Source organism: Escherichia sp. HH26CH (genome assembly GCF_009820205.1).
GTDB classification, from domain to species: Bacteria; Pseudomonadota; Gammaproteobacteria; order Enterobacterales; family Enterobacteriaceae; genus Escherichia; species Escherichia coli_F.
In genome coordinates, this window is the sequence record NZ_VNXM01000005.1 from 115343 (window position 1) to 158411 (window position 43069).

A 43069-nucleotide genomic window follows, 5' to 3' on the forward strand; every position below is an offset into this window, starting at 1 on the left:
CAGGGGATGGCGTTGGGGCTGGCGCAAGCGGGCTGTGACATTGTTGGCATTAACATCGTTGAACCGACTGAAACCATCAAGCAGGTCACGGCGCTGGGGCGTCGTTTTTTAAGCCTGACCGCCGATCTGCGAAAGATTGATGATATTCCTGGACTGCTGGATCGCGCGGTAGCTGAGTTTGGTCATATTGATATCCTGGTGAATAACGCCGGATTGATTCGGCGCGAAGATGCTCTCGAGTTCAGCGAAAAAGACTGGGACGATGTCATGAACCTGAATATCAAGAGCGTATTCTTCATGTCTCAGGCAGCGGCGAAACACTTTATCGCACAAGGCAATGGCGGCAAGATTATCAATATTGCGTCAATGCTCTCCTTCCAGGGCGGGATCCGTGTGCCTTCTTATACCGCATCAAAAAGCGGCGTGATGGGCGTGACGCGATTGATGGCGAATGAATGGGCTAAACACAACATTAATGTTAATGCGATAGCTCCGGGTTACATGGCGACCAACAATACTCAACAACTACGGGCAGATGAACAACGTAGCGCGGAAATTCTCGACCGCATTCCAGCTGGCCGTTGGGGACTGCCGAGTGACCTGATGGGGCCGGTAGTGTTTCTTGCCTCCAGTGCTTCAGATTATGTGAATGGTTATACCATTGCCGTGGATGGCGGTTGGCTGGCTCGTTAATCCATTCTTCTTACTTTTATGACCCTGCCGCATGGCAGGGTTTTTTATACCTGTAGATCATCATAATCCATATCATGGTTATGAAATAATCCATATCAATTATCAATTAGTGAACTTTATGAATTTTATCTGCTTTAAAATTAGTTGGTTAATAATAATCTCAATAATTCAACTTAATTTGAAAATTGGAATATCCATCACATAACGACATGTCGCAGCAATTTAATCCATATTTATGCTATTTCCGACCTGACACCTGTTTGAATTGTTCACGTATTTTTTCACTATGTCTTACTCTCTGCTGGCAGGAAAAAATGGTTACTATCAATACGGAATCTGCTTTAACGCCACGTTCTTTGCGGGATACGCGGCGTATGAATATGTTTGTTTCGGTAGCTGCTGCGGTCGCAGGATTGTTATTTGGTCTTGATATCGGCGTAATCGCCGGAGCCTTGCCGTTCATTACCGATCACTTTGTGCTGACCAGCCGTTTGCAGGAATGGGTGGTCAGTAGCATGATGCTCGGCGCAGCAATTGGTGCGCTGTTTAATGGGTGGCTGTCGTTCCGCCTGGGGCGTAAATACAGCCTGATGGCGGGGGCTATCCTTTTTGTGCTCGGTTCGATAGGGTCCGCTTTTGCGACCAGCGTAGAGATGTTAATCGCCGCTCGTGTGGTGCTGGGCATTGCTGTCGGGATCGCGTCTTACACCGCTCCTCTGTATCTTTCTGAAATGGCAAGTGAAAACGTTCGCGGTAAGATGATCAGTATGTACCAGTTGATGGTCACACTCGGCATCGTGCTGGCGTTTTTATCCGATACAGCGTTCAGTTATAGCGGTAACTGGCGCGCAATGTTGGGGGTTCTTGCTTTACCAGCAGTCCTGCTGATTATTCTGGTGGTCTTCCTGCCAAATAGCCCGCGCTGGCTGGCGGAAAAGGGGCGTCATATTGAGGCGGAAGAAGTGTTGCGTATGCTGCGCGATACGTCGGAAAAAGCGCGAGAAGAACTCAACGAAATTCGTGAAAGCCTGAAGTTAAAACAGGGCGGTTGGGCACTGTTTAAGATCAACCGTAACGTCCGTCGTGCTGTGTTTCTCGGTATGTTGTTGCAGGCGATGCAGCAGTTTACCGGTATGAACATCATCATGTACTACGCGCCGCGTATCTTCAAAATGGCGGGCTTTACGACCACAGAACAACAGATGATTGCGACTCTGGTCGTAGGGCTGACCTTTATGTTCGCCACCTTCATTGCGGTCTTTACGGTAGATAAAGCAGGGCGTAAACCGGCTCTGAAAATTGGTTTCAGCGTGATGGCGTTAGGCACTCTGGTGCTGGGCTATTGCCTGATGCAGTTTGATAACGGTACGGCTTCCAGTGGCTTGTCCTGGCTCTCTGTTGGCATGACGATGATGTGTATTGCCGGTTATGCGATGAGCGCCGCGCCAGTGGTGTGGATCTTGTGCTCTGAAATTCAGCCGCTGAAATGCCGCGATTTTGGCATCACCTGCTCAACGACGACAAACTGGGTGTCGAATATGATTATCGGCGCGACCTTCCTGACACTGCTTGATAGCATTGGCGCTGCCGGTACGTTCTGGCTCTACACTGCGCTGAACATTGCGTTTGTGGGCATCACTTTCTGGCTCATTCCGGAAACCAAAAATGTCACGCTGGAACATATCGAACGCAAACTGATGGCAGGCGAAAAGTTGAGAAATATCGGCGTCTGATTTCACGGGCCGGATGTGCTGTACATCCGGCCCTTTTTTCGTTAATAGAGATTGGGCACCTGGCCGTTGAGGCGTTTGTCTCGTTCCTTATTCAGCCTTGTTGCGGTAACACACATCAGGAGAGAGGAATGAAAACAATTGGTTTGCTGGGAGGAATGAGTTGGGAATCCACTATTCCTTATTATCGTCTGATTAATGAAGGTATTAAACAGCGGCTTGGTGGGCTTCACTCTGCGCAAGTGCTGCTACATAGCGTCGATTTTCATGAAATAGAAGAGTGCCAGCGTCGCGGCGAGTGGGACAAAACCGGGGATATTCTGGCTGAGGCGGCGCTTGGCTTACAGCGGGCGGGCGCAGAAGGCATTGTGTTATGTACCAATACGATGCACAAAGTGGCGGATGCCATTGAGTCTCGTTGCTCTCTGCCTTTCTTACATATAGCGGATGCCACTGGACGTGCAATTATCCGGGCTGGGATGACTCGTGTGGCGCTGCTGGGTACGCGTTACACCATGGAACAGGATTTTTATCGCGGGCGGCTGACGGAACAATTTTCCATCAACTGTCTCATTCCTGAAGCGGATGAACGGGCGAAAATTAATCAGATTATTTTTGAAGAACTGTGTCTGGGGCAATTTACCGAAGCGTCACGCACTTATTATGCGCAAGTGATTGCTCGCCTTGCAGAACAGGGCGCACAGGGTGTCATTTTTGGCTGTACGGAAATTGGTTTACTGGTGCCAGACGAGCGCAGTGTTCTGCCTGTGTTTGATACCGCGGCGATCCATGCCGAGGATGCTGTCGCTTTTATGCTGTCGTAGCTGACGACAAAATAGCGTCAAGAGAAGTGACCAGTTTCGGTAATCCCGCTTGTAAATGCTCACTAAACGTCTGAACCAGCGCTGATGACGGGCGGTGCAGGGGGCGGATCAGGCTGACGGTGAACGGAACCGCAATACTGAACCGCCGCACTACTAAACCGCTTGCCGCATAATCCAGTGCGGTGAGGGGGTTAACTACCGAAATACCTACCCCCGCCCGTACCATTGCGCAGACTGACGCGGCGCTGTGGGTTTCAACGATCATGCGTCGTTTTATCTGATGTTCAGTAAATAGCTGATCCAGCAACTGGCGATAGCTGTCAGTACGGGAAAGGCTGATGTAGTTCTCACCCTGAAAATCATCCGGCGTTAATACCTTTTTTACCGCCAGCGGATGACCCGGAGGTAACACACACACTTCATCTAAAGAGAGTAATTCGGTACGTTCTGTTCCCGCAGGCGTATGGAGCGTTTCAGTGAGTCCTAAATCATGACGCTGGGCCGAGAGCCACTCTTCAAGTAGCGGTGATTCCTGGGGCACGATGTTTAAGCTGACATCGGGATAACGTGCCAGAAAGGGTTGCAGGAGCTGCGGTAAAAAAGATTGCGAAAAGACCGGCAGGCAGGCAATAGACAGTTCTCCCTGGCGAAACTCGCGCAGACTTTCTGCGGCACTGACTATGCGATCCAGTCCGTACCAGGATCGTTGCACTTCTTCAAACAGACGCAGTCCTTGCACAGTAGGATGTAATCGTCCACGTACGCGCTCAAACAATTTCAGCCCGATCACCTTCTCAAAGCGCGCCAGTTCGCGGCTGACGGTTGGCTGTGAGGTGTGTAGCAGGTGTGCCGCCTCAGTCAGGCTTCCGGCGGTCATTACCGCATGAAAAATTTCAATATGACGTAAGTTAACGGCGGCCATTAGCGCTCTCTCGCAATCCGGTAATCCATATCATTTTTGCATAGACTCGACATAAATCGATATTTTTTATTCTTTTTATGATGTGGCGTAATCATAAAAAAGCACTTATCTGGAGTTTGTTATGCCACATTCACTGTTCAGCACCGATACCGACCTCACCGCCGAAAATCTGCTGCGTTTGCCCGCAGAATTTGGCTGCCCGGTGTGGGTCTACGATGCGCAAATTATTCGTCGGCAGATTGCAGCGCTGAAACAGTTTGATGTGGTGCGCTTTGCACAGAAAGCCTGTTCCAATATTCATATTTTGCGCTTAATGCGTGAGCAGGGCGTAAAAGTGGATTCCGTCTCGTTAGGCGAAATAGAGCGTGCACTGGTGGCGGGTTACAATCCGCAAACGCACCCCGATGATATTGTTTTTACGGCAGATGTTATCGATCAGGCGACGCTTGAACGCGTCAGTGAATTGCAAATTCCGGTGAATGCGGGTTCTGTTGATATGCTCGACCAACTGGGTCAGGTTTCGCCAGGGCATCGGGTATGGCTGCGTGTTAATCCGGGGTTTGGTCACGGGCATAGCCAAAAAACCAATACCGGTGGCGAAAACAGCAAGCACGGTATCTGGTACACCGATCTGCCCGCCGCACTGGACGTGATACAACGTCATCATCTACAGCTGGTCGGCATTCACATGCACATTGGTTCTGGCGTTGATTATGCCCATCTGGAACAGGTATGTGGTGCTATGGTGCGTCAGGTCCTCGAATTCGGTCAGGATTTACAGGCTATTTCTGCGGGCGGTGGGCTTTCTATTCCTTATCAACAGGGTGAAGAGGCGGTTGATACCGAACATTATTATGGTCTGTGGAATGCCGCGCGTGAGCAAATCGCCCGCCATTTGGGCCATCCTGTGAAACTGGAAATTGAACCGGGTCGCTTTCTGGTAGCGCAGGCTGGCGTATTAATTACTCAAGTGCGGAGCGTCAAACAAATGGGTAGCCGCCACTTTGTGCTGGTTGATGCCGGGTTCAACGATCTGATGCGCCCGGCAATGTACGGTAGTTACCACCATATCAGTGCCCTGGCATCTGATGGTCGTTCTCTGGAACACGCACCAACGGTGGAAACCGTCGTCGCCGGGCCGTTATGTGAATCGGGCGATGTCTTTACCCAGCAGGAAGGGGGAAATGTTGAAACCCGCGCCTTGCCGGAAGTGAAGGCGGGTGATTATCTGGTACTGCATGATACGGGGGCATATGGCGCATCAATGTCATCCAACTACAACAGCCGTCCGCTGTTACCAGAAGTTCTGTTTGATAATGGTCAGGCGCGGTTGATTCGCCGTCGCCAGACCATTGAAGAATTACTGGCGCTGGAATTGCTTTAACTGCGGTTAGTCGCTGGTTGCATGATGACTTGCCTCCAGCGATGGCGTTGACACTGAATGGCGACGTACCAGCGTCGGACTAAAGACATTAGTGATTTCCGGTAGCGGGCGATTATCCGCCAGTGCTAAAGCCAGTTCGGCAGCCTGGGTCGCCATCGTCACGATTGGGTAACGCACGGTGGTCAGACGCGGGCGCACATAGCGTGACACCAGCACATCATCAAAGCCAATTAACGAAATCTCACCCGGTACTTCAATACCATTATCATTGAGAACGCCCATCGCACCCGCCGCCATTGAATCGTTATAACAGGCTACCGCAGTGAAATTCCTTCCGCGTCCCAAAAGCTCGGTCATTGCCTGTTCGCCGCCGCTTTCGTCCGGTTCGCCAAACGTCACCAGCCGATCATTGGCCGGAATACCACTTTCAGCGAGGGCATCGTAATAACCCTGCAGACGATCTTCGGCGTCAGAAATAGAGTGGTTAGAGCACAAATAACCAATGCGGGTATGACCTTGTTGAATTAGATGACGCGTTGCAAGCCAGGCACCGTAACGGTCGTCCAGAGCAATACAACGGTTTTCAAAGCCAGGCAGGATGCGATTGATCAGCACCATACCGGGCATTTGTTTCATTAATGAGGCTAAGTCGGCATCCGGGATCATTTTGGCATGGACGACCAGCGCAGCGCAGCGATGGCGGATCAGTTGCTCAATGGCCTGACGCTCTTTTTGCTCGTTGTGGTAACCGTTGCCAATCAATAAAAAATTACCAGTGTGATAAGCCACCTGTTCGACCGCTTTCACCATTGCACCGAAAAACGGATCGGAAACATCACCAACGACCAGACCGATCGTTTCAGTGGTCTGCTGCGCCAGCGCACGGGCGTTGGCGTTCGGGTGATAACTAAGAGACTCCATTGCACTATGCACAGCCAGCCGGGAGGCTTCGCTGGCTTTGGGTGAATTATTAATGACGCGGGAAACGGTGGCGACTGAAACGCCTGCCAGTCGGGCTACATCCTTTATGGTCGCCATGAAAATACCTTAGTGGGTAAACGCTTACATTCTGTCAGTGTTACGGAAAATACCTGTTGGTTCAAGTGGCGACGTGTTTTCATCGTGGGAATGTGAGCCAAACGCAAATAAATAAGACAAAAAAAGAGATTGCAAACCTTTGGTTACACTTTGCGAAACGCTGTTGCGATTGACCGCTGGTGGCGTTTGGCTTCAGGTTGCTAAAGTGGTGATCCCAGAGGTATTGATAGGTGAAGTCAACTTCGGGTTGAGCACATGAATTACACCAGCCTGCGCAGATGCGCAGGTTTTTTTTTGCCGGTCATCAATCTGTAACAGTAACCGACAATTTACACACCTCGTTGCATTTCCCTTCATTCCTTTGCGTTTTCTCGCTGGCGAAGAGTCGTCGTGCAGACCACAATCAAGATCCCAGAGGTATTGATTGGTGAGATTATTCGGTACGCTCTTCGTACCCTGTCTCTTGCACCAACCTGCGCGGATGCGCAGGTTTTTTTTCGCACCTAATTTACTGTCGCTCGCGTTCTTTATCTCGTGTAATCTCCCTCCATTCGCTTTTACTGAATCAGAGCAAAGGGAGTTGGAATGCTTTTTAGCTTTTTTCGAAATTTGTGCCGTGTTTTGTATCGCGTTCGCGTTACGGGTGACACCAAGGCACTGAAGGGCGAGCGCGTTCTAATTACGCCTAATCACGTTTCTTTTATTGATGGCATACTGCTGGCATTGTTTTTACCCGTACGTCCGGTATTTGCCGTTTACACCTCAATAAGCCAACAGTGGTATATGCGTTGGCTGAAATCATTTATCGACTTTGTTCCTCTCGACCCGACGCAACCTATGGCGATTAAACATCTGGTACGTCTGGTGGAACAGGGCCGACCAGTGGTGATTTTCCCTGAAGGACGCATCACCACCACTGGCTCGCTGATGAAAATCTACGATGGCGCGGGATTTGTCGCGGCGAAGTCTGGTGCAACGGTTATTCCTGTGCGTATTGAAGGGGCGGAACTTACGCACTTCAGCCGCCTGAAAGGTCTGGTTAAACGTCGCTTGTTTCCGCAAATTACTCTGCATATTTTGCCACCAACGCAGGTGGAGATGCCGGATGCGCCGCGTGCCCGTGACCGTCGCAAAATCGCTGGCGAAATGCTGCATCAAATAATGATGGAAGCGCGTATGGCGGTGCGCCCGCGTGAAACGCTGTACGAATCTTTACTGAGCGCAATGTATCGCTTCGGAGCCGGGAAGAAATGTGTCGAAGACGTCAACTTTACCCCGGACTCCTATCGCAAATTGCTTACGAAAACGCTGTTTGTTGGACGCATCCTTGAAAAATACAGTGTTGAAGGCGAACGCATCGGCTTAATGCTGCCCAATGCAGGCATCAGTGCGGCAGTGATTTTTGGGGCCATCGCCCGTCGCCGCATTCCCGCAATGATGAACTACACCGCCGGGGTAAAAGGGCTGACCAGCGCTATTACGGCGGCTGAAATCAAAACCATCTTCACTTCCCGCCAGTTTCTCGATAAAGGCAAACTCTGGCATCTGCCGGAGCAACTTACTCAGGTGCGCTGGGTCTATCTGGAAGATTTAAAAGCAGATGTCACCACTGCTGACAAAATATGGATCTTTGCCCATCTGTTGATGCCGCGTCTGGCACAGGTAAAACAGCAGCCGGAAGAAGAGGCGCTGATCCTCTTTACCTCCGGTTCTGAAGGCCATCCGAAAGGCGTCGTCCATAGCCATAAAAGCATTCTGGCGAACGTCGAGCAAATTAAAACGATTGCCGACTTCACCACCAACGATCGCTTTATGTCGGCGTTACCGCTGTTTCACTCCTTTGGTTTGACAGTAGGCCTGTTTACGCCACTGCTCACAGGCGCAGAAGTGTTTCTTTATCCAAGCCCGCTGCATTACCGCATTGTGCCGGAGCTGGTGTATGACCGCAGTTGCACCGTATTGTTCGGCACCTCGACTTTCCTCGGTCATTACGCGCGTTTCGCCAACCCATATGACTTCTATCGTCTACGCTATGTGGTGGCAGGCGCAGAGAAATTGCAAGAAAGTACCAAACAGCTTTGGCAGGATAAATTTGGCCTGCGCATCCTTGAAGGCTACGGTGTGACCGAATGCGCGCCTGTCGTTTCTATCAACGTACCGATGGCGGCGAAACCCGGTACGGTAGGGCGTATTCTACCAGGAATGGATGCGCGCCTGTTGTCGGTTCCTGGTATCGAAGAGGGCGGACGCCTGCAACTGAAAGGGCCGAACATAATGAACGGCTATCTGCGGGTGGAGAAGCCTGGTGTACTGGAAGTGCCCACCGCCGAGAATGTTCGCGGCGAAATTGAGCGCGGCTGGTATGACACTGGCGATATTGTGCGTTTTGACGAGCAGGGCTTTGTGCAGATTCAGGGCCGCGCAAAACGCTTTGCCAAAATTGCAGGCGAAATGGTGTCGCTGGAAATGGTGGAACAACTGGCACTTGGTGTTTCGCCAGATAAAGTCCATGCCACTGCGATTAAGAGCGATGCCAGCAAAGGCGAGGCACTGGTGCTTTTCACCACAGATAACGAACTGACGCGCGATAAGTTACAACAGTATGCCCGCGAGCACGGCGTGCCGGAGCTTGCTGTACCGCGCGATATTCGCTATCTGAAACAGATGCCATTACTTGGCAGCGGCAAACCTGACTTTGTCACGTTGAAAAGCTGGGTAGACGAAGCGGAACAACACGATGAGTGAGTCAGTGCACACTAACACTTCGTTGTGGTCGAAGGGGATGAAAGCGGTTATCGTGGCGCAGTTTCTCTCTGCGTTTGGCGATAATGCGCTACTGTTTGCCACTCTGGCGTTACTGAAAGCGCAGTTCTATCCGGAGTGGAGCCAGCCCATCCTGCAAATGGTGTTTGTAGGTGCTTACATTCTGTTTGCGCCGTTTGTCGGGCAGGTGGCGGATAGCTTCGCCAAAGGCCGGGTGATGATGTTTGCCAACGGCCTGAAGCTACTGGGCGCAGCCAGTATCTGCTTTGGTATCAATCCGTTTCTCGGCTATACGCTGGTGGGTGTTGGTGCTGCAGCCTATTCACCGGCGAAATACGGTATTCTCGGCGAATTAACCACGGGTAGTAAGTTAGTAAAAGCTAACGGTTTAATGGAAGCGTCTACCATAGCGGCGATTTTGCTCGGTTCCGTAGCTGGTGGTGTTCTGGCTGACTGGCATGTCCTGGTCGCCCTGGCCGCATGCGCACTGGCCTACGGTGGTGCGGTCGTTGCCAATATCTACATTCCTAAACTGGCGGTGGCGCGTCCGGGGCAGTCCTGGAATCTCATCAGCATGACCCGCAGTTTCCTGAATGCCTGCACATCGCTATGGCGCAATGGTGAAACGCGTTTTTCGCTGGTGGGTACCAGTTTATTCTGGGGAGCGGGTGTCACGCTGCGTTTCCTGTTGGTGCTGTGGGTACCGGTGGCGCTGGGTATTACCGATAACGCTACGCCCACCTATCTCAACGCGATGGTAGCGATTGGTATCGTGGTTGGTGCAGGTGCGGCAGCGAAGTTAGTTACGCTGGAAACCGTGTCACGCTGTATGCCAGCCGGGATTTTGATTGGCGTGGTGGTACTGATTTTCTCCCTGCAACACGAGCTGCTGCCAGCCTATGCCTTGTTGATGCTGATTGGCGTGCTGGGAGGCTTTTTTGTCGTTCCGCTCAATGCGTTGCTACAGGAGCGGGGTAAAAAAAGCGTCGGGGCGGGGAATGCGATTGCAGTACAAAACCTTGGCGAAAACAGCGCCATGTTGTTGATGCTGGGCATTTACTCGCTGGCGGTAATGGTAGGCATCCCGGTCGTGCCCATTGGCATTGGCTTCGGTGCGCTATTTGCGCTGGCAATAACGGCGCTGTGGATCTGGCAGCGCCGTCATTAAGCTTTCACCAGATGGCATATTCAGCCATCTGGTGAAGATCACATTCCCGAAGGGTGCATACCTTTCGGATACTTCACGCTGTATGAGAATGGCAGACTCACGTTCTCTTTGCCTGACAGTTTCAGCGTCCAGGACAGTTCACCCGTTTTCGCATCAAACTGTGCCTGGCCATATTGCATTTTTTCCACCGTAATATCACTGTTAGCACTGACTGGGATCTGGTCGAGTAGAGTGATATCCACCGCTTCGCCGTAGCTGTTCTTTACATTGAGGGTGTAACTGAAGTTGCGTACCGCGCTGTCGTTAAAGATAGATAACGCATTCTCTTTTTTGAGTACGGCTTTACGCTGAATAATCAGCTTAGGATCGCGGTTAAGCTGAATATCCAGCGACTTACCATCTTCTGGCGGCTGCAAATAGCCCACGCCGGTACGGTTGTTACCAAAGAAGATCTGACTTTCGCCGGGGATTAAATTTAACTGTTCCCACTCTTTAATTTGCACCTGGAGATACGCGTCATTACTGATCTTCGGAATAGCAAAGAAGCGATATTTACCGCTGACCGACTCTTCCTTAATGACCACCGTGCGCGCGGTATTATCGCTGTCGATTTGCCACGGCAGCGAAAGCGCATAGCGGACATTTTGCGCAGTGAAACTTTCTGGTCGCGCCGAAGCTGGCACTGCCTGTTCGGCATACTTGCGCCCGGCTTGTCGCCCCCTTGTTTTTTGCATCTCTGCCTTCAGGGTTTTCTGCAATTCTGAGGCATCCTGGTTAGACGAATATTCCGAACGCTGTTCCATCACGGGTGATGCTGAAAGCGAGCCGCTTACACCACCATACTCCGGAACATCCACATACAGGGTTTCCAGGTGTGGCAACGTAAGATGAGTATCAGGTTCACTGGTCGAGAGCACGAGATTAACGCCTTTCCAGGGCAACCCCGTATACTGGCGAATATTAGCCTTGTAAACCAGACGCAGCGGCTGGTTTATGGCAGTGGCGTGAATATCATAGATCGGCGTCCAGGTAGCATCAGGGGTCATATAACGTACCACCGCTTTCGCTGTGACGGCTTTTGGGGCATAGACCTTAGCGATAATAACCTGCGGATCATCGGCTGCCTCTGAATCACCGTTACTCATACTCTCTCGTTGCTCCAACTTTTCAATTTCAAGCTGGTTATCAGCAAGTTTCTGCGTCAACTCATTGTCGGCTCGTAATAACTCACCATTTTTCTCTTTCACCATTTGCAGATACTTGCCAACTTCGGCGGCACTTTTATTTGTTAATGTGCTATTTGCCTCTAATACCTTAATTTGAGCCGCGATATTGTTTTTCTCGGCGGTCAGTTTTGCCTGTTCCACCTTTGCTGCTTTTAACTGTTGCTGAATATCTGACGGCAGTGCATTCGGCTGTATTTCCATTAGCGCGATACGTGAGGAAAGCACCGTCACTCCGTTATCGATAGAAATGGCGATGCTGTCGTCGGTTACTGAATTGGCGATATTAGTAAAGATAATTTCGCTTTCACCTGCCGGTAAGTTGAGTATCTCTTCACCTTGCAGGCTGGCACCATGCAGATAAACAGTGACGTCTTTAAGTGTTAACGGTTGGGTTACCTGCGCCCCCCAGGCGGAGGACAGACACCCGGTAAGCAACATGGCGAGGGGAATAGGTTTGAAAATCAACATGGTTATCCTTAACAATGGGCACAGACATTGAAACGCGCGCTGGCGTTGACCAAAAGAGTCTATTGCGCTTTGTCAGGAAAGATGCGGCGAAAAGTAGTGAATATATTCTGAAAAGTGGGGAAAAGAGACGCCTGGTGCAAAACACCAGGCGAAAGGATCACGGTGCCGGATAAGTATAAACCTGATGCACCGCTTCAATTTCAGCTAATACGTCTTCGCTTAACTCCAGATGCAAACTTTCGACGTTAGTTTTCAGCTGCTCCATCGTGGTTGCGCCCAGCAGAGTGCTGGCAACAAACGGTTGACGGCGTACAAAAGCGAGCGCCATCTGAGCAGGATCCAGGCCATGACGTCTGGCGATATCGACATACGCCGCGACGGCTTTTTGCGTTTGCTCACCGCTATAGCGAGTGAAGCGGCTAAAGAGCGTATTACGTGCGCCAGCAGGTTTTGCACCGTTGAGGTATTTCCCGGTCAGCGTGCCGAAACCCAGACACGAATAGGCCAGCAGCTCGACCCCTTCATACTGGCTGACTTCTGCCAGACCCACTTCAAAACTGCGGTTTAACAGACTGTAGGGGTTCTGAATGGTGACAATACGCGGCAGATCGTGTTTGTCCGCCAGATGCAGGTAGCGCATTACGCCAAATGCAGTTTCGTTCGACATGCCGATATAACGAATTTTTCCCGCGCGTTGGTACTCTGCCAGTGCGTCCAGCGTATCCAGCAGCGAAACCGCAGGGGCAGAATCTGTCCAGCTATAACCGAGTTTGCCGAAGCAGTTGGTTGGGCGCTGCGGCCAGTGCACCTGATAAAGATCGAGGTAATCAGTCTGCAGGCGCTTGAGGCTGTCATGCAGAGCTTCGCGGATATTCTTCCGATCCAGCGCCTGATCCGGGCGGATGCCCTTGTCATTATTGCGCGACGGTCCGCTCACTTTGGAAGCGATAATTAACTTTTCGCGGCTGCCATGTTTTGCCAGCCAGTTACCGACGTAGGTTTCGGTTAACCCTTGCGTTTCGGGGCGCGGCGGCACTGGGTACATTTCGGCAACGTCGATAAGGTTAATGCCCTGAGCGACGGCATAGTCGAGTTGTGCGTGGGCGTCGGCTTCGCTGTTCTGTTCACCAAACGTCATCGTGCCAAGCCCCAGCGTGCTGACTTCCAGCGAACTGTGGGGTATACGGTGATATTGCATAGCCGTTTCCTTTTTATAATCACGACATAAGGAATATAAAAATGGCAGAGGGAAGGGAAAAGGGAAAGCGAAAAATCTTAAGGCCAGCCGGATGCTGACCTTATTTTTTAACGTTCAATAATTTGCGAAACATCATCACGGTTAATTTGCATCGCGTTACCTTGCTGATCGTGATAACTCACCAGCCCGGTATCATCATCAATTTCAGGTTTTCCATCGGTCAAAATCATACGGCCATCTTTGGTCGCCATGACGTAATCACTGGAACACCCGGATACAGCAAACGCCAGTCCGACTGCAGAAATTATTACTGCCCATTTTTTCATCCGGTTATCCTCATTTGGCCCACCTATGATAATAGTCTTTTTATAAACCGACGTTATATATCTTGAAAGCAGGAAAATCTTAAACTGTGAGGGTAACAGGAGTGAGTACGCTCTCCTGCAGGAGAGCGTACGGATATCAAAGTGGATTTTTTTTGTTGCGAATCAGGTTGAGGCTTTCAACCGCAATAGAGAAGAACATCGCGAAGTAGATGTAACCTTTCGGTACGTGGATGTCGAAACTTTCCAGAATCAGGGTAAAGCCCACCAGAATCAGGAAAGAGAGTGCCAGCATTTTTACCGAAGGGTGGCGTTCGACAAAATCACCAATCGAGCGTGCAGCGAACATCATCACGCCTACGGCAATCACCACGGCTGCCATCATAATAAACAGGTGATCTGACAGACCCACAGCGGTAATCACCGAGTCGAGGCTGAAGATGATATCCAGCAGCATAATCTGCACGATAGCGCCGAGGAATGATGAAACGCGTGTTTTCAGCCCTTCTTCTTCACCTTCAATGGATTCGTGGATTTCCTTGCTGGCTTTCCAGATAAGGAACAGACCTCCCAGCAGCAGAATCAAATCACGGGCGGAAATTTCCTGACTGAATATTGTAAAAAGTGGATTCGTCAGGCGCGTTACCCAGGCGATTGATGCCAGCAGCGCCAGACGCATAACCATGGCTCCCGCCAACCCCAGACGGCGCGCATGAGCACGTTGTGCTGTGGGGAGCTTTGCCACCACCAGAGAAAGAAAAATAATATTGTCGATCCCAAGAACGATCTCCAGCAGCGTCAGCGTACCGAGCGCAAGCCAGGCGTTAGGATCGGTTATCCATGCAAATAACATCTAAAAAGCCCTGCCAAAAAAATGAAGCGGTAATTATATGCCCGGAAAGCGGCAGGTCAAAGCGATGGCTACTGGATCAGAAAATGACGGGCCAGCAGCGCACTGGTGAAATTCTTCTTCAAATAAAAGCCACGCGGCAGCGTCAGAATCCGTTCGCCCCGGGCACCAATGGCTTCGGTAAGCGCTTTCGCATTCGCTGCTTTCGGGCGTATCTGTAAATACTCCCCGTGACGAGCGGTGATCCGCTCAACCTGACCGAGAACAATCATATCCATTAATTCTTCCCAGTCTTCGCGCAGTTGCCGGTCTTCCTCTTCATTCGGGCTCCATAGCAATGGTGATCCTACGCGGCGCTGCGCCAGCGGGATGCTACGTTCGCCTTCAACCGGTATCCACAGCACGCGTTTGAGCTTGTGGCGCACGTGGCTGGTTTCCCAGGTCACTCCACTATTGCCCGTTAATGGGGCAACACAAACGAATGTTGTTTCCAGCGGACGCCCAAGACTATCCACAGGAATAGTTTTAAGTTCCACACCCAGAGCAGCAAAATCTTGTTCTGGTTTACTCCCTGCACTGGCACCTAGCCAGATCTCCAGCAACACGCCGATCCAGCCCTTATCGCGTTTTAAATTCTCCGGCGTCACCAGCCCAGCAAGTGCCGCCAGTTCACCCAGTGTATAACCGGAAAGTTGCTGTGCTTGCGCTAACAACTGTGCTTCTGTTTCGGGAGGAGAAAGCAGTGGGCGAGGTTGGGACATGTCATGATACCTTGGTTAAAAAACAAACAGCTGTTCTTTGCCGAATATTCGCAGTGTAACTTTTTCCACATGCGTTATTCAATTCTATGATTTATATTGCTTTTTAGATTGTCGGTAATCGAGTTGCGCAACACTGCAACGGGTTTTCCAAATCTGGTCACTGAAAATAAACAGGATCTTACACCATGTTATCCACAGAAAGCTGGGATAACTGTGAAAAACCTCCACTACTGTTTCCATTTACAGCCTTGACGTGCGACGAAACTCCAGTTTTTAGTGGTTCAGTGCTTAACTTAGTGGCACATTCTGTGGATAAATACGGCGTTGGTTGATCTTTCGCCAACCTGTAAATGAGAGGTGTGACCTGGGTCACGAATTACTCCTTTTTATTACTTAAATTACATGTAATGCATTGACTAATAATGATTATTTTAAAGTGTCGATATCAGGCTTATTCAGAATGCTCCGGGTTTTCCCGTAGTAATTCCGTAGTTCTTCACAACTCTATCCACAGAAAAGGTGAATAAAAACGGCTATCCACCCCTTCCTCTGTTTATAACTCTGCACATAACTGTGAGTTATTCAATTGTTATTAGTGTGTAATGCCCTGCAGAGAGTGGTTTACCGTCTTCATGGAGTATGAAACAATCATTCGTATATAAAGCTTTATTTTGAGGTAGTCCGGTGATTGATGACGATGGCTACCGCCCAAACGTAGGTATCGTGATTTGTAATCGCCAGGGGCAGGTAATGTGGGCCCGGCGATTTGGTCAGCACTCCTGGCAATTTCCGCAAGGCGGAATCAACCCCGGAGAATCCGCAGAGCAGGCGATGTACCGTGAATTGTTTGAAGAAGTAGGATTAAGCCGCAAAGACGTTCGAATCCTTGCTTCAACGCGTAACTGGTTGCGCTACAAATTACCGAAACGTTTGGTGCGTTGGGACACGAAGCCGGTTTGTATCGGCCAAAAACAAAAATGGTTTCTCTTGCAGCTGGTGAGCGGCGATGCAGAAATCAATATGCAAACCAGCAGTACACCAGAGTTTGATGGCTGGAGATGGGTAAGTTACTGGTATCCGGTCAGACAGGTGGTGTCATTTAAACGTGATGTCTACCGTAGGGTAATGAAAGAGTTCGCGAGTGTTGTGATGGCGCTGCAGGATAATACGCCAAAACCACAAAACGCATCTGCTTATCGACGTAAAAGAGGTTAAGTCACGCCAATTATGCTCACTCGCCTGCGCGAAATAGTCGAAAAGGTAGCCAGCGCACCACGCCTGAATGAGGCGTTAAATATTCTGGTTACCGACATCTGTCTTGCGATGGATACCGAGGTCTGTTCGGTCTACCTGGCCGATCATGACCGACGTTGTTACTACCTGATGGCGACCCGGGGGCTGAAAAAACCACGCGGTCGCACTGTAACGCTTGCGTTTGATGAAGGGATCGTCGGCCTGGTTGGCAGGCTGGCGGAACCGATAAACCTTGCGGACGCGCAAAAGCACCCCAGCTTCAAATACATCCCCTCCGTAAAAGAAGAACGTTTCCGCGCGTTTTTAGGCGTACCAATTATTCAACGTCGCCAGTTGCTTGGTGTACTGGTGGTACAGCAACGAGAGTTGCGCCAGTATGACGAAAGTGAAGAATCCTTCCTGGTGACGCTTGCCACCCAGATGGCAGCGATTCTTTCTCAGTCGCAGTTGACTGCCTTGTTTGGGCAATATCGCCAGACGCGAATCCGTGCATTACCGGCAGCGCCTGGTGTGGCGATTGCCGAAGGCTGGCAGGATGCCACGTTACCTTTAATGGAACAGGTGTATCAGGCATCAACGCTGGATCCGGCTCTGGAACGCGAACGACTGACCGGGGCGCTGGAAGAAGCGGCAAACGAGTTTCGCCGCTACAGCAAACGCTTTGCCGCCGGTGCACAAAAAGAAACGGCGGCTATTTTCGATCTTTACTCGCACCTGCTTTCGGACACCCGGCTGCGTCGCGAATTGTTTGCCGAGGTTGATAAAGGCTCGGTGGCAGAGTGGGCGGTAAAAACGGTCATTGAAAAATTTGCCGAACAGTTTGCCGCGCTAAGCGATAACTATCTCAAAGAGCGGGCTGGCGATTTACGTGCGCTGGGTCAGCGATTGCTGTTTCATCTTGATGACGCTAATCAAGGGCCGAACGCCTGGCCGGAACGTTTTATTCTGGTGGCAGATGAACTGTCAGCGACAACGCTTGCTGAGCTGCCCCAGGATCGCTTAGTCGGTGTTGTCGTGCGAGATGGCGCAGCCAACTCCCATGCTGCGATCATGGTACGTGCGCTGGGGATCCCTACCGTAATGGGCGCGGATATTCAGCCTTCGGTACTGCATCGTCGGACGCTGATCGTCGATGGTTATCGCGGTGAATTGCTGGTCGATCCGGAGCCGGTACTGCTGCAAGAATATCAGCGGCTAATTAGTGAAGAGATCGAGCTTAGCCGTCTGGCGGAAGATGACGTCAATTTACCCGCCCAGTTAAAAAGTGGCGAACGCATTAAAGTCATGCTCAATGCCGGTTTAAGCCCGGAACATGAACAAAAACTGGGCAGCCGTATTGATGGCATAGGACTTTATCGCACTGAAATCCCATTCATGCTGCAAAGTGGTTTTCCATCGGAAGAAGAACAGGTGGCGCAGTATCAGGGGATGCTGCAAATGTTTAATGATAAACCCGTCACCTTGCGTACGCTGGATGTCGGAGCAGATAAGCAGCTGCCTTACATGCCGATCAGCGAAGAGAATCCATGCCTGGGTTGGCGTGGGATTCGCATTACGCTCGATCAGCCGGAGATCTTCTTGATTCAGGTGCGGGCGATGCTGCGTGCTAATGCCGCTACGGGCAACCTGAATATTCTGTTGCCGATGGTCACCAGCCTCGATGAAGTTGACGAAGCACGCCGCCTGATTGAACGTGCCGGACGTGAAGTCGAGGAGATGATCGGTTACGAAATTCCCAAACCACGTATCGGCATCATGCTTGAAGTGCCGTCAATGGTATTTATGCTGCCGCATCTGGCAAAGCGGGTCGATTTTATCTCTGTTGGCACCAACGATCTGACTCAATACATCCTGGCCGTTGATCGCAACAATACCCGGGTGGCGAACATTTATGACAGTCTTCATCCTGCAATGTTACGAGCTCTGGCGATGATCGCTCGGGAAGCGGAAATACATGGTATCGATCTCCGTTTGTGCGGTGAAATGGCGGGCGATCCCATGTGCGTGGCAATCCTCATTGGGCTTGGGTATCGCCATCTGTCTATGAACGGACGTTCTGTAGCGCGCGTAAAATACCTGCTGCGGCGCATTGATTATGCCGAAGCAGAAAACCTTGCGCAGCGTAGTCTGGAAGCGCAACTGGCGACCGAAGTTCGCCATCAGGTTGCAGCCTTTATGGAGCGTCGCGGCATGGGCGGGTTGATTCGCGGAGGGTTATAGCGCGGATCATATACATATCTTTTAACGGTATCCGGCAACCAGCCAGGTCCCCTTGTGCTATTATTCGCACCTTTGGAGCGCCTGAAACCTGCGGCGCGCATTTCAATCGCTGTTCTCTTTCAGCGAAATAACAAGAACTTGTGGTGACAGATGACCAGTAGCTATCTGCATTTTCCGGAGTTTGATCCGGTCATTTTCTCAATAGGACCCGTAGCGCTTCACTGGTACGGCCTGATGTATCTGGTGGGTTTCATTTTTGCAATGTGGCTGGCAACACGTCGGGCGAATCGTCCGGGCAGCGGCTGGACCAAAAATGAAGTTGAAAACTTACTCTATGCGGGCTTCCTCGGCGTCTTCCTCGGTGGACGTATTGGTTATGTTCTGTTCTACAACTTCCCGCAGTTTATGGCCGATCCGCTGTATCTTTTCCGTGTCTGGGACGGCGGCATGTCCTTCCACGGCGGCCTGATTGGCGTTATCGTGGTGATGATTATCTTCGCCCGCCGTACTAAACGTTCCTTCTTCCAGGTTTCTGATTTTATCGCACCACTCATTCCGTTTGGTCTTGGTGCCGGGCGTCTGGGCAACTTTATTAACGGTGAATTGTGGGGCCGCGTTGACCCGAACTTCCCGTTTGCCATGCTGTTCCCCGGCTCTCGTACAGAAGATATTTTGCTGCTGCAAACCAACCCGCAGTGGCAATCCATTTTCGACACTTACGGTGTGCTGCCGCGCCACCCATCACAGCTTTACGAGCTGCTGCTGGAAGGTGTGGTGCTGTTTATTATCCTCAACCTGTATATTCGTAAACCGCGCCCAATGGGAGCTGTCTCAGGTTTGTTCCTGATTGGCTACGGCGCGTTTCGCATCATTGTTGAGTTTTTCCGCCAGCCCGACGCGCAGTTTACCGGTGCCTGGGTGCAGTACATCAGCATGGGACAAATTCTTTCCATCCCGATGATTGTCGCGGGTGTGATCATGATGGTCTGGGCATATCGTCGCAGCCCACAGCAACACGTTTCCTGAGGAACCATGAAACAGTATTTAGAACTGATGCAAAAAGTGCTCGACGAAGGCACACAGAAAAACGACCGTACCGGAACCGGAACGCTTTCCATTTTTGGTCATCAGATGCGTTTTAACCTGCAGGATGGATTCCCGCTGGTGACAACCAAACGTTGCCACCTGCGTTCCATCATCCACGAACTGCTGTGGTTCCTGCAGGGCGATACTAACATTGCTTATCTACACGAAAACAATGTCACCATCTGGGACGAATGGGCCGATGAAAACGGCGACCTCGGTCCGGTGTATGGTAAACAGTGGCGTGCCTGGCCAACGCCAGATGGTCGTCATATTGACCAGATCACTACGGTACTGAACCAGCTGAAAAACGACCCGGATTCCCGCCGCATTATTGTTTCAGCGTGGAACGTTGGTGAACTGGATAAAATGGCGCTGGCACCGTGCCATGCATTCTTCCAGTTCTATGTGGCAGACGGCAAACTCTCTTGCCAGCTTTATCAGCGCTCCTGTGACGTCTTCCTCGGCCTGCCGTTCAACATTGCCAGCTACGCGTTACTGGTGCATATGATGGCGCAGCAGTGCGATCTGGAAGTGGGTGATTTTGTCTGGACCGGTGGCGACACGCACCTGTACAGCAACCATATGGATCAAACCCATTTGCAATTAAGCCGTGAACCGCGCCCGCTGCCGAAGCTGATTATCAAACGTAAACCTGAATCCATCTTCGACTACCGTTTCGAAGACTTTGAGATTGAAGGCTACGATCCGCATCCGGGCATTAAAGCGCCGGTGGCTATCTAATTACGAAACATCCTGCCAGAGCCGACGCCAGTGTGCGTCGGTTTTTTTTACCCTCCGTTAAATTCTTCGCGACGCCTTCCCGAAATTTTGCAACCTCCTGCAACGGCGTAAATAGTCCGGAAGATGCGCCGAAGAAATAGAAACTGGCCCTCGTCTTTTTTTCTCCTCGCTCCATACTGCCGGCATGAAAACACAACGTGGTTATACGCTGATTGAAACGCTGGTCGCGATGCTGATTCTGGTCATGCTAAGCGCAAGTGGACTCTATGGCTGGCAATACTGGCAGCAGTCGCAACGGCTATGGCAAACCGCCAGCCAGGCGCGGGACTATTTGCTCTATTTACGTGAAGATGCCAACTGGCATAACCGCGACCACAGTATCAGCGTTATCAGGGAGGGGGCGTTATGGTGCCTTGTGAGTTCCGCGGCTGGGGCCAATACCTGTCATGGCAGTTCACCATTGGTCTTTGTGCCACGCTGGCCCGAAGTCGAAATGAGCGACCTGACACCTTCGCTTGCTTTCTTTGGCCTGCGCAATACCGCATGGGCCGGGCATATTCGCTTTAAAAACTCAACGGGCGAGTGGTGGCTGGTGGTTTCGCCGTGGGGAAGACTCCGGCTTTGTCAGCAAGGAGAAACAGAAGCATGCCTGTAAAAGAGCTAGGTTTTTCTCTTCTGGAAGTGTTGATTGCTATGGCGATCAGTAGCGTATTGTTGCTGGGGGCAGCACGCTTTCTGCCTGCGTTACAGCGTGAAAGTTTAACGAGCACCCGTAAGCTGGCGCTGGAAGATGAAATCTGGCTGCGGGTCTTTACCGTCGCGAAGCATCTCCAGAGGGCGGGTTATTGTCATGGCAGCTGTACCGGCGAAGGGCTGGAAATTGTCGGACAGGGGGACTGTATCATTGTGCAGTGGGATGCGAACAGTAACGGTATCTGGGATCGCGAACCGGTAAAAGAGTCCGACCAGATTGGATTTCGTCTGAAGGAGCATGTGCTGGAAACGCTACGCGGTGCGACATCCTGTGAAGGTAAGGGCTGGGATAAAGTCACTAATCCGGATGCCATCATTATCGACACTTTTCAGGTTACCCGACAGGATGTCAGCGGTTTCTCGCCGGTGTTGACGGTTAATATGCATGCTGCCAGTAAGTCTGAACCGCAAACCGTGGTGGATGCCAGCTATAGCGTGACAGGATTCAACCTGTGAACCGCGAAAAGGGTGTTTCGTCACTGGCTCTGGTCCTTATGCTGCTGATTTTGGGTAGCTTGCTATTGCAAGGAATGAGTCAGCAGGATCGCAGTTTTGCCTCTCGCGTGAGCATGGAAAGTCAGTCATTGCGCCGCCAGGCCATCGTTCAGTCGACGCTGGAGTGGGGAAAAATGCACTCCTGGCAGACGCAGCCCGCAGTTCAGTGCTTACTGTACGCAGCCACCGGTGCCCGGGTTTGTCTGCGTTTATTGGCAGATAATGAAGCCTTATTGATTGCCGGTTATGAAGGCGTTTCGTTGTGGCGAACAGGCGAAGTCATCGATGGAAACATTGTTTTTTCGCCACGCGGCTGGAGCGATTTTTGTCCGCTGAAAGAGAGGGCGTTATGTCAACTTCCCTGAAGAATCAACAAGGCTTTAGCCTGCCGGAGGTAATGTTGGCGATGGTGTTGATGGTGATGATTGTCACTGCGTTATCGGGTTTCAAGCGAACATTAATGAACAGTCTTGCCAGCAGAAACCAGTACCAACAGCTCTGGCGGCATGGCTGGCAGCAAACGCAACTGCGTGCGATTTCGCCACCTGCCAACTGGCAGGTCAACCGAATGCAGACATCGCAGGCGGGATGTGTCAGCATCAGCGTTACGCTAGTTTCACCCGGGGGCAGAGAAGGCGAGATGACCCGCCTGCATTGCCCGAATCGTCAGTAGTCAGGAGCCGCTATGTTAAGGGTCTACCATTCCAATCGTCTGGACGTGCTGGAAGCGTTGATGGAGTTTATTGTCGAACGCGAACGGCTGGACGATCCTTTCGAACCAGAGATGATTCTGGTGCAAAGTACCGGTATGGCGCAGTGGCTGCAAATGACCCTGTCGCAAAAGTTTGGTATTGCGGCAAACATTGATTTTCCGCTGCCAGCGAGCTTTATCTGGGATATGTTCGTCCGGGTGTTACCGGAGATCCCCAAAGAGAGCGCCTTTAACAAACAGAGCATGAGCTGGAAACTGATGACTCTGCTGCCGCAACTGTTGGAGCGCGAAGACTTTACCCTGTTGCGGCATTATCTGACTGACGATAGTGACAAGCGAAAACTGTTCCAGCTTTCTTCAAAAGCGGCGGACCTGTTTGACCAGTATCTGGTCTATCGTCCGGACTGGCTGGCACAGTGGGAAATAGGACATTTGGTTGAAGGGCTGGGAGAAGCACAGGCCTGGCAAGCGCCGTTGTGGAAGGCGTTGGTGGAATATACCCATCAACTCGGGCAACCGCGCTGGCACCGCGCCAATCTCTATCAGCGCTTTATCGAAACGCTGGAGTCCGCGACGACCTGCCCGCCGGGGTTACCTTCGCGCGTCTTTATATGCGGTATTTCCGCGTTACCGCCTGTTTATCTCCAGGCGCTACAGGCGCTGGGTAAACATATTGAAATCCATCTCCTGTTTACCAACCCTTGCCGTTATTACTGGGGCGACATTAAAGATCCTGCTTATCTGGCGAAACTGCTGACTCGCCAGCGCCGACACAGTTTTGAAGATCGCGAATTACCGCTATTTCGCGACAGCGAAAATGCCGGGCAGCTCTTTAACAGCGATGGTGAACAGGATGTCGGCAACCCGCTGCTGGCCTCATGGGGCAAGCTTGGGCGCGACTACATTTATCTCCTTTCTGATCTGGAGAGCAGCCAGGAGCTGGACGCTTTTGTCGATGTGACGCCAGATAACCTGCTGCATAACATTCAGTCTGACATTCTGGAACTGGAGAACCGCGCCGTTGCGGGTGTGAACATCGAAGAGTTTTCCCGTAGCGATAACAAACGCCCTCTTGATCCACTGGATAGCAGTATCACCTTCCACGTTTGCCATAGCCCGCAGCGTGAAGTTGAAGTTTTACACGATCGCTTGCTGGCGATGCTGGAGGAAGACCCGACACTTACTCCGCGCGACATCATCGTGATGGTGGCCGACATCGACAGCTACAGTCCGTTTATTCAGGCTGTGTTTGGTAGCGCACCTGCGGATCGTTACCTGCCTTACGCCATTTCCGACCGTCGGGCGCGGCAGTCGCATCCGGTACTTGAAGCGTTTATCAGCCTGTTATCGTTGCCAGACAGCCGATTTGTGTCGGAAGACGTGCTGGCATTACTGGATGTGCCGGTGCTGGCGGCGCGGTTTGACATCACCGAAGAAGGGCTGCGTTATTTACGTCAGTGGGTCAACGAGTCCGGAATTCGTTGGGGGATAGATGACGATAACGTTCGCGAGCTGGAACTCCCCGCCACCGGTCAACACACCTGGCGGTTTGGCCTGACGCGCATGTTGCTGGGCTACGCGATGGAAAGCGCGCAGGGCGAGTGGCAATCGGTTCTACCTTATGATGAATCGAGCGGCTTAATTGCAGAACTGGTGGGGCATCTGGCTTCACTGCTAATGCAGCTAAACATCTGGCGTCGCGGGCTGGCGCAGGAGCGTCCGCTGGAAGAGTGGTTGCCGGTTTGTCGCGATATGCTCAACGCCTTCTTCCTGCCGGATGCGGAAACCGAAGCGGCGATGACGCTGATCGAACAACAATGGCAGGCGATTATCGCCGAAGGTTTAGGTGCGCAGTATGGCGACGCGGTGCCGTTGTCACTATTGCGTGATGAACTGGCACAACGTCTGGATCAGGAACGTATCAGCCAGCGTTTTCTCGCCGGGCCGGTTAACATTTGTACTCTGATGCCAATGCGTTCCATCCCATTCAGAGTGGTGTGCCTGCTGGGAATGAACGACGGCGTTTACCCACGCCAGCTTGCGCCATTGGGCTTTGACCTGATGAGTCAGAAACCGAAGCGTGGCGACCGTAGCCGTCGCGATGACGACCGCTATCTGTTCCTGGAAGCGTTAATTTCCGCGCAGCAAAAACTCTATATCAGCTATATCGGGCGTTCCATTCAGGATAACAGTGAACGTTTCCCGTCGGTACTGGTGCAGGAACTGATCGACTACATCGGGCAAAGCCATTATCTACCGGGCGATGAAGCGCTCAACTGTGATGAAAGCGAGGCAAGGGTAAAAGCGCATCTTACTTGCCTCCATACCCGAATGCCGTTTGATCCGCAAAACTACCAGCCAGGCGAACGACAAAGTTATGCTCGTGAATGGCTACCTGCGGCCAGCCAGGCTGGTAAAGCACATTCTGAATTTGTTCAGCCGCTGCCGTTTACCTTACCGGAAACCGTGCCGCTGGAAACGCTACAACGATTCTGGGCACATCCGGTGCGGGCATTTTTCCAGATGCGTTTGCAGGTGAACTTCCGTACCGAAGACAGCGAAATCCCCGACACCGAGCCATTTATTCTTGAAGGGCTTAGTCGTTATCAAATCAACCAGCAGTTATTGAATGCTCTGGTCGAGCAAGATGATGCCGATCGCTTGTTCCGTCGCTTCCGGGCGGCAGGGGATTTACCGTATGGCGCTTTTGGTGAAATTTTCTGGGAAACACAGTGTCAGGAGATGCAGCAGCTTGCCGACAGAGTCATTGCCTGTCGCCAACCGGGGCAAAGTATGGAAATTGATCTCGCCTGCAACGGTGTGCAAATAACGGGTTGGTTGCCGCAGGTGCAGCCGGATGGCCTGTTACGCTGGCGTCCCTCTTTATTAAGTGTGGCGCAGGGAATGCAACTTTGGCTGGAACACCTTGTCTACTGTGCCAGCGGTGGTAATGGTGAAAGTCGCCTTTTTCTACGCAAAGACGGCGAGTGGCGTTTTCCGCCGCTTGCAGCCGAACAGGCTTTACATTACCTCTCAGAACTGATTGAGGGGTATCGTGAAGGGATGTCCACGCCGCTGCTGGTGTTACCTGAAAGTGGCGGCGCGTGGCTAAAAACCTGTTATGACGCGCAAAACGATGCCATGCTGGATGACGATTCCACGTTGCAGAAAGCCCGTACGAAATTCCTTCAGGCTTACGAAGGCAACATGATGGTGCGTGGAGAAGGTGATGATATCTGGTATCAACGGCTCTGGCGGCAATTAACACCAGAGACAATGGAAGCCATCGTTGAACAGTCGCAACGTTTCCTGTTACCGCTGTTTCGCTTTAATCAGTCATGAGTGCTGTATAAAAATTGCGCAATTCATCTGCTTACTTTATGATGCGCACCAGTCACGGACTGATGGTTATATAGACATAGGCTGACTCGTGCAGCACAAGATTAAATTCTGCCGGATAATTTTCGTTAACGTATTGAATCTGGTTAGAAAATAAAGTTGATAATGAGGTCCGTGAATGCCCCGCAGCACCTGGTTCAAAGCATTATTGTTGTTTGTTGCCCTTTGGGCACCCTTAAGTCAGGCAGAAACGGGATGGCAGCCGATTCAGGAAACCATCCGTAAAAGTGATAAAGATAACCGCCAGTATCAGGCTATACGTCTGGATAACGGTATGGTGGTTTTGCTGGTTTCTGACCCGCAGGCGGTTAAATCGCTCTCGGCGCTGGTGGTGCCCGTTGGGTCGCTGGAAGATCCCGAGGCGTACCAGGGGCTGGCACATTACCTTGAACATATGAGTCTGATGGGGTCGAAAAAGTACCCGCAGGCTGACAGTCTGGCCGAATATCTCAAAATGCACGGCGGCAGTCACAATGCCAGCACGGCACCGTATCGCACGGCTTTCTATCTGGAAGTTGAGAACGACGCCTTGCCCGGTGCGGTAGACCGCCTGGCGGACGCTATTGCAGAACCCTTGCTCGACAAGAAATACGCCGAACGTGAACGTAATGCAGTGAATGCCGAATTAACCATGGCGCGTACGCGTGACGGGATGCGCATGGCACAGGTCAGCGCAGAAACCATTAACCCGGCACACCCCGGTTCAAAGTTTTCTGGTGGTAACCTCGAAACTTTAAGCGACAAACCCGGCAATCCGGTGCAGCAGGCGCTGAAAGATTTTCACGAGAAATATTACTCTGCCAATCTGATGAAGGCGGTTATTTACAGCAATAAACCGTTGTCGGAGTTGGCAAAAATGGCGGCGGACACTTTTGGTCGCGTGCCGAACAAAGAGAGCAAAAAACCGGAAATCACCGTGCCGGTAGTCACCGACGCGCAAAAGGGCATTATCATTCATTACGTCCCGGCGCTGCCGCGTAAAGTTCTGCGCGTTGAGTTTCGCATCGATAACAATTCAGCGAAGTTCCGTAGTAAAACGGATGAATTGATTACCTATCTGATTGGTAATCGCAGCCCAGGTACACTTTCTGACTGGCTGCAAAAGCAGGGATTAGTTGAGGGCATTAGCGCCAATTCCGATCCTATCGTCAACGGCAACAGCGGCGTATTAGCGATCTCTGCGTCTTTAACCGATAAAGGTCTGGCGAATCGCGATCAGGTTGTGGCGGCCATTTTTAGCTACCTCAATCTGTTACGCGAAAAAGGGATTGATAAACAATACTTCGATGAACTGGCGAATGTGCTGGATATCGACTTTCGTTATCCGTCAATCACCCGTGATATGGATTACGTCGAATGGCTGGCAGATACCATGATTCGCGTTCCTGTTGAGCATACGCTGGACGCGGTAAATATTGCCGATCGGTACGACGCTAAAGCGGTAAAAGAACGTCTGGCGATGATGACGCCGCAGAATGCGCGTATCTGGTATATCAGCCCGAAAGAGCCGCATAACAAAACGGCTTATTTTGTCGATGCTCCGTATCAGGTCGATAAAATCAGCCCACAAACTTTCGCTGACTGGCAGAAAAAAGCCGCCAATATTGCGCTCTCCTTACCGGAGCTTAACCCTTATATTCCTGACGATTTCTCGCTGATGAAGTCAGAGAAGAAATACGACCATCCAGAGCTGATTGTTGATGAGTCGAATCTGCGCGTGGTGTATGCGCCAAGCCGTTATTTTGCCAGCGAACCCAAAGCTGATGTTAGCCTGATTTTGCGTAACCCGAAAGCCATGGACAGCGCCCGCAATCAGGTGATGTTTGCGCTCAATGATTATCTTGCCGGACTGGCGCTTGATCAGTTAAGCAACCAGGCGTCGGTTGGTGGCATAAGTTTTTCCACCAATGCTAACAACGGCCTTATGGTTAATGCCAATGGTTACACCCAGCGCCTGCCGCAGCTGTTCCAGGCTTTGCTGGAGGGCTACTTTAGCTATACCGCTACGGAAGATCAGCTTGAGCAGGCGAAGTCCTGGTATAACCAGATGATGGATTCCGCAGAAAAGGGCAAAGCGTTCGAGCAGGCGATTATGCCCGCGCAGATGCTCTCGCAAGTGCCGTACTTCTCGCGAGATGAACGGCGCAAAATTTTGCCTTCAATCACTTTGAAAGAGGTGCTGGCCTATCGCGACGTCTTAAAATCAGGGGCTCGACCAGAGTTTATGGTTATTGGCAACATGACCGAAGCCCAGGCAACAACGCTGGCACGCGATGTGCAAAAACAGTTGGGCGCTGATGGTTCGGAGTGGTGTCGTAACAAAGATGTCGTGGTCGATAAAAAACAATCCGTCATCTTTGAAAAAGCCGGTAACAGCACCGACTCCGCACTGGCAGCGGTATTTGTACCGACTGGCTACGATGAATACACCAGCTCAGCCTATAGCTCTCTGCTGGGGCAGATCGTACAGCCGTGGTTCTACAATCAGTTGCGTACCGAAGAACAGTTGGGCTATGCCGTGTTTGCGTTTCCAATGAGCGTGGGACGTCAGTGGGGCATGGGCTTCCTGTTGCAAAGCAATGATAAACAGCCTTCATTCTTGTGGGAGCGTTACAAGGCGTTTTTCCCAACCGCAGAGGCAAAATTGCGGACGATGAAGCCAGAAGAGTTTGCGCAAATCCAGCAGGCGGTAATAACCCAGATGCTGCAGGCACCGCAAACGCTCGGCGAAGAAGCATCGAAGTTAAGTAAAGATTTCGATCGCGGCAATATGCGCTTCGATTCGCGTGATAAAATCGTGGCCCAGATAAAACTGCTGACGCCGCAAAAACTTGCTGATTTCTTCCATCAGGCGGTGGTCGAGCCGCAAGGCATGGCTATTCTGTCGCAGATTTCCGGCAGCCAGAACGGGAAAGCCGAATATGTGCATCCTGAAGGTTGGAAAGTGTGGGAGAACGTCAGCGCGTTGCAGCAAACAATGCCCCTGATGAGTGAAAAGAATGAGTGATGTCGCCGAGACACTAGATCCTTTGCGCTTGCCCTTACAGGGCGAGCGCCTGATTGAAGCCTCTGCCGGCACAGGCAAAACCTTTACGATTGCGGCGCTCTATTTGCGCCTGTTACTTGGACTAGGCGGTTCTGCCGCCTTTCCCCGCCCGCTGACCGTTGAAGAACTGCTGGTGGTGACCTTTACCGAGGCTGCCACGGCAGAATTGCGCGGTCGTATCCGTAGCAATATCCACGAGTTGCGCATCGCCTGTCTGCGTGAAACCACCGACAATCCACTGTACGAACGCCTGCTGGAAGAGATCGACGATAAAGCGCAAGCCGCGCAGTGGTTGTTGTTAGCCGAACGGCAGATGGATGAAGCGGCAGTCTTTACTATTCACGGTTTTTGCCAGCGCATGCTCAACTTGAATGCCTTTGAATCCGGCATGCTGTTTGAGCAGCAGCTGATTGAAGATGAGTCTCTGCTACGCTACCAGGCCTGCGCCGATTTCTGGCGTCGCCACTGCTACCCGCTGCCGCGTGAAATTGCCCAGGTGGTCTTTGAAACCTGGAAAGGGCCGCAGGCGTTGCTGCGCGATATTAATCGTTATCTGCAAGGCGAAGCTCCAGTTATCAAAGCACCGCCGCCCGATGATGAAACGCTGGCTTCCCGCCACGCGCAAATTGTGGCGCGTATTGATACGGTAAAACAGCAGTGGCGCGACGCAGTGGGTGAACTGGATGCGCTGATCGAATCTTCTGGTATTGATCGACGCAAGTTTAACCGTAGCAATCAGGCTAAATGGATCGAGAAGATCAGTGCCTGGGCAGAAGAAGAGACCAACAGTTATCAGTTACCGGAGTCGCTGGAAAAATTCTCTCAGCGTTTCTTAGAAGATCGCACGAAAGCCGGGGGGGAAACCCCGCGACATCCACTGTTTGAGGCGATCGATCAACTGCTTGCAGAACCATTGTCGATTCGTGATCTGGTGATCACCCGCGCATTGGCTGAGATCCGCGAAACAGTAACGCGAGAAAAACGCCGCCGTGGCGAATTGGGTTTTGATGACATGTTAAGTCGGCTCGATTCCGCGCTGCGTAGCGAAAGCGGCGAGGTGTTGGCAGCGGCGATCCGTACGCGATTCCCGGTGGCAATGATTGATGAATTTCAGGATACCGACCCCCAGCAGTACCGAATTTTTCGCCGTATCTGGCACTATCAGCCGGAAACCGCTTTGTTGCTGATTGGCGACCCGAAACAGGCCATATATGCATTCCGGGGTGCGGATATCTTCACTTATATGAAGGCGCGTAGCGAAGTTCACGCCCACTACACCTTAGATACCAACTGGCGCTCCGCACCAGGAATGGTGAACAGCGTGAATAAGCTTTTCAGTCAGACTGATGACGCGTTCATGTTTCGCGAAATACCGTTTATTCCAGTGAAATCAGCCGGGAAAAATCAGGCGTTACGTTTTGTGTTTAAAGGTGAAACGCAGCCTGCGATGAAAATGTGGCTGATGGAAGGCGAAAGCTGCGGCGTTGGCGACTATCAAAGTACCATGGCGCAGGTATGTGCTGCGCAAATCCGCGACTGGCTACAAGCCGGACAGCGGGGCGAAGCGTTGCTGATGAACGGCGACGACGCGCGTCCGGTGCGTGCTTCGGACATCAGTGTGCTGGTGCGCAGCCGCCAGGAGGCCGCTCAGGTGCGCGATGCCTTAACGCTGCTGGAAATCCCTTCCGTTTACCTTTCGAACCGCGACAGTGTTTTTGAAACTCTGGAAGCGCAGGAGATGCTTTGGCTGTTGCAGGCGGTGATGACACCAGAACGTGAGAACACCCTGCGCAGTGCGCTGGCAACGTCAATGATGGGGCTGAATGCGCTGGATATTGAAACGCTGAATAATGACGAACATGCGTGGGATGCGGTAGTCGAAGAGTTCGATGGTTATCGGCAAATCTGGCGCAAACGTGGCGTTATGCCGATGCTGCGGGCGCTGATGTCGGCGCGTAACATTGCAGAAAACTTGCTGGCAACAGCAGGCGGTGAGCGGCGTCTTACCGATATCTTGCATATCAGCGAATTGCTACAAGAAGCCGGAACGCAGCTGGAAAGTGAACATGCGCTGGTACGCTGGTTATCGCAACATATCCTCGAGCCAGACAGTAATGCCTCCAGCCAACAAATGCGTCTCGAAAGTGATAAACATCTGGTGCAGATTGTCACGATCCACAAATCGAAAGGGCTGGAATATCCATTGGTCTGGCTGCCGTTTATCACCAATTTCCGCGTCCAGGATCAGGCGTTTTATCACGATCGCCACTCGTTTGAGGCTGTTCTGGATCTTAATGCTGCGCCAGAAAGCGTCGACCTCGCGGAGGCCGAACGTCTGGCGGAAGATCTGCGTTTGCTTTACGTGGCGCTGACGCGTTCGGTTTGGCATTGCAGTCTCGGCGTCGCACCGCTGGTGCGCCGTCGTGGCGATAAAAAAGGTGACACCGACGTCCACCAAAGTGCGCTCGGGCGTTTGCTGCAAAAAGGGGAACCGCAAGATGCGGCAGGGCTTCGCACCTGTATTGAAGCGTTGTGCGATGAGGATATTGCCTGGCAAACGGCACAAACGGGTGATAACCAGCCCTGGCAGTTTAATGATGTTTTTACAGCAGAACTGAATGCGAGGACGCTACAACGATTGCCCGGCGATAACTGGCGTGTCACCAGCTACTCCGGTTTGCAGCAGCGTGATCACGGTATCGCTCAGGATCTGATGCCACGGCTGGATGTTGATGCCGCAGGCGTGGTCAGCGTCGTTGAAGAACCGACGTTAACACCGCATCAGTTCCCGCGCGGTGCGTCACCAGGGACATTCTTGCACAGTTTGTTTGAAGACCTCGATTTTACCCAGCCGGTTGACCCGAACTGGGTACAGGAAAAACTGGAACTCGGCGGCTTTGAATCGCAGTGGGAACCAGTGTTGACCGAGTGGATCACGGCTGTCCTCCAGGCACCTCTCAATGAAACGGGTGTTAGCCTGAATCAGCTTTCCGACCGCGATAAACAGGTGGAGATGGAGTTTTACCTGCCGATTAGTGAACCGCTCATCGCCAGCCAGCTTGATGCACTAATTCGCCAGTTTGATCCGCTATCCGCTGGCTGCCCGCCGCTGGAGTTCATGCAGGTACGCGGCATGTTAAAAGGCTTTATCGACCTGGTATTCCGCCATGAAGGGCGTTATTATCTGCTCGACTATAAATCCAACTGGCTGGGTGAAGACAGTTCGGCTTATACCCAACAGGCTATGGCAGCGGCGATGCAGGCACACCGCTATGATCTGCAATATCAGCTTTATACCCTGGCGCTGCATCGTTATCTGCGCCATCGCATTGCTGATTACGACTATGATCGTCACTTTGGCGGCGTTATCTATCTTTTCCTGCGTGGCGTTGATAAAGAACATCCGCAACAAGGGATTTACACAACCCGACCCAACGCCGGGTTGATTGACCTGATGGATGAGATGTTTGCCGGTATGACCCTGGAGGAGGCGTAATGAAATTGCAAAAGCAATTACTGGAAGCTGTGGAGCACAAACAGCTACGCCCGCTGGATGTGCAATTTGCCCTGACCGTGGCGGGAGATGAACATCCTGCCGTCACCCTCGCGGCAGCCCTGTTAAGCCACGACGCCGGGGAAGGGCATGTCTGTTTACCGCTCTCACGACTGGAAAATAACGAGGAGTCACATCCGCTGTTAGCAACCTGCGTCAGCGAAATTGGTGAGTTACAAAATTGGGAAGAATGCTTGCTGGCTTCACAAGCGGTCAGCCGGGGAGATGAACCAACGCCGATGATCCTCTGTGGTGATCGTCTTTATTTGAATCGCATGTGGTGTAACGAGCGCACAGTGGCACGCTTTTTCAACGAAGTGAATCATGCCATTGAGGTTGATGAAGCTCTACTGGCGCAAACCCTGGACAAACTTTTTCCAGTAAGCGATGAAATTAACTGGCAAAAAGTGGCGGCGGCAGTGGCGCTGACGCGGCGGATCTCGGTGATTTCCGGCGGCCCTGGCACCGGTAAAACGACCACCGTAGCGAAGTTGCTGGCAGCGTTAATTCAAATGGCAGACGGCGAACGCTGCCGTATCCGTCTGGCTGCACCAACGGGTAAAGCTGCCGCGCGCTTAACCGAATCTCTCGGCAAGGCTTTGCGCCAGTTACCGCTGACCGATGAACAAAAGAAACGCATTCCGGAAGATGCCAGCACTTTGCACCGATTGCTGGGTGCGCAGCCGGGTAGCCAGCGTTTACGTCATCATGCCGGTAACCCGCTGCATCTTGATGTGCTGGTGGTAGATGAAGCGTCAATGATCGATCTGCCTATGATGTCGAGACTGATCGACGCCTTGCCCGATCATGCCAGAGTGATCTTTCTCGGCGATCGTGATCAACTGGCCTCGGTTGAGGCTGGGGCTGTGCTGGGCGATATCTGCGCTTATGCCAACGCGGGCTTTACCGCCGAGCGTGCCGGGCAGTTGAGCCGCCTGACGGGAACTCACGTTCCGTCAGGAACTGGCACAGAAGCGGCATCTTTGCGCGACAGTCTCTGCCTGCTGCAAAAAAGCTATCGTTTCGGCAGCGATTCTGGCATTGGTCAGTTAGCTGCGGCGATCAACCGTGGTGATAAAACGGCAGTGAAAACCGTTTTTCAGCAGGATTTTACTGATATCGAAAAACGGCTTTTACAGAGCGGCGAAGACTATATTGCGATGCTTGAGGAGGCTCTTGCGGGTTACGGGCGTTATCTGGATCTGCTGCAAGCGCGTGCCGAGCCGGATTTAATCATTCAGGCGTTCAATGAATACCAGCTTTTGTGCGCCCTGCGGGAAGGACCGTTTGGCGTGGCTGGATTGAATGAGCGAATTGAGCAGTTTATGCAACAGAAGCGCAAAATTCATCGTCATCCGCACTCACGCTGGTACGAAGGCCGGCCGGTAATGATTGCCCGCAATGACAGCGCGCTTGGGTTGTTTAATGGTGATATCGGCATTGCGCTGGATCGTGGGCAGGGGACGCGCGTCTGGTTTGCGATGCCGGATGGCAATATTAAGTCTGTGCAACCGAGCCGCCTGCCAGAACACGAAACCACGTGGGCGATGACGGTACATAAATCGCAGGGATCGGAGTTTGACCATGCGGCGTTGATTTTACCGAGCCAACGCACGCCAGTTGTAACGCGAGAGCTGGTTTACACTGCGGTGACCCGCGCGCGTCGCCGTCTGTCGTTGTATGCCGATGAGCGCATATTAAGTGCGGCAATCGCCACTCGTACTGAGCGGCGCAGTGGTCTGGCGGCGTTGTTTAGTTCGCGGGAATAAACGTGATTGCCTGATGCGACGCATGCGCGTCCTGTCATGCCTCCGGGCATTGCGCATATGCGCATCTGGCGATTTCCGTCGCTTACCCTAAATCCGCCATCAACACCTTTGATTTGATGTAGGTCGGATAAGGCGTTCACGCCGCATCCGACGATGAGCGTCAATACCTGATGCGATGCTAGCGTGTTTATCATGCCTCCAGGCATTGCGCATGTCGCATCTGGCGATTTCCACCACTTACCCCAAATCCGCCATCAACACTTTGGATTTACGCTGGTAGTTGTACAACTGCTTTTTGCTCTCGGGCAGTAAATCAATATCCACCGGGGTAAATCCACGTTCCTGGAACCAGTGAATACTGCGCGTGGTCAGTACAAACAATTTGCTTAATCCGCTTTGCTTCGCCTGAGCGGCAATGCGCTCCAGCAAAACCTCGCCCCTTGATGAGCTGCGGTAATCCGGGTGAACGGCCACACAGGCCATTTCCCCAATCTTCTCTTCCGGGAACGGATAGAGTGCTGCGCAGGCAATAGTCGTGTTATCGCGCTGAATAATAGTGAATTTGTCGATTTCCATCTCCAGTTGCTCGCGAGAACGGCGTACCAGAATACCTTGCTGCTCCAGTGGGCGAATCAACTCCAGAATGCCGCCAATATCGTTGATGGTTGCGCGACGAATTTGCTCGGCGCTTTCCATCACAATCTGCGTACCGATACCGTCACGTGAGAACAACTCTTGCAACAGCGCGCCATCTTCCTGGTAACTAATTAAATGACAGCGACGTACGCCGCTGCGGCAGGCTTTCACCGCACCACGCAAAAAGCGCACCGTACCGGAGTTGTAATCGCCTTTCTCTTCCTGAGCTTCTACCCGCGCTTGTGCTTCGTTAGGGAAAAGCTCGGAGACAATATCGCCGTCGTCATTAGTGACGCCCTGTGAAGAGCAAAAACCAATCATCTTTTCAGCTTTCAGTTTGATGGCCAGTTGAGTGGCGATCTCTTCCGAGGTCAGATTAAAGCTCTCGCCAGTGACTGAAACCGCGACCGGCCCCAGCAGCACTATCGCACCGCTGTCCAGTTGACGATGAATCGCATCTTCGTCAATCCGCCGGATACGCCCGCTATGGCAGTAATCCACACCGTCATCCACGCCCAGCGGCTGGGCAATAATAAAATTGCCACTGACGACGTTGATATGCGCGCCCTGCAGCGGCGTGTTATTGAGACTCATCGACAGGCGAGCAGTAATGTCCAGTTGCAATGTTCCCGCAGCCTGCTTCACCAGTTCTAGTGTTTTGGCGTCGGTCACGCGTATATTTTTGTGATATAGCGGTTCGTGGTGATGCGCTGCCAGATTCGCATCGATCTGCGGGCGCGCTCCATAGACCACGACCAGACGGATGCCGAGGCTGTGCAGCAACCCGATATCATTAACGATACTGGAGAAATTCTCATGCTCAATGGCTTCACCGCCGAGCATGATGACAAACGTTTTTCCCCGGTGGGTATTGATATAAGGAACCGAATGGCGGAATCCCTCGACCAACTCGGTTTTACGTTCCTTCACCACGGCACACCTCTTTGCATGATTATTCGTAATTATTGTATTTTTATTCTGTTTTTTCACTGGGTGCAAGTGCAAATTTTACGCATGAGCAACTTTTTTATCAGTAATGCCGTGAATATAAAAAGAATGTTTACCGTTTATTAGATGACAGATTATGCGTCTTTCGCTAAAGTTTCCGGTCAAATTAGTCGTTTATTTGTTACACAGCTTAGATTTTTTTGCTCGGGAGATGCATGTCGGGATCCAACACAGCAATCAGCCGTCGTCGTTTACTGCAAGGCGCGGGTGCCATGTGGCTATTGAGCGTAAGTCAGGTCAGTCTGGCTGCGGTCAGCCAGGTCGTGGCGGTGCGCGTCTGGCCTGCGTCCAGCTACACCCGTGTGACGGTAGAATCTAATCGTCAGCTGAAATATAAGCAGTTCGCGTTGAGTAACCCTGAACGCGTGGTGGTGGATATCGAAGATGTAAACCTGAACTCAGTGCTCAAGGGGATGGCGGCACAAATTCGTGCTGATGACCCGTTCATCAAGTCGGCGCGCGTCGGGCAGTTTGACCCGCAAACCGTGCGGATGGTTTTTGAGTTAAAGCAAAACGTAAAACCGCAGCTGTTTGCCCTTGCTCCGGTCGCCGGGTTTAAAGAGCGTCTGGTGATGGATCTCTATCCTGCCAATGCTCAGGACATGCAGGACCCGCTGCTGGCGCTGCTGGAGGATTACAATAAAGGCGATCTCGAAAAGCAGGTGCCGCCTGCGCAGAGTGGCCCGCAGCCAGGCAAAGCAGGGCGCGATCGTCCGATTGTCATTATGCTTGACCCTGGCCATGGCGGCGAAGACTCCGGTGCGGTGGGGAAATACAAAACGCGTGAAAAAGACGTGGTATTGCAAATTGCCCGCCGTTTGCGCTCTCTGATTGAGAAAGAGGGCAATATGAAAGTTTACATGACCCGTAATGAAGACATCTTCATTCCGTTGCAAGTGCGCGTAGCAAAAGCACAGAAACAGCGTGCTGACTTGTTTGTCTCTATTCATGCCGATGCCTTTACCAGTCGCCAGCCGAGCGGTTCCTCTGTGTTTGCGCTCTCTACCAAAGGTGCAACCAGTACCGCGGCAAAATATCTGGCGCAAACTCAGAACGCCTCGGACTTGATTGGTGGCGTGAGTAAGAGCGGCGACCGTTATGTCGACCATACTATGTTCGATATGGTGCAGTCGCTGACCATTGCCGACAGTCTGAAGTTTGGTAAAGCTGTGTTGAATAAGCTCGGTAAAATCAACAAGCTGCATAAAAATCAGGTTGAACAAGCCGGGTTTGCCGTGCTGAAAGCGCCTGATATACCCTCCATTTTGGTCGAAACGGCGTTTATCAGTAACGTTGAGGAAGAACGTAAACTGAAAACGGCAACCTTCCAGCAGGAAGTTGCGGAATCAATCCTCGCAGGGATAAAAGCGTATTTTGCCGATGGGGCGACGCTGGCGAGAAGGGGATAATGTTTTTATTTATTCAATGAATTTATATTTCGTTGAATAGATAATATTTACCTGAATATTAGACGTTGGTTTTGTGACTGATGTCGAATATTTGAATGTCGGCTTGAAAAATAAGCCGGCCATCTCTTTAATTAAGCACAATTCCGTGTAATGTATATGCATTAGTTAATCATCTTGTAACTGTTAAATCAGGCAAGGCAATGTTTGAAGTAATTATTACTTCTGACGTGCCTTGCCTTTTTTTTTGGAGCTATGGAATGATCATCGAAAAAGTCATGAACAATAATTGTGTACAGGCATCGATGAATGGACAGGAGGTTATCATTTCTGGGCCTGGCGTCGGTTACAACAAAAAATATGGAATGTCGGTCCCTGAGCATCCGGCTAACCGGATTTTTTATGTCAGAAATGAACAAAAAAATAAACTCTACAAATTGATTGAGCATGTGGATATTGAGTATGTTTTTGTTGCCGAAAAAATAGTGCAATATGCGGAGAACAATCTCGAAAAAAATCTCAATCCATCGCTACTATTGATTCTTGCTGATCATATTTCGAATGCAATATCCCGAGTCGCTTCAGGCATACAAATTAATAATGTTTTCCTTGATGAAATCAAAGCGTTGTACAAAGCAGAGTATGCGATAAGTCGCGATGCATTAACTATCATTAATGAGCAATTCAGCGTTCAACTTCCTGATGATGAGATTGGTTTTATAGCATTGCATATTTTAAATAATTATGAGAATTCAGTTGATTATGAATCAGTACGGATTATTGAGTTGTCGCAAATAATCACGGGGCTTATTGAAGTTGTTTATAACAGAAAGGTGGACAGAAGTTCATTTAATTATTCCAGGTTCATGATACACCTTAAATATTTTTCAAGTCGCGTATTATGCAATGAAAAAATAAAACAGAAAGATATTGGTGATCTCTATGAACAGTTTCTTGAGAAAGACATTCTGTTACAGCGCGCAATTCATGAAATTGAAAGGTATTTGTACGCCACTTTTAAATATGAATTGATTTTGGAAGAAAAACTATATCTCTCTATTCGCACCAAAGTATTAATGGACTGATTATATATAACATTTATATGAGATAACCCGCATGAAACAAAAGAAAGCCTGGAGTTTTTTTCAGAGCCTGGGAAAGGCATTTATGTATCCCATCGCTCTGCTAAGTGTATGTGGCATGATGTTAGGGCTAGGAAGTGGTTTAGCCAGCGATGATATGGCAAAATTAATTCCACTACTGGCTATTCCCGTAATTAAAACCATTCTTGATTTTATTGTTAGCCTTGGTTTGTTTGCCTTTGTCAATTTACCTGTATTGTTTGCGATAGCTATACCTCTGGGGTTATTAAAAGAGAAAGAGGATAAAGCCTATGGCGCTTTTTCTGGCTTAATTGGTTTCATGGCGATGCATCTGGGAACGAACTTTTATCTTAAACAACATGACTTATTGGTCGCTGCTGATCAAATGTCGACACATGGGCAAACCATTATTCTGGGAATCCAGTCCTACAATACCAGTGTGTTGGGTGGGATTATAGCAGGATTATTAGTCGCCAGTATGTATAAAAAGATCGTTAACTTACGTATTCCTGAATCATTAGGATTTTATAGTGGCCCACGCCTGGTGCCTATTATTACACTGATTGTGATGAGTGGATTTGGTCTGATCATCCCTTTTATCTGGCCACCATTTTTCAATCTTTTCATGCTCATTGGCCACTGGATTTCAACTTCCGGTCCTGTTGGCTATTTTTTCTATGCAGTCGCCGAACGCGTGACAATACCTTTTGGTTTAAATCACCTGGTGACGTCAGTTTTCCGCTTTACCCCCATCGGCGGATCGGCAGTGATCGGCGGCGAAGAGTATTATGGCACCCTGAACATGTTTATGGCGTACGTCAAAGAGAATGCGGTCATTCCGCTGGATTTGGCGGGGAAAATGGAACAGGGCAAACTGATGATTCAGTATGGTCTGGCTGGTGCCGCGCTGGCGATGTATCGCACTGCTCATGCTCAAAACAGAAAAGCTATCAAAGCATTGCTTATTTCCGGGGTGCTTACAGTCATTATTGGCGGCGTCAGCGAACCGATTGAGTTTCTGTTCTTATTTGTCAGTCCACTGCTATTTGTCTTCCATGCTTTTATGAATGGATTCGCCAACATGGTCTTGCCATATATGGGCGTGAAGATGGGATTTACTGGCGATCTGATTCAATTTATTAGCTTTGGCGTATTGCGTGGCACAAGAACAGGTTGGCCAATAGCGGTGTGTGTCGAAGTGGCCTATTTCTTTATTTATTACTTTGTGTTCCGTTGGACTATTCTCAAATTTAACCTGATGACGGTAGGCCGTGAAGAGTCCAGTCCTGTCACGCTGAATGCTCATGAGGATACGGCTATAGCGGATATCCCAACGCTTGATAAATCAGAGCTGCAAGCAGCGGAGCAGATGGTTAAGGCACTTGGTGGTAAAGAGAATATTAAATCCCTGGATAATTGCGTAACTCGTTTACGTTTAACAATCGCAGATATGGGATTGATTGACGAGGCAGCAATAAAAAGAGCTGGCGGAATTGCGGTTGTTAAACTTGATCAAAATACCCTACAAGTCATTATCGGTACTAAAGTCATCGCCTTGCGTCGGGATATGGATAACTACATGGGGATATGCTGATGGATGTTTTTAATACTCCTATTTCCCGCAAAGGAACATATTGTACCCAATGGGACTTTTGCGAGGACAGATTTGGTGTAAAAGATGTATTACCATTCTCTATTTCAGATATGGATCTTCCGATACCGGAAGCTATCATCAGGGCATTAAGAAAACGTCTGGAACACCCGATTTTAGGGTACAGCCGTTGGCAGCATGATGACTATCTGAATGCGATAGTCAATTGGTATCATCAACAATATAAAACTGAAATCAAACCAGAATGGATCACCTATAGCCCAAGCGTGATGTACTCCATTGCTAAAGCAATAGAGTTATTGACATCGCATGGTGATAATATTCTCGTTTTTACACCTGTCTATAATGCATTTTTTGATATAATTAAACATAGCGAGAGAAATATTCTGACAGCCTCTTTGATTATAAAAAATGAGGGGGGCTACGCTATCAATTGGCAAGATTTTGATCTTAAGATTCAAAGCGCAAAGATGGTGTTATTATGTAATCCTCATAACCCGACAGGAACCGTCTGGTCGGAAGAAGATCTGCATAAAATCGCTGCAAGCTGTGCAAGACATAATGTCTGGTTATGTTCAGATGAAATTCACAGTGATTTTGTTTTTAATCGTAGCTTTACATCTGCGCTTAAAATAAAAAAAGAAAAAGTAGTGGTGTTTAATTCGATATCGAAGACATTTAATGTTCCTGCGCTAACAGGATCGTATATGATTTCAACTGACGATAATTTTAATCATAAGTTCAGAACGATATCAAGATATCGCGATTTTGTAAACTCCCCATCCGTACTGAATATAATTGCAACTATTATTGCCTATAACGAATGTGAGGGATGGTTAAAGTCATTAAAGGCACATATTGCCTCTAACATTCAATTCACCCAGCAGTATCTGAACGAAAATACTCCAGAATTGATCGTAAGGCCTGCTGATGGTTGCTATTTTTCGTGGATAGATTGCTCTGCTATTGGTTATCCCTTTGATGAATTCTACAGTCGATTAATTCATGAAGGCAAAGTGGGCATTATGGCGGGGAATGTCTATGGAACGGAGGGGGAGGGCTACCTTCGTCTGAACCTGGCCTGCGGTCGAGAAAAATTATATATGGGGCTTACGCGTCTTGCGAGTGTAATTAAAAATATTAATCAAGGAAAATAAAAATGAACAGCACGGATCTTATCCATCTCATTAAACATTTTATGCGTAACGAACATAAAGCAGTTGAAGAAGTTATTGATTCCCCCCTTTCGGAGGTCGCAAATTTAATTAAAGTATTACAGTCTTGTCAGGGGAAAGTTGTTTTTATTGGTGTCGGTAAGTCCGGTATTATTGCCCGAAAACTCGCCGCAACATTTGCCAGCACTGGAACTCCCTCGTTTTTTGTTCACGGTACTGAAGCCGTACACGGCGATCTTGGGATGGTGGCGAAAGATGATGTTGTTATTCTTATTTCAAACAGTGGTGAGACGACAGAAATCCTGGCAACACTACCTAGTCTGAAAAAAATGGGTAATTATTTGATCTCCTTTACCCGCAGTCATCGCTCATCGCTTGCGATAAGTTGTGATTTATCCGTTGAAATTCCCGTAAAAAGTGAGGCGGATAATTTAGGTTTAGCACCGTCATGCTCATCAACAGTCGTTCTGGTTGTTGGTGATGCGGTGGCGCTTGCGCTCTCCGAATTGAAAAAGTTTACTCGTGCTGATTTCGGCTTATATCATCCAGGAGGTGCGCTCGGTATTAAAGCAAACTCATAATTTTAGAATATAAAACAGTAACCGGTCACGCCATCTCTTGGGGTGGCGTTCATTGATGTGAGTGTCAGCTATGAAAAACGTTCTGGTCACCGTTCCCAGCTTTTCAGCGCGTTGTGTTTCTGCCAGCAAGCTGCTAAGAGAAAATCATTTTAACCTTATTATCAAGAATAATGTGGAGCATCTGGTTAAATCAGAATCCACAGTATTACGAGAATCTATTTGCGCAGTCATTGCCGGAAAAGATTGTTATCAAGCGGATACGTTATCGCGACTACCAGGAGTGAAAATAATATCGAGATTCGGGACAGGGATTGATAATATTGATCTTCATACGGCTCGACAATCAGGTATTGTGGTCAATAATGCTGTTGGGATTAATTCAAATGCAGTCGCGGAATTTATCATCGGTCTTATTTTTGCGAGCATGAGAAATATCCCCGGTAGCTATCATGCGATGCAAAATGGTTATTGGGGCGAGTCGCATGGGTGCGAGTTACAAGGTAAACGTATTGGCCTGCTTGGCTACGGCAATATTGGCAAAACACTGGCGAAAAGGTTATCTGGTTTTGATGTTGAGCTTTTAGCTTTTGATAAACAACCCGATTTCCAGGCCGCAGGCAAAGATGGAGTTCAGTTCGTATCAATTGAAGATATCTTTATGCAGTCTCATGTCATCATCGTTCTTTTGCCATTTTCTCCGGAGCTGGAGAACTTCATTAGTCATAAATATTTGTCGATGATGCGCAATGGTGCTCTTATCATCAACGCCGCAAGGGGAAAGTTGCTGGATGAGGGGGCTTTACTTCAGGTAATTGAAGAACGAAATGTTTTTGCAGCACTGGATGTGTTTAGCTCTGAACCGCTAGCGCAATTTAGCCCATTGCTACATGCCAGGAATATCATTACAACGCCGCATATTGCGGCCGCTACCGTTGAGTCATACCAGCAAACCGGGATATACGTTGCCAGGTCGATAATAGATTTCTTTGCAGGAAGGGAGATAAAAAACGTGCTGTGAGTTCAGCTAAGGAAGATTTCAGGTACAAAAAAACCGCAATCTGTGAAACACATTGCGGTTTATCAGCATCATAAGTGTTGGTTGCGGGGGCCGGATTTGAACCGACGACCTTCGGGTTATGAGCCCGACGAGCTACCAGGCTGCTCCACCCCGC

At 50.4% G+C, this 43069-nt stretch carries 33 protein-coding genes (1 of these 33 only partly in view); 25 read left to right on the forward strand and 8 right to left on the reverse strand.

Translation table 11 applies throughout. The features are described 5' to 3' along the window. The 3 genes from kduD to ygeA form a co-directional block, all read left to right on the forward strand. Positions 1 to 693, forward strand: the 3' portion of a protein-coding gene (gene kduD, locus FQ015_RS01005; protein ID WP_032185041.1) for a 2-dehydro-3-deoxy-D-gluconate 5-dehydrogenase KduD. Its footprint begins 69 nt before the window's first position; only the last 693 of its 762 coding nucleotides appear in the window; its start codon lies off the left edge, out of view; its stop codon occupies positions 691 to 693. 314 nt (positions 694 to 1007) lie between these two features. After that, on the forward strand, positions 1008 to 2426 hold the full coding sequence (gene araE / locus FQ015_RS01010; protein ID WP_000256438.1) for an arabinose-proton symporter AraE: 1419 nt from the start codon (positions 1008 to 1010) through the stop codon (positions 2424 to 2426). A 128-nt stretch (positions 2427 to 2554) separates the two neighbouring features. Beyond that, positions 2555 to 3247, forward strand: coding sequence for an amino acid racemase (ygeA, locus tag FQ015_RS01015; RefSeq protein WP_000848650.1), 693 nt, complete (start codon positions 2555 to 2557; stop codon positions 3245 to 3247). Here ygeA and lysR read toward each other — a convergent pair. Next, positions 3234 to 4169 carry a DNA-binding transcriptional regulator LysR gene (gene lysR, locus FQ015_RS01020; protein ID WP_160523597.1) on the reverse strand — a complete coding sequence of 312 codons (936 nt, stop codon included), beginning with the start codon at positions 4167 to 4169 and terminating at the stop codon, positions 3234 to 3236. The two genes, ygeA and lysR, sit on opposite strands and share 14 nt — an antisense overlap. 121 nt (positions 4170 to 4290) lie before the next feature. On the opposite strand from lysR, the gene lysA reads away from it, so the two are divergent. Then, positions 4291 to 5553, forward strand: coding sequence for a diaminopimelate decarboxylase (lysA, locus tag FQ015_RS01025; RefSeq protein WP_001120734.1), 1263 nt, complete (start codon positions 4291 to 4293; stop codon positions 5551 to 5553). 6 nt (positions 5554 to 5559) lie between these two features. Here lysA and galR read toward each other — a convergent pair whose 3' ends face one another. Beyond that, positions 5560 to 6591, reverse strand: coding sequence for an HTH-type transcriptional regulator GalR (galR, locus tag FQ015_RS01030; protein WP_000201042.1), 1032 nt, complete (start codon positions 6589 to 6591; stop codon positions 5560 to 5562). A gap of 585 nt (positions 6592 to 7176) precedes the next feature. Between galR and aas the strand changes: the two genes are divergently transcribed. After that, positions 7177 to 9336: a bifunctional acyl-ACP--phospholipid O-acyltransferase/long-chain-fatty-acid--ACP ligase gene (gene aas, locus FQ015_RS01035; RefSeq protein ID WP_160523598.1), complete on the forward strand. Its 2160-nt coding sequence runs from the start codon at positions 7177 to 7179 to the stop codon at positions 9334 to 9336. Beyond that, a complete protein-coding gene (gene lplT, locus FQ015_RS01040; protein WP_160523599.1) occupies positions 9329 to 10522 on the forward strand; it encodes a lysophospholipid transporter LplT in 1194 nt (397 codons plus the stop codon). Before aas ends, lplT begins: the two co-directional genes overlap by 8 nt. A 38-nt stretch (positions 10523 to 10560) precedes the next feature. On the opposite strand, the gene FQ015_RS01045 is transcribed toward lplT, so the two are convergent. The 5 genes from FQ015_RS01045 to mutH form a co-directional block, all read right to left on the reverse strand. Then, positions 10561 to 12216, reverse strand: a complete 1656-nt coding sequence (locus FQ015_RS01045) for a DUF4139 domain-containing protein (RefSeq protein ID WP_160523600.1) — start codon at positions 12214 to 12216, stop codon at positions 10561 to 10563. 157 nt (positions 12217 to 12373) lie between these two features. Then, a complete protein-coding gene (locus FQ015_RS01050; RefSeq protein ID WP_160523601.1) occupies positions 12374 to 13414 on the reverse strand; it encodes an NADP(H)-dependent aldo-keto reductase in 1041 nt (346 codons plus the stop codon). A 107-nt stretch (positions 13415 to 13521) separates the two neighbouring features. Beyond that, positions 13522 to 13740, reverse strand: a complete 219-nt coding sequence (gene ygdR, locus FQ015_RS01055; RefSeq protein WP_000758655.1) for a lipoprotein YgdR — start codon at positions 13738 to 13740, stop codon at positions 13522 to 13524. A gap of 136 nt (positions 13741 to 13876) precedes the next feature. Continuing rightward, positions 13877 to 14590, reverse strand: coding sequence for a TerC family protein (locus tag FQ015_RS01060; RefSeq protein WP_000895624.1), 714 nt, complete (start codon positions 14588 to 14590; stop codon positions 13877 to 13879). Between the two features lie 68 nt (positions 14591 to 14658). Beyond that, positions 14659 to 15348, reverse strand: coding sequence for a DNA mismatch repair endonuclease MutH (gene mutH, locus FQ015_RS01065; RefSeq protein ID WP_000082180.1), 690 nt, complete (start codon positions 15346 to 15348; stop codon positions 14659 to 14661). Positions 15349 to 15533: 185 nt separating this feature from the next. Here mutH and ygdT point away from each other — a divergent pair, with 185 nt between their 5' ends. The 13 genes from ygdT (at position 15534) to recD (ending at position 34376) form a co-directional block, all read left to right on the forward strand. Further along, complete coding sequence (gene ygdT, locus FQ015_RS24480; protein ID WP_269218580.1) at positions 15534 to 15680, forward strand: protein YgdT; 147 nt, start codon at positions 15534 to 15536, stop codon at positions 15678 to 15680. Positions 15681 to 16032: 352 nt separating this feature from the next. Beyond that, positions 16033 to 16563 carry an RNA pyrophosphohydrolase gene (rppH, locus tag FQ015_RS01070; RefSeq protein WP_000564486.1) on the forward strand — a complete coding sequence of 177 codons (531 nt, stop codon included), beginning with the start codon at positions 16033 to 16035 and terminating at the stop codon, positions 16561 to 16563. Between the two features lie 12 nt (positions 16564 to 16575). Beyond that, positions 16576 to 18822: a phosphoenolpyruvate--protein phosphotransferase gene (gene ptsP / locus FQ015_RS01075; protein ID WP_000957918.1), complete on the forward strand. Its 2247-nt coding sequence runs from the start codon at positions 16576 to 16578 to the stop codon at positions 18820 to 18822. A 150-nt stretch (positions 18823 to 18972) separates the two neighbouring features. Further along, on the forward strand, positions 18973 to 19848 hold the full coding sequence (gene lgt, locus FQ015_RS01080; protein WP_000204658.1) for a prolipoprotein diacylglyceryl transferase: 876 nt from the start codon (positions 18973 to 18975) through the stop codon (positions 19846 to 19848). A gap of 6 nt (positions 19849 to 19854) precedes the next feature. Then, positions 19855 to 20649 (forward strand): thymidylate synthase, encoded by a 795-nt coding sequence (gene thyA / locus FQ015_RS01085; protein WP_000816232.1) that lies wholly within the window; start codon positions 19855 to 19857, stop codon positions 20647 to 20649. Between the two features lie 184 nt (positions 20650 to 20833). Beyond that, positions 20834 to 21304: a prepilin peptidase-dependent protein gene (locus FQ015_RS01090; protein ID WP_039020551.1), complete on the forward strand. Its 471-nt coding sequence runs from the start codon at positions 20834 to 20836 to the stop codon at positions 21302 to 21304. Further along, positions 21295 to 21858, forward strand: coding sequence for a prepilin peptidase-dependent protein (locus FQ015_RS01095; protein WP_039020550.1), 564 nt, complete (start codon positions 21295 to 21297; stop codon positions 21856 to 21858). The genes FQ015_RS01090 and FQ015_RS01095 overlap by 10 nt, the downstream gene beginning before the upstream one ends. After that, the gene (locus FQ015_RS01100) at positions 21855 to 22262 is read left to right on the forward strand and encodes a DUF2509 family protein (protein WP_039020549.1); all 408 of its coding nucleotides are present in this window, start codon (positions 21855 to 21857) and stop codon (positions 22260 to 22262) included. The genes FQ015_RS01095 and FQ015_RS01100 overlap by 4 nt, the downstream gene beginning before the upstream one ends. Beyond that, positions 22247 to 22570 (forward strand): prepilin-type N-terminal cleavage/methylation domain-containing protein, encoded by a 324-nt coding sequence (locus FQ015_RS01105; protein WP_160523602.1) that lies wholly within the window; start codon positions 22247 to 22249, stop codon positions 22568 to 22570. The genes FQ015_RS01100 and FQ015_RS01105 overlap by 16 nt, the downstream gene beginning before the upstream one ends. Positions 22571 to 22582: 12 nt before the next feature. After that, positions 22583 to 25951, forward strand: a complete 3369-nt coding sequence (gene recC, locus FQ015_RS01110; RefSeq protein WP_160523603.1) for an exodeoxyribonuclease V subunit gamma — start codon at positions 22583 to 22585, stop codon at positions 25949 to 25951. Between the two features lie 175 nt (positions 25952 to 26126). Beyond that, positions 26127 to 29015 (forward strand): pitrilysin, encoded by a 2889-nt coding sequence (ptrA, locus tag FQ015_RS01115; RefSeq protein WP_160523604.1) that lies wholly within the window; start codon positions 26127 to 26129, stop codon positions 29013 to 29015. Next, positions 29008 to 32550, forward strand: coding sequence for an exodeoxyribonuclease V subunit beta (gene recB / locus FQ015_RS01120; protein ID WP_039020545.1), 3543 nt, complete (start codon positions 29008 to 29010; stop codon positions 32548 to 32550). The genes ptrA and recB overlap by 8 nt, the downstream gene beginning before the upstream one ends. Continuing rightward, positions 32550 to 34376, forward strand: a complete 1827-nt coding sequence (gene recD, locus FQ015_RS01125) for an exodeoxyribonuclease V subunit alpha (RefSeq protein ID WP_000775992.1) — start codon at positions 32550 to 32552, stop codon at positions 34374 to 34376. Before recB ends, recD begins: the two co-directional genes overlap by 1 nt. A 237-nt stretch (positions 34377 to 34613) precedes the next feature. Here the strand turns inward: recD and argA are convergent, their stop codons facing one another. After that, positions 34614 to 35945 (reverse strand): amino-acid N-acetyltransferase, encoded by a 1332-nt coding sequence (gene argA, locus FQ015_RS01130; RefSeq protein ID WP_000237940.1) that lies wholly within the window; start codon positions 35943 to 35945, stop codon positions 34614 to 34616. A gap of 230 nt (positions 35946 to 36175) precedes the next feature. Here argA and amiC point away from each other — a divergent pair, with 230 nt between their 5' ends. From amiC to FQ015_RS01160, 6 genes are all read left to right on the forward strand, one after another. Next, complete coding sequence (gene amiC, locus FQ015_RS01135; RefSeq protein WP_000016907.1) at positions 36176 to 37429, forward strand: N-acetylmuramoyl-L-alanine amidase AmiC; 1254 nt, start codon at positions 36176 to 36178, stop codon at positions 37427 to 37429. A gap of 257 nt (positions 37430 to 37686) precedes the next feature. Continuing rightward, the gene (locus FQ015_RS01140; protein WP_001318021.1) at positions 37687 to 38511 is read left to right on the forward strand and encodes a PRD domain-containing protein; all 825 of its coding nucleotides are present in this window, start codon (positions 37687 to 37689) and stop codon (positions 38509 to 38511) included. A 31-nt stretch (positions 38512 to 38542) separates the two neighbouring features. Further along, a complete protein-coding gene (locus tag FQ015_RS01145) occupies positions 38543 to 40123 on the forward strand; it encodes a PTS transporter subunit EIIC (protein ID WP_000810571.1) in 1581 nt (526 codons plus the stop codon). Next, positions 40123 to 41298, forward strand: coding sequence for a MalY/PatB family protein (locus tag FQ015_RS01150; protein ID WP_039020544.1), 1176 nt, complete (start codon positions 40123 to 40125; stop codon positions 41296 to 41298). Before FQ015_RS01145 ends, FQ015_RS01150 begins: the two co-directional genes overlap by 1 nt. Before the next feature lie 2 nt (positions 41299 to 41300). Continuing rightward, positions 41301 to 41897 (forward strand): KpsF/GutQ family sugar-phosphate isomerase, encoded by a 597-nt coding sequence (locus FQ015_RS01155; RefSeq protein WP_001089172.1) that lies wholly within the window; start codon positions 41301 to 41303, stop codon positions 41895 to 41897. Between the two features lie 70 nt (positions 41898 to 41967). Beyond that, complete coding sequence (locus FQ015_RS01160; RefSeq protein ID WP_001318019.1) at positions 41968 to 42915, forward strand: phosphoglycerate dehydrogenase; 948 nt, start codon at positions 41968 to 41970, stop codon at positions 42913 to 42915. Positions 42916 to 43069: the final 154 nt, after the last annotated feature.

Bases quoted from the DNA above. Each gene is read 5' to 3' on its own strand.
- FQ015_RS01105 (WP_160523602.1), top strand. From the start codon at position 22,247: ATGTCAACTTCCCTGAAGAATCAACAAGGCTTTAGCCTGCCGGAGGTA.
- FQ015_RS01150 (WP_039020544.1), top strand. From the start codon at position 40,123: ATGGATGTTTTTAATACTCCTATTTCCCGCAAAGGAACATATTGTACC.
- FQ015_RS01050 (WP_160523601.1), bottom strand. From the start codon at position 13,414: ATGCAATATCACCGTATACCCCACAGTTCGCTGGAAGTCAGCACGCTG.
- aas (WP_160523598.1), top strand. From the start codon at position 7,177: ATGCTTTTTAGCTTTTTTCGAAATTTGTGCCGTGTTTTGTATCGCGTT.
- recD (WP_000775992.1), top strand. From the start codon at position 32,550: ATGAAATTGCAAAAGCAATTACTGGAAGCTGTGGAGCACAAACAGCTA.
- FQ015_RS01145 (WP_000810571.1), top strand. From the start codon at position 38,543: ATGAAACAAAAGAAAGCCTGGAGTTTTTTTCAGAGCCTGGGAAAGGCA.
- mutH (WP_000082180.1), bottom strand. From the start codon at position 15,348: ATGTCCCAACCTCGCCCACTGCTTTCTCCTCCCGAAACAGAAGCACAG.
- ptsP (WP_000957918.1), top strand. From the start codon at position 16,576: ATGCTCACTCGCCTGCGCGAAATAGTCGAAAAGGTAGCCAGCGCACCA.
- FQ015_RS01160 (WP_001318019.1), top strand. From the start codon at position 41,968: ATGAAAAACGTTCTGGTCACCGTTCCCAGCTTTTCAGCGCGTTGTGTT.
- araE (WP_000256438.1), top strand. From the start codon at position 1,008: ATGGTTACTATCAATACGGAATCTGCTTTAACGCCACGTTCTTTGCGG.
- recB (WP_039020545.1), top strand. From the start codon at position 29,008: ATGAGTGATGTCGCCGAGACACTAGATCCTTTGCGCTTGCCCTTACAG.
- FQ015_RS01095 (WP_039020550.1), top strand. From the start codon at position 21,295: ATGCCTGTAAAAGAGCTAGGTTTTTCTCTTCTGGAAGTGTTGATTGCT.
- lysA (WP_001120734.1), top strand. From the start codon at position 4,291: ATGCCACATTCACTGTTCAGCACCGATACCGACCTCACCGCCGAAAAT.
- recC (WP_160523603.1), top strand. From the start codon at position 22,583: ATGTTAAGGGTCTACCATTCCAATCGTCTGGACGTGCTGGAAGCGTTG.
- FQ015_RS01140 (WP_001318021.1), top strand. From the start codon at position 37,687: ATGATCATCGAAAAAGTCATGAACAATAATTGTGTACAGGCATCGATG.
- FQ015_RS01045 (WP_160523600.1), bottom strand. From the start codon at position 12,216: ATGTTGATTTTCAAACCTATTCCCCTCGCCATGTTGCTTACCGGGTGT.
- ptrA (WP_160523604.1), top strand. From the start codon at position 26,127: ATGCCCCGCAGCACCTGGTTCAAAGCATTATTGTTGTTTGTTGCCCTT.
- ygeA (WP_000848650.1), top strand. From the start codon at position 2,555: ATGAAAACAATTGGTTTGCTGGGAGGAATGAGTTGGGAATCCACTATT.
- lplT (WP_160523599.1), top strand. From the start codon at position 9,329: ATGAGTGAGTCAGTGCACACTAACACTTCGTTGTGGTCGAAGGGGATG.
- FQ015_RS01060 (WP_000895624.1), bottom strand. From the start codon at position 14,590: ATGTTATTTGCATGGATAACCGATCCTAACGCCTGGCTTGCGCTCGGT.
- FQ015_RS01155 (WP_001089172.1), top strand. From the start codon at position 41,301: ATGAACAGCACGGATCTTATCCATCTCATTAAACATTTTATGCGTAAC.
- galR (WP_000201042.1), bottom strand. From the start codon at position 6,591: ATGGCGACCATAAAGGATGTAGCCCGACTGGCAGGCGTTTCAGTCGCC.
- thyA (WP_000816232.1), top strand. From the start codon at position 19,855: ATGAAACAGTATTTAGAACTGATGCAAAAAGTGCTCGACGAAGGCACA.
- lgt (WP_000204658.1), top strand. From the start codon at position 18,973: ATGACCAGTAGCTATCTGCATTTTCCGGAGTTTGATCCGGTCATTTTC.
- FQ015_RS01090 (WP_039020551.1), top strand. From the start codon at position 20,834: ATGAAAACACAACGTGGTTATACGCTGATTGAAACGCTGGTCGCGATG.
- lysR (WP_160523597.1), bottom strand. From the start codon at position 4,169: ATGGCCGCCGTTAACTTACGTCATATTGAAATTTTTCATGCGGTAATG.
- amiC (WP_000016907.1), top strand. From the start codon at position 36,176: ATGTCGGGATCCAACACAGCAATCAGCCGTCGTCGTTTACTGCAAGGC.
- ygdR (WP_000758655.1), bottom strand. From the start codon at position 13,740: ATGAAAAAATGGGCAGTAATAATTTCTGCAGTCGGACTGGCGTTTGCT.
- ygdT (WP_269218580.1), top strand. From the start codon at position 15,534: ATGTTATCCACAGAAAGCTGGGATAACTGTGAAAAACCTCCACTACTG.